The following is a 57,671-nucleotide window of genomic DNA, read 5'->3' on the forward strand; positions in this document are numbered from 1 at the left end:
CCGTCACCAGCCCCACCCGAAGCGGAATCCGGCCAACCCGCCCGGCGCGCCGCGGGGCAGGGGGCTGATCCACGCCATCCCCCCTTGCGCCCCGCGCCATCGCTGTGGATTGAAGATACCACGAAGTTACCGTAACTGCCCTGCGCATGACCGGAACGTCCCCCCTCGCGCCCCCCGACTGGCTCGACCGCCATCCTCTCGTCCCGCCGCTGATCCTCGCGCTGGCCCCGCTGCTCGGTCTGCTGCCCGCCTGGCTGTTCGGCGTCAGCCTGAACCCGATCTGGACAAGCTCCGGTGCGGCGACCGGCGTCCTCCCCGGCCTGATCCACGGCCAGTCGTTCGGCGATCCCAATATCGGCTGGACCACCCAGGCCCTCGGCCATCTCGCCGCGCAAGACTGGCTCCATTTGCGCCTGCCCTGGTGGAACCCCGATAACGGCATCGGCCTGCCGCTCGCCGGCGAAATCCAGCCCGCCGCCTTCTTCCTGCCCTTCGTCCTGCTCCTCGCCCTGCCCACAGGCGTCGTCTGGCTGCAAACCCTCATGCAGGCCATGCTCGGCCTCGCGACCTACGCCCTGTTCCGCCGGCTGTCCCTCGGCCGCCTCGCCGCCCTCGCCGGCGCGCTGCTCTTCGCCTTCAACTCCGTCTTCGCCTACCCGCCGCATATCGGCGAACTCTGCGCGATGCCCTTCCTGCCCATCACGTTGCACGGCATCGAGGATGCGCGAGACCCGGCGCACCCCCACCGCGCCGTCATCCTGGTCGCGCTCGGCATCGCCTTCTCGATCTTCGCCGGCTTCCCCGAAGCCGCGTATCTCAACGGGCTCTTCGCCCTCGCCTGGGCCGCCTTCCGCCTCGTCCGCGCCCCGCACCGGGCAGCCTTCGCCCTCCGCGTCGCCGCCGGTGGCCTCTGCGGCCTCGCCATCGCCGCGCCCCAGCTCGTCGCCTTCGCCGATGCACTGCTCGCCAGCGGCCAGCTCGGCGGCCATAATTTCGGCCAGCAATCGATCCCCGCGCGGGGCATCGCCGGCCTCCTCGTGCCCTATGTCTTCGGCCCCCTGAATGACTGGATCGGCAGCGACCCGCTGTTCGGCCTCGCCGACGCGACCGGCCGCTCCATCGGCCTGCTGCCCATCCTCGCCGCCCTGTCCGGGCTGATCGCGGCGCGCGATCGCGGCCTCGCCCTGTTCCTCGGCGTCTGGACGCTGGGCTGCCTCGCCCGCCTGTTCGGCATCCACCCCATCATCGCCGCCAGCAACCTCATCCCCGGCCTCGGCAAGGTCTATTTCTGGCGCTACGCCACCCCCATCTGGCTGCTGCCCATCGCCACCCTCGCCGCCTGCGGGATCGACGCCGCCCGCTCCGCCCCGCTGCCCCGGGCCCTGCCGCTGCTGGCCGCCCTCGTCCTGCTGCTCGCGGCCGGCGTGCTCGCCGCGCCGTCGCTGCTGCCCTGGCGCCTCGCCGCCGCTGCCGCCATCATCCAGCATGCCTGGTATCGCGCCGCCCTCGCCGCCGCCGCCGCCAGTCTCCTGCTGGCCGCCCTCGCGCTCTACGCCCTGCGCGGCGAGGCCCGGCGCCTCGCCTTCGTCGCGCTGCTCGCCACCAACGCCATCGCCCTGTTCCTCGTCCCCCGGCTCGGCAATCACCGCGCCGGCACGCTCGATACGGCGGCGCTCGCCTATCTCCGCACCCACCTCACCCCGGCCCGCGCCTACACGCTCAGCCCGATCCTCGCCAATTATTCCGCCTATTTCGGCTATCCCGACATCAACTACGAATATTTCCCGGCCGACCTCTCCTTCGCCCGCTACATCCATGACCATCTCGCCCCCGAATTCGGCGGGCGTCTGCCTCCCGCATTGTTCCAGCCGCTTTTCGCCCCGCTCACCCCCACCTACGCCCGCGATGAATTCCTGCGCCGCGAGCCGGCCTATGCCGCCCTTGCCATCCGCTACCTGATCGCCCCCCCGTCCTTCATCCCCGCGTCCACCGTCGCCTTCCCGCCGATCAGCGCCAATGCCTTGGGCATTCCCCTCGCGCCGGGCCATGCGATGACCTTCCGCGGCACCGCCTCCGCCGCCCTTGCCAGGCTCCCCGCCTTCACCCGGATCGGCATTCTCCACGGCACCTATGGCAACGCCGCCAACGGCACCGGAACCATCACGATCTGCCCCGGCGCGCCCGGCGCCGCCTGCGCCTCCGGCCACGCGCCGATGCAGGGCTCGCCGGATAACGGCCCCTTCACCGTGAAGCTCGACCACCCCGTCCATCTGCGGCAGGGCGAGGCCTACACCATCACCTTCGCCCATCGCGGCGGCACCAGCCCGGATGCCGTCTGGGCCTACATCACCCACAACCCCGCCGCCGTCGCGATCACCGGGCCCGACGGCAAGCCGGTCCCCCTCCACACCCCGCGCCTCGTGTTCAGTGCTCCCCGGTCGCCCTACCTGGTCCGCGCCTGGTCGGACCATCTGCTCAGCATCTGGCGCCTGACCAACGCCGCGCCGTTCTACACGACCGACCCGGCCTGTTCCCTGTCATCGCCCGGCACCGATCATGTCATCGCCACCTGTGCGGCGCCCGCGCGCCTGACCCGCCGCGAGCTTTACGCCGCCGGCTGGCGCGCCACCGACAACGCGGCGCCAATCCCGCTCACCCGCACGGGCGAGGTGTTCCAGTCCGTCCCCCTGCACCAGGGGATCAACCGTCTGCGCTTCACCTTCGCGCCGCGCTACAGCCGCCTCGCCTGGGTCGCCGCGTCTCTCGGCCTTCTCGCCCTGCTCGTCGCGGCGGCGCGCGGTCTCGGCCGGACTCGCTGACAAATCGTCAATTTTTATTGCCCGCAAAAAAATCCCGTCCAAACGGCAATGAAAATGAAATCAGACACCATGATATCCGCGCCGTCCCGGATGCCGACCCGCGAAAAACGCCGGTCTTCCGCCGTGGTTCCGTTAATCAAGTGTGCACAATTCTCAAATAGACACGAAGAGGATTGCAGACAGGGACCGTCCCGCGCCATGGTTTTTCGTTTAAGTCATTTTATAGACAAATATCGAAACATGAAATCTCTTGGCGAATCCTTCGGTCTCGCCAGTTTCACGCCGGACGGCACGATCCTCGATGCCAACGAGCGCTTCCTTCGCCTCACCGGCTACAACCTCGCCGAGCTTGCCGGCCGCCATCACCGCCTGCTCGTCGCCCCTGCCGAGCGCGACAGCGCGGCCTATGCCGCCTTCTGGCGCGGCCTTGCCGCCGGCGCCGCCAGTTCCGGCGTGTTCCGCCGCCTCGGCAAGGCCGGCAACGAGCTGTGGCTGCGCGCCGTCTATACCCCGGTGCGCGACCGAAGCGGCCGCGTGGTGCGGATCGCCGCCGCCGCGCTCGACATCACCGCCGAAACCACCGCCGCCGCCACCAATGAGGGCCTGATCAACGCGATCGGCCGCTCGCAGGCCGTCATCACCTTCACGCTCGACGGCACCATTCTCGATGCCAACGGCAACTTCCTGGCCACGATGGGCTATGCGCGCGACGAGGTCGTCGGCCGCCGGCATGCCATGTTCGCCACCCGGTCCTATGCCGCGAGCCCGGCCTACGCCGCCTTCTGGGAGCGGCTGCGCAAGGGCGAGTTCTTCTCCGCCGAGTTCGAGCGCATCGGCAAGGGCGGCCGGTCCGTCTGGCTCCAGGCCACCTACAATCCGGTCTACAATACCGAGGGCAAGGTGATCCAGGTCGTCAAGTTCGCGGTCGATCTCACCGCCCGCATGCGCGAGGTCGGGCTGGTCGGCGATGCGCTGGCGCGCCTGTCCAACGGCGATCTCTCCGTCGCGATCGGCCATGAACTGATCCCCTCGCTCGACCGGCTGCGCGTCGATTTCAACACGGCCGCGAGCCGCCTGTCGGAAAGCATCGCCGGCGTGCGCCGCAGCACCGACGAGATCAATCTCGGCGTCACCGAAATCGCCACCGCCGCCGGCGATCTCTCCGGCCGCACCGAGCGTCAGGCCACCTCCCTCGAACAGGTCAGCACCCTGCTCGGCAGCGTGACCACCGGCCTTGGCAAAACCGCCGCCAATGCCGCCCGCGCCGCCAAGGCGGTCGATGCCACCAGCGCTGCCGCGCGCAAATCCCACGCCGTCGTCGGCGAGGCGGTGGCGGCAATGAACCGGATCGAGGCGTCATCCCGCGAGATCGACCAGATCATCGGCCTGATCGACGAGGTGGCGTTCCAGACCAACCTGCTGGCGCTGAACGCCGGGGTCGAGGCCGCCCGTGCGGGCGAGGCCGGGCGCGGCTTCGCCGTCGTCGCCACCGAGGTCCGCGCCCTTGCCCACCGTTCGGCCGAGGCCGCGAAATCGATCAAGCAGCTCATCGCCCGCTCCTCCGAACAGGTGGATGCCGGCGTGCGTCTCGTTGGTGAAACCGGCACGGCGCTCGATACCATCCTGAGCCATGTCACCGACCTGCACGGCCTGGTCGGCGAAATGGCCACCGCCGCCGCCGAGCAGGCCGGCAGCCTCGCCGAGCTGAATGCCGCTGCCGGCGAGGTCAGCGTTGCCGTGCAGCAGAACGCCGCGATGGTCGAGCAAACCTCCGCCGCCACCCATTCCCTGCGCGAGGAAATCGGCCGCCTGGCCGACCGCGTCGCCGGCTTCCGAACCCTCGCCGCTCCCGCCGCCACCGCGCCCGCCCGCCCGCCCGCCGCATCGCCGCCACTGCCCGCGCTGGTCTGAGCGACGCAGGGCAGGGCAGGGCAGGGCGGCGCAACCCGCTCTTGCCCACCCCGGCGGCCGGACATGAAAACGGCGGCGCGATCGCCGCGCCGCCGTCCTCGACATCCCACTCCCGCCGCGCATCGCCGCGCGGCGGATCGCAGCGAAGGGTCAGACCCCCGCCGCCGCCGCGACTTCCGCCGCAAAGTCCGTGGCTTCCTTCTCGATCCCCTCGCCCAGGGTGAACCGAACGAAACGGGTCAGCGTCGCCCCCGCGCCCTGGACGATCTTCTGCACCTTGCTTTCGCCGTCGTGCACCCAGGTCTGCTCCAGCAGCACCACATCCTCGTAGAACTTCTTCACCCGGCCCTCGACCATCTTCTCGATGATCGCTTCCGGCTTGCCGGAGGCGCGTGCCTGCTCGGCCAGCACCGCCTTCTCGCGTTCCAGCGCCGCCGGATCGACCTCGGCGATGCTCAGCGCGTCCGGCCGCGTCGCCGCGACATGCATGCCGATCTGCCGGCCCAGCGTCGCCAGCGCCTCGCTGGCATTGCCCTCGAGCGCCACCAGAACGCCAATCTTGCCGAGCCCCGGCTTCAACGCGCCATGCACGTAGGAGGCCGCGACGCCGTCCTTCACCTCGACAACCGCAACCCGGCGGATCGACATGTTCTCGCCGACGGTCGCGACCAGGCTGACCAGCTCGTCGGCAACGCTGTGCGACGTGCCCGGATAGGTGGCCGCCTTCAGCGCCTCGGCATCCTCGCCCACGGTGAGTGCCAGCTTCGCCGCGGTCTCGACGAAATTCTGGAACGCTTCGTTGCGGGCCACGAAGTCGGTCTCGGCATTCACCTCGACCATCGCCGCCTTGTTGCCCTCATGCGCAACGCCGACCAGGCCTTCCGCCGCCGTCCGGCCAGACTTCTTGGCCGCCGCGGCAAGACCCTTCTTGCGCAGCCAGTCGATCGCGGCCTCCATGTCGCCGCCGCTCTCGGTCAGCGCCTTCTTGCAGTCCATCATGCCCGCGCCGGTCTTTTCACGCAGATCCTTGACCATCGCGCCGGTGATTTCGGCCATGGGAGTTCTCCTCAGAAAATGAACAGGGCCGGGCCCGCCGCGCGGCGGGCCCGGAATTCGTCCCGCCTGCGGCTCAGGCCTGCGCCTCGGCGTCCTCGTCCGCCACCGCCTCGGCCGGCAGCTCCTCCAGCGCGCCGATATCGGCGCCGGAAGCGGCCATCTCGGCGCTGATCCCGTCGAGCACCGCGTTGGCGACCAGGTCGCAATACAGCGTGATGGCGCGGATCGCGTCGTCATTGCCCGGGATCGGATAGGTGACGCCCTCGGGGTTCGAGTTCGAGTCGAGCACCGCGACGACCGGAATGCCGAGCTTGTTGGCTTCCTCGACCGCGAGCTTCTCCTTGTTGGTGTCGATGATGAACAGGATGTCCGGCAGGCCGCCCATTTCCTTGATGCCGCCCAGCGCGCGGTCGAGCTTCTCGCGCTCGCGCATCAGGTTCAGCATTTCCTTCTTGGTCAGGCCCTGGCCCTCGCCGGCGAGCGTCTCTTCCATCTGCCGCAGCTTGCGGATCGAGTTGGTGATGGTCTTCCAGTTGGTCAGCATGCCGCCGAGCCAGCGGTGGTTCACATAATACTGCCCGCAGCGCTTCGCCGCATCGGCCACATGCTCGGCCGCGGCCCGCTTGGTGCCGACGAACAACACCCGCCCGCCGCCGGCGGTCACGTTGCGGATCTCGCGCAGCGCGCGCTCGAGCATCGGCACCGTCTGCTGCAGGTCGATGATGTGAACCTGGTTGCGCACGCCGAACAGGAACGGCGACATGCGCGGGTTCCAGCGGCGGGTATTGTGGCCGAAATGCACGCCGGCTTCGAGGAGCTGACGCAGGGAAACGTCTGGCATCGCCATGATCTGGTATCCTTGTCTGGGGCGACCGCGCGGGCCGCCATCCGGTTGAACCTCCACGAAGCCGAGCCTTGCGGCACCGGAACCAGCGCGCTGGATAAGGCGCTTCGTGTGCGAATTATCGGCATCCTCGCTCGAAAGCGTGCCGACCCGCGCCGTATGGCCCAGATCTTCCTTCCGCGCAAGACATGCTAAACCACCCCGCATGACCCCGCTCGCCCTTTATATCCACTGGCCTTTCTGCAAGGCAAAATGCCCCTATTGCGACTTCAACTCCCATGTCCGCGAGCGCATCCCGGAGCCGCGGATCGTCGCCGCACTCCTCGCCGAGCTTGACTACGAGGCCGCCCGCCTCGGCCCGCGCCGCCTGACCTCGATCTTCTTCGGCGGCGGCACGCCGAGCCTGATGGCGCCCGAAAGCGTCGCCGCACTGATCGGGCGGGCCTGCCGCCTGTTCGCCCCCGCCCCCGATCTCGAAATCACGCTCGAGGCCAACCCCACCAGCATCGAGGCCGGGCGGTTCCGCGCCTATCGCGCGGCCGGGGTGAACCGCGTCTCGATCGGCGTGCAGAGCCTGAACGACGACGCGCTGCGCTTTCTCGGCCGCGAGCATGGCGCCGCCGAGGCGCTGGCCGCGGTCGAACTCGGCCGCGCCATCTTCCCGCGCCTGTCCTTCGACCTGATCTATGCCCGGCCCGGCCAGACGCTCGCCGCCTGGCGCGCCGAACTCGGCGCCGCCCTCGCCGTCGGGCTCGATCATCTCTCGCTCTACCAGCTCACCATCGAGCCCGGCACCCGCTTCGCCACCGCCCATGCCCGCGGCGATTTCGCGCTCCCCGAGGATGACGACGCCGCCGCGCTCTACGACGCCACCGCCGAGGAAGCGGCCCGCTTCGGCCTCGCCCCCTACGAGATCTCCAACTACGCGAAGCCCGGCGAGGAATCGCGCCACAACCTCGCCTACTGGCGCTACCGCGACTATGCCGGCATCGGTGCCGGCGCGCATGGGCGGATCAGCCTGGGCACGACACTGCTGGCAACCCGGCGGCACCGCGCGCCGGAGGAATGGGCCGCGCGGGTCGAGGCGGCAGGTCATGGCAGCACCGAGGAGATCGCGATCGGCGCCGATGACCGGGCCCGCGAGGCGCTGCTGATGGGGTTGCGTCTCGCCGAGGGAATCGACCGCGACGCCTACGCGGCGCGAACCGGCCGCGATCTCGTCAGCCTGCTCGACCCCGACATGACGGCGCGGGCGATCGAGGCCGGCTATCTCGACATCACGGCAGCGCGCGTCGCGGCGACCTATGAGGGCCGCAAGCGGCTCGATTCCCTGCTCGCAGCCCTGCTGAGCTGACCGCGCCGCCCCCACGGAGGACCCGAATTTCCGGAAACGCATCGATCGGCGGCGCGTGCCCCCCGCATGCGCCACGGCCGGCTTCGCCAGGCTCTGCGACGCCAATACCCCGATCACCACGGCCCGGTATCCGGGCGACGCTGGCCCATCGGCGTGCGGCATTTCGACATCGCGCACGCCGCGGTGCTATTGACGCCAAGGTCCATGCGCGAGGGGCGCGCCCGTTCCGGATCGGCGTCCGGCCGGGCGCCCCGCGGCGTCGGGTGTGGTTGGCAGCGCCCGCCACGCTCGTATGTGAGACAACGGGATAGGGTATCGCTCACGTGTCAAGAAAAATGTCTGATATCGCCCGCCTAGCCGGCGTCTCCGAGGCGACCGTTTCCCGGGCGTTGCGGGGCAGCACGCTCATCAGCCAGGCGACACGGGAGAGAATTCGGGAAATCGCCGAAGCTGTCGGCTATACGGTCGACCACACGGCCCGCAACCTGCGGCTGCAAAGAACCGGCACCATTACCGTCGCCGTTCCGCTGCATCATGAAGTCGATCAGGGAATATCCGATCCGTTTTTCCTCGAGATGCTGGGATTCCTGGCCGACGAACTGGCCGATCGCGGCTATGACCTCCTGCTGCGCAAGATCGGCGCCGGCGAACCGAACGGCCTCGCCAATCTGGTGATCGAGCGGCGGAGCGATGGCATCCTGCTCATCGGGCAGAGCACTCAGCACGCGCAGATCAAGGCGCTGGGCCAGCGTTACAAGCCGCTGGTGGTCTGGGGCGCCGATATGGGCGATGACGCCTACATCACCGTCGGGTCCGACAACCGCGCCGGGGGGCGCATGGCGGTCGAGCACCTGCTCGAACGCGGCCATCGGCGGATCGCCTTTTTCGGCGACCGGGAATTGCCAGAGATCGCCGCGCGTTTCGAAGGCTACCATGAGGCCCTGGCCGGGGCCGGTGTGAGCTGGGACCCTGCCCTCGAGTGCCGCGTGACGTTCAGGAAAGCTGGCAGCCACGCGGCGATCGGCGAATTTCTGGCCAAGGGGACGCCCTTCGATGCGGTCTTCGCCGCCTCGGACCAGCTGGCGGGCGCCGCGATCAACATTTTCGATCGTCATGGCCTGAATGTCCCGCGCGACGCCGCGGTCGTGGGGTTCGATGACCTGATGCTGGCCGCTTCCTACACCCCCGCCTTGACCACCGTGCATCAGGATCTGGCGGCCGGGGCCCGCCTGATGGTGAACAAGCTGTTCAAGCGGATGGCGGGAGAGGACGTGCGCTCCAGCGTCGTGCCGGTGCGTCTGATCATACGCGCGTCCTGCGGCGCCAGTATCGCGCCCCGCCCGCGGCGGCGGCGGGGAAAACTGGCGAAAACCTGATTGCACTCAGGCCCGACTTGAACAGCGACCTGAAAATAGTCCAATGAAAACAGCCATGTATTGTGGGCGCGTGGTTTCTTAGCACCACACCCTGCGGCTTTCGGGAGGATTTGGATCAGGAAGCGGATGCGTCTCGCACGTTGGCTGGCAGGGCGACGCCGGCGGCCTTGAAGATCGGCCCGATCGAGTTGGTTGCTGGGGTGCGCAGGACGATCTGCTGCCCGCGCTTGCTGATGGTGACCTCCTGGAGGCGGTCGAGATCACGCAGGAGATCGGCCCATTCGACGCGCTTGCCGGCCCGGCGGAGTTTTTCGTCGAGCGCCTGGTGCAGGATCAGCGCGAGGAACGAGCAGAAGACGTGGCCGCGGATGGCGGCGTCGGAGGAATGGTAGATTGGCCGGGTGCGCATTGTCGCCTTCGCGACACGGAACAGCCGTTCGACATTCTGCAGGTCCCGGTAGCGGATCACCGCCTGCAGCGGTGAAATCCGGGCGTTGGAGCGCAGCACGAAGACGCCGTCGAAGCGGGCTTCCTCGGCGAGCTTGCCGGCGTCGATCTCGAACAGCTTGTGCTTGCGGCCGGGCTTTGCGTCACTGACCGGGCGCAGGAAGCGGCGATAGGCGGAGTTGCCGATCAGCGCCTTATCGCCGCGCGTCAGCTGACGATCGAGGGCGGCGACCACCTTGCGCCTGGTCTCGGCCTCTTCGATGGCCACCGCCTCGTTGCGGCAGACGATATAGCGCTTGCCCGCGACCTTGACCTCCTTGATGAAGAGCTGGGTCTCGTCGCCACCGGCGCGCTCGAGGCAGAGCGGGGTGTAGGGGCGCTCATCGGCCAGCACCACCTCGCCGCGGACGATGCGGTCGGTGCGTTCCCTTGCGCCGAGCACGTATTCCAGCCCGCGCTCCTCCAGCGCGGCGATCGTCGCGGCACTGATCATGCCGCGATCGGCGACGACGCAGACCCGGCCGATGCCGAAGCGCGACCGCAGGCGGTCGATCACCGGCACCAGCACCGAGACATCGGCGGTGTTTCCTGGCCACATCTCGGTGCAGATTGGCCTTCCGTCCTGATCGATCACCACGCCGAGGATCATCTGCGCGAGCTGTGGGCGGTAATCCTTGGAGTGGCCCCGCGCGCCCAGCGTCTCGCCGCCGGCACCTTCGAAATACAGCGAGGTGGTGTCCATGAACACGACCGAGAGGTCGGTGAACAGATCATGCCGTCGGGCGAAGAGACGCTCTTCCACCAGATCCTTCACCGTCCGTGGCGCAAAGGGCGTGGCATCCCCCTGTTCCTCGTCCGGCAGCTCTTCGCCGAGCCAGGCCATGGCGCGGTAGAGGTGATGCAGGCCGAGCTCCTCGGTGCCGGGAATGTCGTAATCCTCGAGCCATTTGTCGCAGGCGCGATCCGAGCCCGAGACCATGATCCGGTGGAGCACGGTGGCGAACACCGCGCGCTCGACCGGGAACTCGAACTGCCGCCCGGCCAGCAGCTCCTCGAACACAGCAGCGATCCCGCTCTCCTGCCACAGTCGGCCGAACAACAGCGGCGCGCCGATCCGCTTGCAGCTCAGCCCGTCCGGATTGCCTGCCGCCAGCTGGGCCAGGACCGAGGCACGGTCGGCATAGCGCGCGATCGAGGCGGCGAGGCGGTCGAGACCTCCATCGGCCAGGACGACTTCCTTCCGGCCCAGGTTCTTGATGATGCGCTGCTTGCTGCGCCCGTCCTCACGGACGCTCTCGACCAGATAAAGGTAGCTGTAGCCGTTGATTCGCTTCTCGCGCACGAACATGCCGAATTGGCAGCCGAAAACCAATCATAAATCAAGTTAAAAGAAGCAATTTACGCAATTATTTAGCACCACGTTTTTGCAAAATCCCGACGTGCCTACGAAAATCTCGAGTGAAATCAAAGATCTCAACTTACGATACCGTATCGTTCCGGGTTTGACTGTTTAAGTCGGGTATGGCGGCCCGATCAACGCCAACAACCGCTTCGAGATCGCCGGCTTCTATCATTACGGGCAGGGCGGATCGCGGAATGCGGTGGATGGCATTTCCCATGGCGGCCAGATCCATGGCAATTTCACGCATGACATCAAGGGCGGCTATATCCGGGTCAATTTCGGCTATCTTGACGATCAGGGGCCAACCGCCCTGCCGGTGCCGGTGACCACCATCAACGGATCGATCCGTGCGATCCCGGGCATCGACCCTCGGACATTCAGCTTCTACTCGCCGAATCTGGGTCAGGACGTCACGCTGAACTCCAACAACGGCTATTCCGCGACCAATTTCAACTCCGGCTTCCAGGCAAAGGATGCGTCGATCGGATTTCAACTGTCGAAGACATTTGAGAATGGCATAAACGTCAAGGACAATTTCCGTTATGCGGCGATCCGCGGCGGGTTCATGGGCATCTATCCGGCGAATAACGGCTCGGTCGTTACCGGCGCCACATGGGTCACCGGCCCCAATGTCGGGCAAACCTACACCGGCACGGCCTACTCCACGGTGGCGTTTGACACCCGCCTCAACAATCTGGGCAACATCGCCAACGACCTCAAAGTGTCGAGGAGCCTCGATGCGGGATCGCTCGGCACCTTCACGCCCACGGCCGGACTTTACGTCGCGAACCAGAACCTCGATCTGGTGTGGAACTTCAATTCCTATCTGATGGGGATCGATCAGGGGAATGCCGCGCTCCTCAACTCGACGACATCGATCGGCGGCATCGGCAGCGGCTTTGGCGGATGTTGCGATCGGACCTATCACGTCTCGTACGTGACGACCTCGCCCTATCTCGATCTCGGCTGGTCGTTCGGCAAGCTGACCAGTGATGCGAGCGTCCGTGAAGACATCCAGAACGCAAGCGGCTATTTCAATGGAGCCGTGCTCAGCAACGGTTCGTATCGGTATCTGGCCGCCAACCAGTACAACGTGAATTATTCGGTTCGGCACACCTCCTACTCGGTCGGGTCGAACTACGAGTTCAACCACAACCTCGCAGTCTTCGGCCGGATCAGCGATGGCGTTTCCTTCAACGCGGACCGCATCATCAATCCCGGCCAGAATGACCTCAACGGTTCGGCCCCGATCCCGATCAATGAAGTCAAGCAATATGAAGGCGGTGTTAAGGGGCGCTACAGAAACCTCAACGCCTTCGTCACGCTGTTCGATGCCTACACGTCGGAGTCGAATTACGACGTGACCACACAGGTCGCATCCGCCAACAAATACCACTCATACGGCGCGGAGATCGAACTGGGCTATGTCTATCGCGGCTTCCAGGTCCGGGCTGGCGCGACCTACACCCATGCGCGCATCACCTCGACCAACGAGACGGGGGCGCTCGGCATGACGCCACAGCGCCAGGCCGACTGGATCTTCCAGATTTCGCCATCCTACACGTATCGGAAACTCACGGTCGGCGGCAATGTCATCGGAACAACCTCGTCCTACGGCAATGATCAGAACACCATCGTCATGCCGGGCTATGCGCTGCTCAACCTGTTCGCGACCTATCACGTGACCCCCAAGCTCACAGCGATGCTCACCGCGAGCAACGTGACCAACGCGATTGCCTATTCGGAGCTGGACAATATCAGCGGCGCGACGGCTGCGGCAGCCCGCGCGTTCAATGGGCGAACGGTCCAGGCTTCGGTTCGCTACAATTTCTAACCTGAACTGTTGTTTCAAACTGGCCAGGTTCGCGAGCGGCCTGGCCTCTCTTTGTGACTGTCCCTTGTCCAAAGCCGGAATGGGCCGGCCGGTGCCGCGCGCCGCGGTTTTTATAAAATCAGGCCCCTGCGGGCGATCTCCCGGGAGAGATTGACTATGGAGTTTGGCGACAACGTTCCAATGAACCGAAACAAGGCGATTGGCATTGGCATCGTCATCGTGCTGCATGTCTTCCTCGTCTATGCCCTTGTCTCGGGCCTGGCCACGAGCGCGGTCGATCTGCTCAGGAAGCCTCTGGAAATCAAGATTGTGAAAGCCTCTGCTCCGCCGCCGCCGCCGGTAGCGCCGCCGCCCCCGCCCCCGCCCGTATTGAGCGCGCCGCCGCCACCCTACATCCCGCCGCCGATTGTCCAGATTCAACAACCGCCGCGGCAAAAGCCGGTGTTTGCCGTAACGTCTTCCACCAGGCCGACGGCTCCCACCGCGCTCAAGCCCGTCCCCGCCAAGCCCGCGCCCGCCAAGCCACATCCTGTCAGCATCGGCGTGGTCTGCCCCAATATCGTGCGCGTTGCTCAGGCACTTTCCAACGCATTCCAGAGACTATCCGACTCGGAGGGGATCAACAGTGCAAGCGTGGTCGTCGAGTTCTCGGTTGAGGCCAGCGGCGCGGTCGCGAATCCCCACGTCGTGTCCTCGACTTTCCCGGGCGTCAACCGGCTCGCCCTGCAAGGCGTCAGCATGCTGTCCTGTCACGGCCAGGGGAAGACTGTTCTGGTGCGAGCCCCCTTTGAATTCAGGGCGAATTGATCCCCGGCGTGTCCGGACCTTATTTTAACAGTCAAGTTTAGGTGACGACGATGTCAAACAAACAGAATCTTTTCCGACTTGCGGCGATGTTTCTCCTCTGCTCCGGGCTGTCCGTGGCACACGCCCAAAGCTCCGCGCCCAGCCCGTCTCCCGCGCCTGCCGCTGCCGCGCCTGCGGCAGCCAATACGCCCGCACCTGCGTCCTCTGCCGCCGCCGCGCCGGCGGCAGCCAGCACGCCCGCGCCTGCGTCCTCTGCCGCCACTGCCAATGGCGCCCAGGCCGCGCCGCCCGTAGCACCGCCGCCCGCCCGCCAGCCCCGAATCATCAGCATAGCAAATCCTTATGGGCTCGGTGCATTGTGGGCCCATGGTGATTTTGTCGCGCGCGGCACCTTGCTCATCCTGGTCGTGATGTCGATGAGCAGCTGGTACGTGCTGATCACCAAGGGGATCGCCCAATCGCGACTGTTTCGCGACGCGAAGGCGGTCGATGCGGGCTTCTGGAATGCCGGCTCCGTCCGCGTCGCGACCGCGACAATGAGGAAAGGCACGGCCTTTCACTACGTCGCCCAGACCGGCATCGAGTCGCTCGAGAAACATCCGGGCCTGCTTGGTAAAATCGATCTGCACAGCTTCGCGACCTCGTCGATCGAGGATGGCGTGGCCGGTGTGCAAAGCCGCCTGCAAGACGGGCTGGCGCTGCTGGGCACGGTCGGCTCGACAGCGCCGTTCGTCGGGCTTTTCGGCACGGTCTGGGGCATCTATCACGCGCTCACCGCTATCGGCATCGCCGGCCAGGCGAGCATCGACAAGGTGGCCGGCCCCGTGGGCGAGGCGCTGATCATGACCGCCATCGGTCTCGCGGTCGCGGTTCCGGCCGTGCTTGGGTACAATTTCCTCGTGCGCCGCAACAAGAGGTCGATGGATCTCGTGCGCAAATTCGCCAAAAAGATGCTCTTCGTGCTGCTGAGCAGCGATGCCGCCGAGCAGGTGGCGTAACAGCCATGGCAATGCAGCTTGGCGGTGATGGAGACGACGACCTCGTCTCCACCATCAACACCACCCCCCTCGTTGACGTGATGCTGGTGCTGCTGATCATCTTTCTCATCACCATTCCGGTGGTCACGCACACCATTCCCGTTCAGCTCCCGCATGAAAAAAATCAGCCGCTGCAAACCAGGCCGGAAAACATCAACATTTCGGTCGATCGCAAGGGCGGGATTTACTGGAACCAGCAACTGATCCCCGATGTGGCGACGCTGCGTCGGGACATGATCAAAATCGCGCGCGAAAATCCACAGCCGGCCATCGTGATCCGTGGCGATAGAAATGCGCAATACAAATCGGTCGGGCAGGTCTTGTTTATCTGCCAGCAGGTGGGAATCACGAAGGTGAATTTCGTGACCGACCCCACTGGCTCTAGGTTCTGTACCTATTGCCATGACTACGGAGCGTCTGATTCAAGTCTGTTTGGAGGACTTGGAACATGGCGGAACTTTTCTGGCTGAACGACACGCAATGGGCTGCGATCGAACCATTGCTGCCGAAGCTTGGCGGCAAGCCTCGGGTTGATGACCGCCGGGTGCTGAGCGGCATCCTGCATCGCTTTCGCGAGGGCTTGCGATGGCGAGCGCTTCCTGAGGCCTATGGGCCACGAACCACGGTGTTCAACCGGTTCAACCGCTGGAGCCAGCGTGGCCTCTGGCAGGAGATCTTTGCGGCCCTGGTCGCCTGCGCGTATCCGCCGCGCATCGCCATGGTGGACAGCACCTCGGTTCGGGCACATCGCGCGGCCGCGGGCGGTAAAGGGGGGCGCAAAGCCAGGCTATCGGCCGGTCGAGGGTGGACGGACGACCAAGATCCACGCCGTCGCGGATGAGCAGGGGCGCATCGCCGCACTCCTCCTGACGCCGGGACAGGCCTCCGACATCAGCGGCGCCAGGGCGCTTCTGCCCACAATACCGCCACCAGACCCGACTTAAACAGTCAAACCCGGAACGATACGGTATCGTAAGTTGAGATCTTTGATTTCACTCGAGATTTTCGTAGGCACGTCGGGATTTTGCAAAAACGTGGTGCTAAATAATTGCGTAAATTGCTTCTTTTAACTTGATTTATGATTGGTTTTCGGCTGCCAATTCGGCATGTTCGTGCGCGAGAAGCGAATCAACGGCTACAGCTACCTTTATCTGGTCGAGAGCGTCCGTGAGGACGGGCGCAGCAAGCAGCGCATCATCAAGAACCTGGGCCGGAAGGAAGTCGTCCTGGCCGATGGAGGTCTCGACCGCCTCGCCGCCTCGATCGCGCGCTATGCCGACCGTGCCTCGGTCCTGGCCCAGCTGGCGGCAGGCAATCCGGACGGGCTGAGCTGCAAGCGGATCGGCGCGCCGCTGTTGTTCGGCCGACTGTGGCAGGAGAGCGGGATCGCTGCTGTGTTCGAGGAGCTGCTGGCCGGGCGGCAGTTCGAGTTCCCGGTCGAGCGCGCGGTGTTCGCCACCGTGCTCCACCGGATCATGGTCTCGGGCTCGGATCGCGCCTGCGACAAATGGCTCGAGGATTACGACATTCCCGGCACCGAGGAGCTCGGCCTGCATCACCTCTACCGCGCCATGGCCTGGCTCGGCGAAGAGCTGCCGGACGAGGAACAGGGGGATGCCACGCCCTTTGCGCCACGGACGGTGAAGGATCTGGTGGAAGAGCGTCTCTTCGCCCGACGGCATGATCTGTTCACCGACCTCTCGGTCGTGTTCATGGACACCACCTCGCTGTATTTCGAAGGTGCCGGCGGCGAGACGCTGGGCGCGCGGGGCCACTCCAAGGATTACCGCCCACAGCTCGCGCAGATGATCCTCGGCGTGGTGATCGATCAGGACGGAAGGCCAATCTGCACCGAGATGTGGCCAGGAAACACCGCCGATGTCTCGGTGCTGGTGCCGGTGATCGACCGCCTGCGGTCGCGCTTCGGCATCGGCCGGGTCTGCGTCGTCGCCGATCGCGGCATGATCAGTGCCGCGACGATCGCCGCGCTGGAGGAGCGCGGGCTGGAATACGTGCTCGGCGCAAGGGAACGCACCGACCGCATCGTCCGCGAGGTGGTGCTGGCCGATGAGCGCCCCTACACCCCGCTCTGCCTCGAGCGCGCCGGTGGCGACGAGACCCAGCTCTTCATCAAGGAGGTCAAGGTCGCGGGCAAGCGCTATATCGTCTGCCGCAACGAGGCGGTGGCCATCGAAGAGGCCGAGACCAGGCGCAAGGTGGTCGCCGCCCTCGATCGTCAGCTGACGCGCGGCGATAAGGCGCTGATCGGCAACTCCGCCTATCGCCGCTTCCTGCGCCCGGTCAGTGACGCAAAGCCCGGCCGCAAGCACAAGCTGTTCGAGATCGACGCCGGCAAGCTCGCCGAGGAAGCCCGCTTCGACGGCGTCTTCGTGCTGCGCTCCAACGCCCGGATTTCACCGCTGCAGGCGGTGATCCGCTACCGGGACCTGCAGAATGTCGAACGGCTGTTCCGTGTCGCGAAGGCGACAATGCGCACCCGGCCAATCTACCATTCCTCCGACGCCGCCATCCGCGGCCACGTCTTCTGCTCGTTCCTCGCGCTGATCCTGCACCAGGCGCTCGACGAAAAACTCCGCCGGGCCGGCAAGCGCGTCGAATGGGCCGATCTCCTGCGTGATCTCGACCGCCTCCAGGAGGTCACCATCAGCAAGCGCGGGCAGCAGATCGTCCTGCGCACCCCAGCAACCAACTCGATCGGGCCGATCTTCAAGGCCGCCGGCGTCGCCCTGCCAGCCAACGTGCGAGACGCATCCGCTTCCTGATCCAAATCCTCCCGAAAGCCGCAGGGTGTGGTGCTAAGAAACCACGCGCCCACAATACATGGCTGTTTTCATTGGACTATTTTCAGGTCGCTGTTCAAGTCGGGCCAGAAGAGCTGATCGCCGACAAAGCCTACGACGCCGATGACCTGCGCGCCTTCCTCACCCGCCAAGGCACCAGGCCCGTGATCTCGCCCATGCCCAACCGCCGCGCCATTCCGCCCTTCGACCCCGTCGCCTACAGAAAGCGCAATCTCATCGAACGCGCCTTCTGCAGGCTCAAGGACTGGCGCGCCATCGCCACACGCTACGACAAAACCGCACGAAATTTCCTCGCAGGTATCTGCCTCGTCCTCGCCGTCACATCTTGGATCAGTTGAGTCCAGAACCTAACGCGGGGAGCTAGCCATGGCGATGAATCTCGGCTCGGGCGACGAGCCCGAAGAAATGGTGGACATCAACACCACGCCGTTGATCGATGTGATGCTGGTGTTGCTGATCATGCTGATCATCACGATTCCCATCCAGTTGCATTCCGTCAATCTGAACCTGCCCAACGGGGCCCCGCCGCCGCCCACCTCTCCGCCGCCGGTCGTTCAGGTGGACATCGATTTCGACGGAACGATCTACTGGAACGGTGTGTTAGTGCCGAACCTCACGGCGCTGGACGCAAAATTCAAGCAGATCGCCGCCGCTTCCGACCAGCCGGAGGTTCACGTCAACCCGAACAAGCTCGCGAGCTACGGTGATGTCATCGCCGTCATGGCGATCGCCGAGCGTGACGACGTGACCAAGATCGGTATCGTTGGAAACGAACAGTTTGCGCAATAGGAGAGGTGAATGAAGGCGCTTCGCAGGACTCTCGCGCTGGGCATCGCCATGCTGATGGCCGCGCCAGCATATGCGGCGCTTCGCCCGCAAATTGCCATCCCGCTGCGGGCCGCCGAGCAGGCCCTGAGCGCGCACCGCTACGCCGCGGCGCTCGGTGATGTGGCAAAAGCCGAGGCAGTGTCAGGGAAGACGGCAGAGGAAAGCTTCACGATCCTGCAGATACGCGCCGCGATCGATGCGGCCCGCGGCGACCATGCCGCCGCCGCCGCCGACTATGCGGGGCTCCTGGCCAGCGGCCAATTGTCAGGCCCAAGGCTCACGGTCGTCGCCGAGGCGGAGGCGAGTTCCTACTACGCGGCCGGCGACTACGCCCATGCCGCAGGTGTCATCAAGACGCATCTGTCCAGGGACCCGCGCTATCACCAATTATTGCTGCAATCCTATTTCAAGTTGAACGAGTGCGCGCCGCTCAGCCAGGCGGTCGGGCCGCATGGCTCACTCACCGATTTGCAGATGGTCGCCTATTGCTATGCCACGACCAGGGACAATGACGGGTATGTCCGCGCCCTGTCCCTGATGGTGCAGGCCTATCCCACGCAGGCGAACTGGACGCAGTTGCTCGGCGTCTTGCGGACCAGGCCGGTTTATGCCGACCGCCTGGCGCTCGATTTCTTCAGGCTGCAGCAGGCCGCAGGGGTTCCGGCAACCGAACCCGCCTATATGCTTGCAACCCAGGAGGCGTTGCAGGCGGGGCTGAACAACGAGGCGCTGGCCATCATCACCCACGGTTTCGCCAGTGGGGTGATGGGCGCCGGCGCCGATCTGGACCGTCAGAAGCGCCTCATGGCCCTGGTCAAGAAGCGTGTCGCCGACCAGGGCGCGGGGCAGGCCGCGGCAGTCGCGCAAGCCCGGAAGTCTCACGATGAACAGGCGTTGTTCTACATCGGATGGAACAGTGTCGAGGGCGGCGACAAAGCGGGCCTGCGTCTCATGGCAGAGGCGATCCGCTCAGGTCGGCTGTCTCAACCCGCCCAGGCCGAGCTTGAGATGGGGATCGCGTTCAAGGAAGCCGGTGAGCCAGCCAAAGCCCAGGCGATGTGGCGCGCGATCGACAGCCACGACGATGCCGGAACGCTGGCGAAACTATGGCTTGACGTTCAATAGTGTCCCGAATCTGAAATCCGGTGGATTTCAGGTTCGGGACACCAGAGCACTTTCCGATCCATTTTATCCGATCAGATGACTCCATCTGATCGGATGATGCTCTAGATAGGCCATCGCGGCGCCATACAGCCCCGGCTGCGGGTGGATGAGAAGCTTCACAGGCATATCCGCCATGATTGGTTCAAACCGCCCTTTCGCGGCAAAGCGCGCGGCGAACCCCGATTTCGGCAGATAATCGGCAAGGCGCGCGCCGACCCCGCCGGCGATGACGACCGCCGCCGCCCCGTGCGCCAGTGCGAGATCACCCGCGACAGCCCCGAGGCATCGGCAGAACCGCGCCAGCGCCTCGGAGGCCAGTCTGTCGGTGCCGCTCAGTGCCGTGGTCCAGAGACGCCGATCATCGGCAAACCGCACCGGACACCGTTCCATCTCGGCGAGGGATTGATAGATGTTCGACAGTCCCGGCCCCGACACAACGCGCTCGACGGAGACGCGGGGATATCGGCTGCGGAGCCTTGTCAGCAGAAAATCCTCGAACAGGTCGAGCGGCGCAAAATCGATATGCCCTCCCTCGCTGCCGATGATGAAGCTGTGGCCGTCTTTGCGAAGAATACACGACACGCCAAGCCCCGTCCCCGGACCGATAACGCTGATCACCCCGCTTTCCGGAAGGGGCCTCGGCGGGCCTGAGAGATGCGAAAATCCCTCTTGCGGCAGGTGTGCAACAGCATGGCCGATGGCTGAAAAATCGTTGAGAAGAATAACAGTCTCAAGGCCAAGCTCGTCGCGCAGATGCGCGCGGCGGATCAGCCAGGAGCTGTTAGTCAATTTCATGACATCCGCCGACACCGGCGAGGCGACGGCGATGCTCGCGTCCTTCGGCAGCGGCGTATCCTGACGGTTGGCAAATTCCTTCCAGCAGAGATCAAGCGATGCGAAATCGCTCGTCCGCAGCGTGACCGGCGATGAAACCGATGCAACCCCCCGTGCGCACAGTTGCGCGCGCGCGAAGCGCGCATGTGTGCCGCCGATATCGGCAACAACGATCTCGTGCGTTTCTTCCATGGCGTTTCTCATTTCCCCCAACAGAACAAACCCTAGTGCAATCGATTGCAAGCGTCGAGTGTTTATGTCATAGACTAACAGGAAGGAAGGGGCGCAGCGGGTGGAACGAGAGTGGTGACCGAAATCGCACAACACGAGAAGCCAAAGCCAATTCTGTCATTTTGGCGAATTTTATTGATGAATCTCGGCTTTTTCGGTCTGCAGTTCAGTTTTGGATTGCAGCAGGGAAATATGGGACCGATTTACAGTTATCTCGGCGCCAGCCAGGCGGTCCTGCCGCTGCTCAATCTCGCGGGGCCGGTAACGGGCTTGCTCGTGCAGCCTGTCATCGGCGCGCTCTCCGATCGGACGCGCACCAGATGGGGGCGCCGTGTGCCGTATTTCATTGCGGGTGCTCTGGCGTGCAGCCTGTGCCTGTTCGCGATGCCCTATAGCGGATCGATCGGCGTGGCCGCGGCGCTGCTCTGGATTTTGGTCGCTGCCAACAATGTCACGATGGAGCCGTATCGCGCCTACGTTTCCGACCGCCTGTCGGCGGGCCAGCGCGAATTGGGCTTTCTCACTCAAAGTTCCTTCACGGGTCTCGCGCAAACCCTGGCCTATGCGGCGCCGGCCGTCCTGGTGGCGCTTGGCGTCGGCCGAAACGCGGTGGCCGCGAATGGGATACCGGTTGTTACCCATGTCGTGTTCGTGATCGGGGCGGTGGTCTCGATTTCCACCATTCTCTGGTCGGTCCTCGCCGTCCCCGAATTGCCGGCTCCACCGGTCGAGCCGAAGCAGTCGACTCTCGGCGAAATCTTCAGCGCCATCCGGGAAATGCCCGCCCCGATGCGGCGCATGGGAATGATGAGTCTGTTCCAATGGTACGCGATGAGCTGCTACTGGGGCTACGTCATCTATTCGATATCCGAAACCGTATATCATACGAATATCGTTGCATCCGACGGATTTCGCAGTGCGGTTCTGACCAATGGCGACATTGGCGCATTCTACAATCTGATCGCGGCCGCTGCTGCCTATGCGATGGTGCCCGTCAGCCGCCGATTCGGCCCTGACAAGGTTCATGCGCTGTGTCTGGTCGCTGCGGGTCTGACGATGCTCGCCATCCCGCTGATCCATGATCGTGACTGGCTGTTCGTCGCCGTCATCGGCGTTGGCCTGGGCTGGGGAAGCATCATGGGAAACCCCTATGTCATGCTGACAGATTCGATCCCCTCCGCCCGAACGGGCGTCTACATGGGCATCTTCAACATGTTCATCGTCATTCCGATGATCCTGTTCAGTATCACCATGCCCCTGATCTACTCTGAAGTTTTCACTGATTCGAAAGCAAATTCCCTGTATTTATCGGTGAACTTCGAGATCTGATTTTGCCGCTTACTGGACACGCATGGGGTCGATCCCGATCAGGGCGAAGGCGGTGGTTTGCAGCGACGTGGGGTTTGCCAGAGCGGTGAAGGTGGCGTTCGGCGCCTTGGGTAGGGAGGCGGTGTTGAGGGTCTGTGTGGCGAGATGCGCCATCAGGTCGGTGAAGCTCGAAATCGGCAGGTTCTGGTCGTTGCGGCGTCGCCCGCGCTTGCGATCGGCGGCCGGGGATATCGATGCGGGGGCAACCGGCGATGAGCGTTCAGTTTCCGCGCCTGGCCGGTCGTGATCCTGGAACAGCAGGGGCTTGAGGGCGTCGCGCAGATGCCATTCGACGTAATAGGCCATCATGCAGAGGAAGACGTGGGCACGCACCCGCGGCGAGAGCCAGTGATGCACCGGGCGGATCGCGAGATCGACCGATTTGAGGGACCGGAACGCCCGTTCCACCCGTGAGAGATCCTTGTAGGCTGACACGGCTTCGGTCTCGCTCATGACGTCCGCGCTCACACTGGTGCGGATGACATAGATGCCGTCGAGGGCCGCCTCGCGCGCGATGCTGGCGGCGTTGCGCTGGAAATCGAAGCGGCTGGCGGTGATGGTGAGATCGAAATGCTTGGCCATCTTGCGCTGGTTGATCACCGCCCCCACCGCCAGCCCGATCGCGGCCTCGCCATGAAGAGGAGCGCGTTTGCGCCGTGTCGCATCCCGGATCCGCGCCAGTTCCGTCTCGGTGGCCACGAGCAGCGCCTCGCGCTTGCGCCGTCGTTCGGTCGCCAGGGCGGCGTTGCGACAGGCGATCAGCCGCTCGCCCGGATAATCGGGCGACGTGATCGCGGCGATATCGCGCTCGTCGAACAGCGACATCTGCAGCGGTCCCTCGGCAAGATCCTGGATCTGCCCCGCGCGCAGGCAGCTGATCCAGTCCAGCCCCGCCGGCTTGATCGTCTCGCGGATCCGCGCCGTGGTGATCATTCCGCGATCACCCACCAGGACGACGCGCTCGAGATGGAACCGGCGCTTGAGTTTCTCCACCTGGGCGGCGATCGTCGCCGGATCGGCGGTGTTGCCTTCGAACACTTCCACTGCGATCGGCCGCCCCTCGCGATCGCACAGCAGACCATAGACGATCTGCGGCCGATCGGGCCGGTGATCCCGGCTGTATCCGTGGTGTGCCAGTTCGCAATGCCGGCCTTCGAGGTAGGATGAACTGACGTCGTAGAGCACCAGCGTGCCGTCGCGCAGATGGCGCCTTGCAAACTCCCGTTCGATCCGCCCCTGCTGCGTGCCCAGCCAGTCCAGCGCCGCATAGATCTCGCGCTCTTCAATGACACCGAGATCAAGCATCTGCCCGAGGCTCGATGTTGCGGTCTCCGGGTTCAGGCCGCGCAGGGTCGAGAGCTTCGATCCCGGCGCGATCACCCGGCCGGCGATCAGCGCCAGGGCGAGACTGCGCTCGCGCGACGCCCTCCGGCCCAGCAGGCGGGGTATCCCGAGCTTGCGCATCATCCCGAGTGCCGCCGCCACATGACCATGCGGCAGCGAACGCCGGATCTCCAGCGCCTGATCGGCACCACCAACCACCGCGCCACCCGCGAGCAGCGCTCGTAGGCCATCGATCAACGCGGGCGGCATCTGGCTCAGATTGGCGATGGTACGCTTGTGAACCTTCCGCCCCTCGCGGAAACTCTCCCGCAACAGCACGGCCGGCGCCGATCGGCCATTCGGAACCACATCGATGAACATAACCCGAGCGAATCACAGATCGAGTCGCACCGCAAGCCCCATTTATGGACACAAAACGCTCGCAAGAAATCAGCGCTACGCGAGGCTATCCGCCACGTTCAGGTCATTCCCAAGTAAAAACTTCAGTCTACAGCACGCTCTTCCACAATCACGCGTCCGACGCGTTGTTGCTCGGCGGCGTGCTGATGTTCCTTGCAGCAGGAGCCACGATGTTGGTTCGTCCGGGTGTCCTGCCCTGAGCCGTTGGAATGGAGACAACATGTCTTTTACTGAAATAGTCGAAACGGCGCGCGGGCCGAGCCTATGGCGTCCTGAGCATGTCGCGGCCGTCGCCCTGCGGGAGGACATGGTGCCGCCCTGCATCGGGGCGCAGGATGTTGTGCCGGTTTTGCCCGGCCTGGATGTGTGGGACATGTGGCCGCTGGCCCGGCGCGATGGTGTGGCGGTCAAGCTTGAGGGAGCGACGTTATGGTTCGCGTTGGCCGCCCCCCGCTTTCCCGATCCCATCGAGCGCCATGGTCATGCCCGAATACGTCTGCTGATCCTGCGTGACGGAACATGGCACGATGGCGGCCCGGTATTCGAGGACGGCTTCGCGCCGGGCAGCCGCGACTGGTCCGGATCGGCAATCCTCGATGAGGAGAGCGGCTGTGTCACCTTGTTCTTCACCGCCGCCGGCCGATCTGGCGAGGCGCGCCTGACTGTCGAGCAGAGGCTCTTCTGCACCAGCGGAACGCTCGACTTGTCGGGCGCGTATCCTCGCATCCGCCAATGGTCGGCGCCCCGTGAATTCGTCGTCAGCGATGACAGGATTTACACCCTTGTCGATCAGGCGGAGGGCGCGCCCGGCGAGCTGAAGGCGTTTCGCGACCCGGGATATTTCCGCGACCCGGCGGATGGCGGCGAATACGTGCTGTTCGCCGCATCGTACAAGCCGTCATCGCACAAGAACAATGGCATGATCGGCATCGCCCGATCGGAAGATCGCTCGATGAAACGCTGGACCCTGCTGAATCCATTGATCACGGCGGATGGGGTGTGCAACGAGCTCGAGCGTCCTCATGCCGTCGCATATGGCGGGCGATACTATGTCTTCTGGTCGACGCAGGCGAGCGTGTTCGAGCAGGGCGGGCCGGTGGGGCCAACCGGATTGTATGGCATGGTCGCGCCATCCCTGTTCGGCCCCTACCGGCCGATCAACGGCTCCGGCCTGGTCCTTGCCAACCCGCCATCCGAGCCGAGCCAGGCCTATAGCTGGTGGGTCATGGGTGATCTCTCCGTGACAAGCTTCATCGACTATTGGGGGCTTCGCGGTCGGCTGCTGGCGGATCACCCGGAATTGATCAGATCGCAGTTCGGCGGCGCGCCTGCGCCGTTTCTGCAACTGTGCCTGAACGATGATCGGGCATGGCTGGCGACGTAAGCCGCGATCCGGCGGTTCGCCTGGCGGCGTTGAACGTGCGCATGCCCGCTTTCCGCCGCGTCCTGCGTCTCGTCCCCCTGCGTCTCGCCGCGACGACGCCCGGTCTGTCCGCCCGCTCCGGTGGCGGGTCCTCGCCTGCCGCGAATCGGCGGTGTCTGCCCCGCCCTCAGTGCGAACCGCGATCGCCTCGGGGGAGGGGGGGGATGAGGAATACAAGATCGGCGCGATGTGTAGAGGCGCCGAAACGGCGCCTTCGGCGCGCTGGAACGTCATTTGATCGGATCAATATGCCCGATGCCCGCCTGGCGACCACCCGTGACAGATGACGTCAATGCCAAAGGCCACTTGTCACAAAATCACCGTAGCAATTTCGGCCAAACCTTCAGATTGATGGTCGGAGTGAGAGGATTCGAACCTCCGGCCCCTGCGTCCCGAACACAGTGCTCTACCAGGCTGAGCTACACTCCGCTCACGCGCCGTATAGCCAAGGGTGAGGGGATAGGCAAGGCGAGGCTGGCGTGTTTCTGCCGCGCATCTCGCCGCACCGCCGAAACACGAACGCCGCGTTGACGAGATTTAACGGTGGTGTGGCGTCCTGATTATTCGCGATCTGGCCGATTGGGTGCTATGGAGCCGCCATGTCCCGACCTCTGAAAGCCGGTGAGCGGCTATCGAAATCCGAATCCCGGCGCCGTGGCCGCCAGGCGCCCCCGAAAGCGGCCGCGCGCGGCGCGCCGAAGAAGCAGCGTCCCGGGCTGGCCGGATTTGCCGGTGGGCTGATCGTCCGCTGGCTCTACCGGCTGGCGCTGCTCGGCGTGGTCGGCGGCGCGGTCGTCGGCGGCGGATTGTTCCTGTATTTCAGCAATGGCCTGCCCGGCGTCGACCGGCTGCGCCACTACGAGCCGCCGCTCGAAACCCGGATCTATGCCGGCAATTTCCGCCTGATCGGCGCGCTCGGCACCCAGCACCGGATTTATGTGCCGTATGACCGCATCCCCCGCTGGTCGCGGATGCGTTCATCGCCGCGGAGGACAAGAATTTCTGGACCGAGCCGGGAATCGACCCGCTCGCCATCGTCCGCGCCGGCGTGGTCGACGTGACGCGCCTCGGCAGCCATGAGCGCCCGCTCGGCGCCTCGACCATCACCATGCAGGTGGTCAAGAACATGCTGCTTGACAACCGGATCGACTTCACCCGCAAGATCAAGGAGGCGATCCTCGCCGTCCGCGTCAACCGGGCGATGAGCAAGAAGCAGATCCTCACGCTCTATTTGAACGAGATCTTCCTCGGCCAGGATAGCTGGGGCGTCGCCGCCGCCGCGCAGGCCTATTTCGACAAGCCGGTGTCGCAGCTCAGCGTCGCGGAAGCGGCGATGCTCGGTGGCCTGCCGAAGGCGCCGACCAACTACAACCCCTTCCTGCATCCGCAGCGTGCCCGCGACCGGCGGAACTGGGTGATCGGGCAGATGCGGGCGGACGGTTTCATCACCGCGTCCCAGGCGCGCGAGGCGCTGGCCGCGCCCCTGATCCCGAAAGCCGCGTCAGGCCCGGCGGCGATTCCGGGCGCGGGATATTTCGTCGATGCGGTCGATGCCCAGCTCGTCCGCATGTTCGGCCGCAAGATGGCGATGGAAGGCGGGCTGATCGTCCGCACCAGCCTCAACCCCGCATTGCAGGCGGCGGCGACCCGCGCGATGCGCGACCGGCTGGTCTCCTACGATCACCAGTTCGGCGTCTATCGCGGCCCCGTCGCGCAGATCGACCCCGATGCGGTCGCATCCGACTGGGCGCAGGCCCTGTCGCGGCAGCCGACGCCGAAGGGGCTGATCGGCCGCTGGCGGCTCGGCGTCGTCATCAGCGAAACCCGCCTGCGCGCGAAGATCAGCTGGCTCGGCAGCGGTGGGGTGGAAACCCCGCATACCGGCACGCTCAGCCTCGCCGCGATCCAGTGGGGCCGGCCGATGATCCACGGCCATCCCGGGCCGCTGCTGCGCGACATGGCGCAGATGCTCCGGCCCGGCGATGTGATCATGATCGCGCCGAAACCCGACAAGGGCGGCACCGTCTCGCTCGAACAGATCCCCAAGGTCGAAGGGGCGATGCTCAGCCTCGATCCGCAGACCGGCCGCGTGCTCGCCATGGTCGGCGGCTGGAGCAACCGCCTCAGCCCCTATAACCGGGCGATCCAGGCGCACCGCCAGCCCGGCTCCAGCGTCAAGCCGTTCGATTACCTGACCGCGATGCAGGCGGGCGTGCAGCCCGATTCGACCATTCTCGACGCCCCCTTCGTCCAGCGCCTCGCCGATGGGCAGGTCTACCGGCCGGGCAATTACGAGAACGATTTCCTGGGCCCCGTGCCGGTCTTCTACGCACTCCAGGAATCGCTCAACCTCGCGACGCTGCATCTGGTGCGCCGGGTCGGGCTCGCCAATGTCATCGCCAATTTCGAGAAATTCCGCGTGGTCAAGCACGCACCGCTGATCTATCCGGCGGCGATCGGCGCGCTCGACACCACGCTCTGGCGCATGGTCCGCGGCTATGCCGCGCTCGACGAATACGGCCGCCAGGTACAGCCCTCGCTGATCGACAGCGTGACCGCGCCGGACGGGCACATCCTCTATCAGGCGCCGGACCAGTCCTGTGCGAACTGCATGGACGGCTCGGCCGGCCAGCCGCCCGTCCTCAACCGCCCCGGCCTCCGCCTCGCCGATCCGGACAGCGTCTACCAGGTCATCATGATGATGCGGAACGTGACCGAGCACGGCACCGGCGTGCCCGCGGTGAAGGGGCTGAACCGGCCGATCGCCGGCAAGACCGGCACGACCAACAATTTCAACGACGCCTGGTTCATCGGCTTCGTGCCGCAAATGGTGACGGGCTGCTGGATCGGCTTCGACAAGCCGCAGGATCTCGGTCACAACCAGACCGGCGGCAATGTCTGCGGCCCGGCCTGGAACCAGTACATGAAGGTCGCGCTCAAGGGCCAGCCGGTCATCCCGTTCACCCCGCCGCAGGGCGTGTCGCTGCAGAATGTGACCTTCCGCAACGAGACCGTGAGCGAGGCCTTCAAGCAGGGCCAGGTGCCGGGCGCGCAGTCCAATCCCGGGCTCGTCGCCGACGATCCGCTGGATCTCGGCGGCGCCATCACGCCGGCGTCCTCAGCGTCCGGCGCGCGCGATTTCAGCCCGACGCCGGGCGGCGCCACCCCGGCGGCGCCGGGAAACGTCGACAAATCGCTGGGCGCGCTGTATTGACCGAGGCCTGAAATCATCCCGACAGAACCGGAAGAGAAGAGACCATGTCTGCCGAAACCCAATCGCTCGCCGAGCAGATCACGCAAAGCGTGGCCCTGCTGAGGAGGCATCTTTGACTGGGATGCAGCCCTTCGCAAACTCGAGGAACTGAACGCCCGCGCCGAAGACCCGACGCTGTGGGACAAGGCCGACGCCGCCCAGGCGATGCTGCGCGAGCGCAACCGCCTCGCGACCCAGACCGAGGCGGTATACACGATCGAGCGCGACACCGAGGATGCGCTCACCCTCGCCGAACTGGCCGAGGCGGAAGGCGATCAATCGGTGCTGGCCGAGGCCGAGGCGGCGCTGCGCCGCATCTCCGAAGAGGCCAAGCGCCGCGAGATCGAGAGCCTGCTCGCCGGCGAGGCCGACGGCAATGACTGCTATATCGAGGTGAATGCCGGCGCCGGCGGCACCGAGGCGCAGGACTGGGCCGAGATGCTGCTGCGCATGTACACGCGCTGGGCCGAGCAGCACGGCTACAAGGTCACGATGCTCGAGGAATCCGAGGGCGAGCAGGCGGGCATCAAGTCCGCCACCATCCAGGTCTCGGGCATGAACGCCTATGGCTGGCTGAAAACCGAGGCCGGTGTGCATCGCCTGGTGCGGATCTCGCCCTTCGATGCCAATGCGCGGCGGCAGACCAGCTTCGCCAGCGTCTGGGTCTATCCGGTCGTCGATGAGTCGATCGAGGTCGAGATCAACCCGGCCGACCTGAGGGTGGACACGTTCCGCGCCTCCGGCGCCGGCGGCCAGCACGTCAACAAGACCGAGAGCGCGATCCGCATCACCCACGTGCCCTCCGGCATCGTCGTCGCCTGCCAGAACGACCGCAGCCAGCATCGCAACCGCGCCACCGCGATGGAGATGCTGAAATCCCGCCTCTACGAGATGGAACTGCAAAAGCGTGAGGAGGTCGCCGCGGCGTCGGAAAGTGCGAAGCGCGATATCGGCTGGGGGCACCAGATCCGCTCCTACGTTCTCGCCCCCTACCAGCTCGTCAAGGATCTGCGGACCAATGTGGAAAGCGGAAATCCGGACGCGGTGCTGAACGGCGATCTCGACGCGTTCATGGCCGCATCGCTCGCCTCCCGCGTGGGCGCCACCCGCAGCGAGGCTTCGGCCCAGGCCGAGTAAGCCAGCCCGAAGCGGCGGGTGCCGCCGCCGCCTCGGGAGACGGCCTCAGAGCATCATCCGATCAGATGGACTCATCTGATCGGATAAAGATGCTCTGAATATCAACATCATAGAGCATCATCCGATCAGATGGACTCATCTGATCGGATAAAGATGCTCTGAATATCAACATCATAGAGCATCATCCGATCAGATGGAGTCATCTGATCGGATGATGCTCTGTTTATCAAATGCGGATGGCGGGACTTGAACCCGCACGTCCTGTCGGACAACAGATTTTAAGTCTGAATTTTAGCCTTTTTTGATAAAAACTTTTTCAAAAAAACACATATAAAACAGACGATTAAACGATAATACTTCGTCTTCCTATTTCAGAATATAACGTCCCATTGTCCCGGATTTGTCCCAAACAATTTGTTGCCGCGCGCTGACATAAAAAACTTGATCGTGCAATTTCATGTCCCTACCTAGGATGTGGGCATAATGAAGAAGTCCCGGTGAACGGGTCGGTGCAAACGTTTTGATCAGGCATGCGCGGCAGAATCCCACCGCTACCCTGATCTAACCGGCGAGATGCGCGCCGGGACAGGCATGGAGACTACGGCTGACGCAGGCCGACGCATGCCAATGAGCACCAAAATGTCGAAAGCTATTCCTTCTGAATTATCAGACCTCAGACTGCTATCACTGACTGATTTAGCGCCGATTCTCGGTGTCACGCCTGCCGCACTGCGTATTCGCATACATAGGGGCGGGATCGAGACTGGGTCTGTGCCTCCGCCGCTTAATATGGATGGCACCAAATACTTTTGGTCGATGATCACCGTTCGCGAATATCTCACAGCCAAAGCTGAAGGAGTAAAGGCGAGGCCGATATATCAAAGCCGTGGTCGTGGTCGTCCTAGACTGCCACGCGAAAATCGTCAGGCTGCTGCATAAAGAAAGTCCCGGCGCTACGAAAAGCAGCACCGGGACGGGAAAATCGCTAAATACGGAAAAGCCCTTGGCAGAACTTCTTCTTTATATTTAGCGATTTTCCCCACCCGTTTCAAGTTTTTCCATCGTGCCGGGCCTCAGAAAAACGAGGCTCCAAATGACAAAAATATACGATCTCAAAGCCGCTTTCAGCCATTTCCACGCCGGTATGCAAGCTGACGGCTATTCCGTCACGCTGCGTGACCCGACAAGCGCCAGCGGCTTTAATATCAGCAAACGTGCCGGTCTGCCTGACGTGATCACACCGGGCGATGTCATAGATATCCTTCTCCGCTTCGGTTTCTCAGCTTTGGCGCAGGGCTGGTCGCCTATCGCAAGGCCGAGATCGGCTAGCAGGACGATCTTCCAGCTAGATGACCTACAGCCAGGTGCGATCGAGTCCATGATCGAGCATGGCTGGCGGCCTTGCTACACGCAGCAGACAAGCCCTGGAAAATGCCAGGCGGCGCTGGCCGTCGATCATGTCGATGATGTGATCAGGCTCGAAGTTCGTCGTCGTCTAATCGCGATATTCCGGGCTGATCCGGGCGCTACCGGCGCTTACCGTCTGCCAGGTTTCCAGAACGCCAAGCCAAAATATCGGGCTGATGACGGGTCATATCCTCGTGTGACCCCCCTTTCTTGGAGCGGGGAGACATGCCTAAAAACCGCCTTACTGGTTGAGCAGGTCATGGCTGAAATAGCCGAAAAGGCTGCTGTATCGGTCAGACATGTCGATCTCGATCCAGACGACATCGCCACGCTGGATGACCTTGCGGCGGCATGGCAGCGCCTAGAACATCACGCTTACCGTGCTTATGGTCCTTTGTGGAAATCAGAGCACGACTGGCTCATGGCCGTCATGCTCAGGTATTTCGGTGCGGTCGAAGATGAAGTGCGCGAAGCACTCACATATCTTTCGCCCCGCCATTCTTTCAGATCAAAAAATGAGGGCGGCTTTGAGCGGGCCGCCGCGATTACGGCTGACCGGGCTTTCGGTGATGCCGGCGATGAAGCCCTAGAATCGCTGGTGAATTTCCGGTGGCTGTGGGAGCGCGACTTTCATGATGAAAAAGGTGCAGCATGAGCGCGCCGGTCATCATGTCGCGGTTTGGCACCAGGCCCCTGCCACCACCAAAAAATAGGGCCTTTCGATCCACTGGCAGGCTTCGTCGTTTACCAATCGAGACCATGCCGGTCGATAAAGCTTCATCAAGAATCGGCTGGCTTCTGCGAGAGTATGTGTCTTTATTTTCTGAAAGACAGGCTGAAATCCTCGTACCCATCCGGTCAGAGCCGCGGACGAGTCTATTTGGCTCTATCTCGGTGGATCAGGATGAGCTCGCGCAGATTTTCGATACCAAAGTCGGTGAAGGCTATGACGCCGCCGTCGCTGAGGTTGTAAACCCAGATCAGGCCGTCTTCGGGTTCCATCTCATTGGCGATGTCCGCGAGCCACTCCTCATCCTCGCCGAGGTCCCTGGCGACACGGTCAATCGTGAAGACGTGGTGGATTTTATTGGTCTGCACGATCAGGCGGCCAGGGCCCAGGATTGCGGTGTCCAGTTCCATGGCATCAATTTCTCGATGCTGGCGACTGGATGACTGGCGATGCGCGCGAGGATGTCGGCGAGCCATGCCTGTGGGTCGACGTTGTTCATCTTTGCCGTCGTGATCAGGCTGTACAACATGGCGGCCCTTTGACCACCGCGATCGGAGCCGGCGAATAGCCAGGATTTTCTGCCCAGAGCAAGGGTGCGTAGGGCACGTTCGGCCGCGTTATTGCTGAGACAAATCCGCCCGTCGGTCAGGAACCGGGTAAATGATGACCAACGGTTCAGCATATAGTCGATCGCCTTCGCCACATCGTTGTGGCGTGAGAGTTTGGCGCGCTCGGCGCGCATCCAGATCTCGAGTTCAGCGACGAGCGGGGCGCCGAGTTGCTGGCGCACCGCCAGGCGTTCAGCGGGTGACTGACCGTTGATCTCCCGCTCGATCTCGAACAGCGCGTCGATGCGCTGCACCGCGGCCAAGGCCATCGGCGCCACGAAGGCGGGGGTCTTACCCTGGGCCTTGCGCTTCGCGTTCCGCGCGATATCGGCCAGCTCGAAGAATTTTCGTCGGGCGTGCGACCAGCACGCCGCCTCGATGATCGGTCCAGGAGATCGGTTCAACTCGTAGAGCTTGTTGTAGCCGCCATAGGCATCGGCCTGGAATATGCCGCGGTATCCGGCGAGATGGGTTTGCGGATGAACGCCGGCGCGGTCACGTGAATAGTAGAACACCGCGCTGGGGGAACCCGATCCGCCGAACGGCCGATCATCACGCACATAAACCCACACGCGCGCCGTATCGGTCTGCCCTCGTGCCATCACCGGCACGGTGGTGTCGTCGCCATGCAGGCGCGCACCCGCGAACACCATCGTCTCGATGTGCTTGAACACCGGCTCCAGCGCCACGCAGGTAGCACCAATCAGATCGGCCAGGGTCGAGACGCTGAGGTGGATGCCTTCCAGTGCGAACCGTTCAGATTGACGGTTCAGCGGCTGATGCTGGCCGAATTTATCGTAGGCGATCATCGCGAGCAGGCCGGGACCGGCAAAAGCGCGTGGAATGGTGTGGAAGGGTGCTGGTTCCTGGCTGATCTTCTCACAATCGCGGCAGGTGAATTTCTCCCGCACATGCTGGATCACCTTGTATTGGCGGGGGATGGATTCCAGTGTCTCGGTCACCGTCTCCCCGAGCTTGGCGAGCCGCGATCCACCGCAGCAGGCGCACTGGGTCGGACCTGGCAGCACAACCCGCTCGCGTGGCAGGTGTTCGGGGAAGGGTTGGCGTGATGGGCGGTTGCGAGTGAAGCCGGCGACAGTCGTGGTTTTGGCCTTCGCGGCCACCTGCTCGGCGCGGAGTTCGTCCTCGGTCGCGGTGGTCTCGAGATCTTCGAGTTCCAGTTCCATCTGATCAAGCAGCCGCGCCGTGCGTTCCGCCTTGGGGCCGTAGAGCGCACGCTTGAGCTTCTCGATCTGCAGCTTCAGATGCGCGATATACGCTGCGGTATCGGACCGCCGAGCACGGTCGCCCAGAATGATCGCCTTCAGCGCAGCGATATCATTCGGCAGGGTCGAAGGATCGAGATCCATGCCCCGTATAGAATCACGAATTTCCAGGGTTTCGCTACAGAAATCCGCTCTGGACCAGGATTTTCCCCAGAATCTTCGCGCCTACCCGGCCGCTTGCGGCCGCCAGGTTTGTTGTGGATTTCGCCAGTCGATCCCCTCCAGAAGATAACCGATCTGACCAGCGGTGAGGGACACAACGCCGTCCGCAGTCTGCGGCCAGATAAACCGCCCTCGATCAAGGCGTTTCGAATACAGCGACATCCCCACGCCGTCGTGCCAGATCGCCTTGACCAGCGACCCGCCGCGTCCGCGAAAGAAAAAAACATCCCCGCAGAACGGCTCCCGTCCCAGACCTTCTTGCACTTGCAACGCGAGCCCCTTCATCCCGCGGCGCATATCCGTATGCCCCGACGCCAGCCAGACCCGCACACCGGCCGAGACCGGGATCACCGCCGCACCGCCGTCAGCACCCGACGCAAGGCGGCAACCCCAACTCCATCATCAACCCGAACACACGTCCCGTCCGGCAGCACGATCTCGATCCGGCTCGCATCGCATCGCGTGGCTCGCCTCTGCGACATCGGATCAACGCTCGCGTCGTTCACCGAAGCTGACTTGCCTGCCGCCCGCGGCATCGACAGTGCCGCACTCGCCATTACCCGCACCGGAATGAATTCCGGTACCATCGGCACCGGCACCAACTCACCACGCCGAACCTGACCGCGCCACTTCCACAATTGCCCTCTCGAAATCGCGTGCCGCCGCGCAACCAGCGCAAACACCGCACCCGGCGCCTCAGCCTCCGCCACAATCCGAAGCTTGTCCTCATCCCGCCAGCGGCGCCGGCGCTCTACCCCCGTGATAATCTCCATCCGCCCGCCGCCCCTTACCATGAATCAGCTCGTAGCAGCGCTCTTATGCACGCCTCCTTGCCGTACCGGCAGGCGGTTCACACCGGATGGATACAAATCCTCGCACAACGGTCTGACGAAAATCGTCAGGGTCGCCGCATTGTCAGGATGGACCTGCCGCCGATGGCAGCACAGATCACCACCGGAACCGGGAAAACCGCAGCCATCCGCAGGATGATCCCGATGGCGGTCGAATCTGGCTTAGGTGTCGCTGTCGTATGTCGCGATCATGAGCAAATCTCGGCGTATGCCGAGGCTGTGCCGGGCTTGCTGCACTACCATGGTAGGTCGCCAGAAAATCCAGAAAAAGGCCAGCGCGATCAACAGCCTTGGACCTGTTGGAAGCACGGGCTGGTCGCCGGCATTTCTGAGATGCACCACCTGCCGCAGCCTACGGTGTGCCGGTCGCATTGCGAGCATGGCATGAAAAGGGCGCTGGATCGGCTAGGCCGAGGCATTTTTGATCATGAAAAAAATGAAAAGCGGGAAAAAATCAAAGGCTGGTTCAGGTCTCATAAAATTGCTGAGCATGAGATAAAAGACGTCAAACCATGTCTATGGCTTGATCACCAAGAAACGGCATTACATGCGCAAGTCATTGGTCTACCATCCCAGAGTTTCAGTGAGACGATGGCGATGTGGAATCGCGGTTTTGATAATGTCGAAAGGCTCGTCATTATCGACGAATCTGTGCCGCTTGGTGAACAGATATCGGTATCACTGAAAAACATTGCTGCATGGCGCGATGCTTCCGCTGAAAGAGTGCTACAGCTTCATGCAATCCAATCGCCGGATTTGACGGACAAGGAAGCTGACAGGATCGCCACCGAAATTGCCGGCATGACGATCGCGGTCGAGATGTGCCAAGCCCTTGCGGAATATCTTGGCGGGGCTGCCGGACAGGGGGGCACACGGCCTGTGCCAGACTGGCTGCGCGACCAGATGAAAGAGATAAGAAACAAGACGGCGGGATCATGGCAGGGCGGGACCGCGCCATGGGAAAAGCCGTTATGGGACGGTCTGACGCCGAAAGCTGTCCCATACCGCGCTGCCAGTGCCATTTTGCATACTCTATCGAATGGCGGCGGTTATGTCGCCGAGGGCGAGTTGCATGTCGTCGCACTGACGCAAGTCGGTGAATGGATCGCTGACGGGAATCCCGCGATTATCCTTGATGCGACGTTGCCGCTGGAAACCCGGTCGATCATCGAGGCTGTCGGCGGACATATCGAGGAGATACACGTCAAACAAAGGATAACCGTAAAAAGATATCCTAATACTCTTTTTGGGCGTGGCCGCTCCGAGGCCAAAAGCAGTAAACAGCAAGACCACGAAAACAGGTCGAAAAGTCGTATTACAGAAATAGCAAGTAATATCGTTCCAGATTTTCTAAAAGAAAATCGTGCACCTCGGGCGATCATAACGCACAAGCCATGGCGTGAGGATATTGAGCAAAATCAAAAATTGTCTGATAAACTGACGGAATGTCATGCAGAGATCGGACATTTTGGACTGGATGATCGAGCGCATGATGAATGGTCCGGACGGCATTTAGCGATTGTGGGCGGGCCGATTCTGTCGCCGTCTGGCTGGCGCACCGAATATTCGACCGCTCGGCTGACGGCGATCCGTGCCGGCGCTGATCCTGAAAAATGGCCGCACTGGCCGACCGGGGATGACGCAAGCGAAAAAAATGTCTGGATCGATGAGGGCGCTGGTTTTGATGTTCTATGCCGTGCGCCTCTGCCAGCAGATCAGAATATCCGTGCCTGGGTGCTTGCTCGCTATCGTGAGACAGTCGTCCAGGCGATAGGCCGCACAAGAGCCGTCCGGCATGACGGCGAACCGCTTAATGTCGAAATCTGGGGAGGTTTGCCGGTCGATCTGACCGATTATGGGATCGATGATGTTACCTATTGCGATAATCCCAGGTCGTGGACAGTCGACGGTCATAATGAAAAAGCGAAGGAAGCCGCTGATAAGAGATTCAAAAGGGTGCTCGATATCATTCTGCACAGCGGCAGGAAGCCAACAAAACGGTTGATTCAATCGGAAATGCGCCGGCTAAATATGCCGGTGATGACAGACCGGGCTATTATCGAACGGCTGCGCGTATATTGGGAAGATATCCATGGCGTGGCCGACCTCGATGATCATCGGCCTGCGGCCCCGGAGCCACAGCCCGACCCCGAACCGGAAGTGGTTCCCCCAGGCTATATAGATTCCTATAGGGAGGGGGAACCAATCTCATCTGAGTCTGATCAGACAAAGCAACAGGCGGGGGGGGACACCTCCTGTGATCAGCCAGATCAGACGGCGGGGGATGATAAGCCGGCGCGGGGCGATGAGATAAAAGATGAGGATATAAACGCGCTATTTGCCCAAGACCATTAAAAATATCCGCTGAAAAATAAAAATCGTGAAAATATAAAAGGATTATAAAAATATAAAAAATATCTCGAATAAAAATTAGATAAAAATTAAGAGTTAAATTTTATCTTATATTTTTTATTTTATCTTATTATAGCGATGTTATATTTTTTTCGATTATTATAGGGATGGTCCGAAGTCAATTTCTCGACCGACTCCCCGCGATTTTTTCACCTTTATTTTTGGTCGAGCTATTACCGGCTTCGACGCCTGCACCGGCTCCTGTGTCTGCACGGGAAGCCCATGAGCATCCGCCCCAAGAGCCTCTTTTTGCTGACTTGTCGCCGGCGCTGGCTGGCGTGCATGATCGATAAACTGTGCCGCCATGGGACTTGGCCGACCCATATCTTTCGTGTGCTGCCCCCCCGCCTGTTGCTTTGAGATGGTAGCCTCTTTCACAGGCGGCTGAATCTCTGTCGGTTTGATGCCTATGACGTCCAGCGCGTTCCTCGGTTCGTCCTGGCGAGCAAGGCTTCGGCCTAGCTGTTCTAGAATCTGATCGTCGCTGCGTTTATCTTCTCTTTCATGTTCGATCAGCCCATCACGACGTCCGACGCTCAATTCGTCATCAGCGAAATCTTTAATCGCCTCTTTCGCCACAAAAATCTGTAGATCATCTCTATGACGTGTGGCGGCGACGTATGCTGCTCGCGCTGTTTCTGCTGTTGGCATCCACAATGTCCTGCTCCAGGTCGAACCTTGCGATGACATATCGGTCAAACAAAAAGCATGCTGGATAGCCGGAGGTGTATTTTTCGGCCCAGCTTTTGCGAGATCAGCCAGCGATGTCCGGTAGACCTTGCCCTCATCCGTGGTCAGGCTGATATTTTTACCATTTACCGACACTTTTTCGAAAATCGTGCCATTCTCGACCCGGTTGCCGCCGATTTCCAAAGCTGAACCACAAATCAGCCTGTCACCAGTAGCAAGAGCCAGTTTCACGGGTTTTGCCCCTTTGCCCCTTGGTATAGCAGTAATAAAAACATCCGGTCCTGTCACAATTCCAATATCTCTCGCTGTTTCTCGAAGCATTTCGTTGATCCAAGAGACGTCAAAATTTGTCGCTGCCAGCGCTACTGCATCACCACCACAGTCTTTATATGCCATCGTCAATTCGGCAACGGCGTTTATTTTTGTATCGTCAATTTTTATTTTGCCATGAGTTTTATATGCTGTAAGCATTTTATCCATGTCGCCGTTCTGAGCGTCCATGGAAGCTTGCCTCATCCAGTCAACTCTCTGCCGTCTGATCGTGCGAATCTCCGATGCCGGATTCGCTTTCGCCACCAGATCGAGCGGATCACCAGCGCGCACGGCTGACATTTGGCGGGTGTCGCCTACCAATATAATTTTGGCCCCGCTATCACGGGTTAAATTAAAAAGTTCGGCGGCTTGATCGCGATGCATTTTCCCAGCTTCGTCGATAAGTATAACTGTATTTTTATCGACTGATATTTTACCTGATTTTAATCCAGATATTATTTTATCAACGCTATATTTTTCTTGGCTCTCAAGTTCTTTTGATAAAACGCCTGCCGCTCGCCACTCGGGCGACGCAAGAATTAGGCGTTTATTATCAGCTTCACATGCTCTTTTTATACCAGCACTGGCGGTAGTTTTCCCTACCCCCGCGCCGCCTTGAGTAGCGACGATACCACCACCGCTGATCATATCAGCCAGCGCGCCGCGCTGTTCATCAGAAAGCCGGTCATCAGCCATAGCCGCCGCAATGGCTCTGGCACTAAAGAAATCTTTCTCGACCCCGCGTTCTTTGGTGATTCCGACGATGGCCTTTTCGGCTTCCAAGATCGCCTTGCTGGTCATCAAACGCTTGCCATCGCGCTCTACTTGAATGAGATCGCCCCTCTCGATCAGCATGTTGATCATGCGGCCTTCATTCCCGCTGCATGTGATACCAGTGCCGTGCCGGATGACCATCTCCCCTAGCTGGTCGCGCCTCCACCATGACCGGCTCTCCGACAGTTCTTTTAATGCCGCCGTCATGGCTTTCACCTGACCGGCGATTTCCTCATCCGCCGTCCTTTTGACGGCAGGTTTATCGAGATCAGCCCATGACGGATCGTATTTTTTGTCAGGCATCGAGCCTTCCGTCATTGCGATCATCAAGGCCCTGTCGGCACCCCACTTTTCGCTCAGCCAGCGCTCTTCAAGCTGATCAAGTGTCTGCACGTCAGACTTCTTTTGGCGTGTCTGCAAAGCTATCGCCTGAGCCTGTCTGGCGTCATCTTTGGTCTGGATTCCCCGGTCTGCTGCCGCTGCGACGATTTGCTGACGGCGCTTGCTCCATAGGTCAATCAAATCATCTGGCTGTCCGACGATCTTAAAACCATGCTCTGGTGACGGCTCAACCCGCACTCCAAGGCGTTCAAGGCTGTGCGCGAGGTCGCGCGTATACACCGCATCCATCAACTTTCGAACGTCCAAAAACCGTTCATTATTTACCGCTCCGACCGTGCCATCAGCGCGCATCGCCACGTTCATCATGACGACATGGGCGTGTAGCTGGGGGTCGCCCTCTCTCGTGGTATGGTGCATAAAAATAGCTGCGACGGGGGCTGCAACTGCCTCGCGCTTTTTGCCCGCTTTTCCCCTGCGCGCTTCGATCATCCCTTTGTCATGGATGATCTCCAAAGCGCTCCGCACACTGTCCTCGACCAGCGCTTCAAGCTTCGCTCTGCCGGCATCGTCAGACACAGCCCATAGGGCGGATAAAGCTTTCGGCGTGCTGAAGCTGTAATCTGTCGCCACCCTAGCATCGCTAGCGCGCTGACCTGGTAGAGTCCGCCCGGTTTCGGTATCGCGATATCCAGCCAGCCTTTCCAACGCGAGGGGATCGACAATGGCTCCATCGGCAGCCTGCCAATTTCCGGGCGACCACCATTTACCAGGTGGCTCGCTGGCAGCGTCGGCATAATAGCCCATCTGGCGATCTGGCTGGCGTGACGAATCCAGATAGTAGGTGACGCTAGAGATGTGTGAATAGCTAATCATAGCGGGATGACATTCTTTGGGGTGGCACCAGTCATTATATAGTCATCCCGCGCATGTAGGTCAGCCAAAATCACCACAGGTGCGTCATGCGTGAGAAAAAAATATAAAGTTATAGGTAGCACAACAGGATAGATAGCCGACCGCCACAGAGGGCTATCAGAGAAAATGGGGTTTTCCGCATTTGATGATTATCTTGATCGTATGGCTGAGCGCTCACTATATAATATAAAGACCTTAAAAGGAGTCTTTTGTCATGAGTGAGATGCTGGATTATGATATCAAAGCTGCGATGGCTCTGCTTGATGAAAAGCTGAAAGCAGCGCAGCCAAAACGCCGGGGGCGCAAACAACTTCTCGCGCCATACGCTGATCAGCTTCGGCGGTATGTCGCTGCCGGCTGGTCGCGCAAGGAAATCGTCGCTGAGATGAAAGCGCTGGGTATCTCGATCAGCGCGGGGACGCTCAGGCAGGTGCTGGGCAGTAAGCCGTCACATAGGGCGAGTAAGGCAGCCTAAATAATCATCTAACTATCGACGTTATCTGGACCTTGCCGAACCGGTATACCTCCGGCATGTTCGTTGCATGCCGATACCGGATTATCAATCGCTGATGCTGCCCGTTTTGACTATCTCAAATGGGGGTGAGGTCGCCATTCGTGGCGTCATAGATCAACTTGCGGACCATCTGGGTTTGACGGAGGCAGAGCGAACCGAACTCCTCCCATCAGGCCGGCAGACTTTGTTTGCAAATCGCGTTCATTGGGCCAAGACATATCTAGCAAAGGCTGGCCTCGTGGAGGCAACCCGGCGAGGGCACTTTCGTATCACCGCACGCGGTCGAGAGGCACTTGATGCCCATCCGGCGACGATCGACAACACTTTCCTCGATCAATTCGACGAATTCCGCCAGTTTCGTGAGCGGCCAACAATGGGATTGGTTGAGTCGATCCCAGTCGCAATGTCCGCGCCGGAAGTAGTAGGCACTCCCGACGACATCATGCGGGCCGCACATAAACAAATCGATGCCGCTTTGGCACAAGACCTACTTGACCGGATACGCAAATCCCATCCCGAATTTTTCGAGCGGGTTATAGTTGATCTGTTACTTGCCATGGGCTTCGGTGGTTCGGTTGAGGATGCTGGACGCGCCATAGGCCGAAGCGGCGATGACGGTATTGACGGCGTGATCGACCAGGATGCTCTTGGGCTTGACCGCGTTTATATACAGGCAAAGCGGTACGCGGCGGGAAATAACGTCGGCTCAGGTTCGATCAGGGATTTTTTCGGCAGTCTCGACAGACATCGCGCCACTAAGGGTATTTTTGTCACGACATCAGGCTTCTCATCATCCGCTCGTGAAACAGTCGAATTTTTGAGCAAGCGCATCGTTCTGATCGACGGCGATCAACTAGCGATGTTGATGATCAGACATAATGTCGGATGCCGGATCGAGGATACTTTGCACATCAAGCGTATTGACGAGGATTTCTTCGAGTGAGACGGCCATATCGGAGACTACAGTGGCTTCAGATTTAAGCTTCCGATCATTTTTAAGGTGCCTGCGCCGCTATGTGATCGATTGGCTCCGTTTTCTCGGCCCGAATTTTAAGTGGGAATGGACGACTATCATTCCTCCGGCCATTACATTGGGCGTAATTTTCCGGCTTAACGGTATGGAGCCAGCATATCGAATTGGTGGTGGAGTTTTGCAGATAATCGGTGTGGCATCTGTATTTTGGGGTGTCCGCCAGACCCGCAGCAGTTTCGGTCAAATTGGCGGGTGGCGGTCGTTTCTCAGTAGAGTCAAAAATTACCCGAGATGGCGCCGAGACATTATCGTTATGGCTGGGGGCGCAGCATTCGGAGGTGCGACGGCGTCTGGTCGAGCTGTGCTGGGGAAAGGCTTCCCAGTAGGTGCGTCTGTCGATCATCGACTAGACCTACTTCTGGACTGGATCAACCAGTCGATCATAGATGTCGATAAGGTCAGAAGCGAAATTGAGATTGCAAAAGATGGCCTTAAAAAGAAGATAGAAAATGAAAAATCGGAACGGGACAAAGCCGACCATAATCTTTTGAAAACCATGGAAGGAGTTTCTACGGGTGGCCTTAGTCTGACTGTGGCTGCCACAGTTTGGATTATGGTCGGGCTTGTCATGTCCACTTTTTCTGTCGAATTGGCGGGACACTACATTTCCATTCGATTTTAATTATGCGGGTGGCGCGGCGGTTCACAGATAGGGAGAGTGAATGGCCGCCAGTCGCTTTTGGTGGGACCGTATTTCGTGAGCCGCAGTTTGCAAATATGAAAGTCTGTTCTTGTCATGGGTTGGAATACTGGTAAATTTTTTATATCTAATTTGGATTTTGAATTTTCGAAAACCCAAATAATCAGACCAGAAACAGAGGCGGTTCATGCTAATCGTTGATTTGTTCTCCAAGCGTCAAGCCGACGCGGCTAGGTCGGGCCAGGCTGATGTGTATCAGTACACCATCATCCCCCCAAAGCTCCGGGTTCAAACTGAGCAGATCGCACTTCAAGCCATAGGCTTTGTTGGTAAGTCCGGCGACAACCTGATAAATTTTGACAAAGACAACGAATTTTGGTTGCAAATCGAAACCATATACCGGCGTGAGATGGGTGTGGACCGCCTCGCCCACGAACGCTTCGCAGGCGAGCGTATTTTGCTTTTTATGCGAAATTGCACCACTGAAGAATGGCTCGACCTTCTTGAATTGATCGCCAAATCTATCCGGATTGCTGGAGGCGGCGAATTTAGGTCTTTTCGACAACTATGGAGTGTTTCAGTTTCCGCTGAAGATGCCATCAACGAGATAAACTACCGGCTTCGACAGGCTGGGGTAGGATATCAGGTCGAAGGTGGTAATCTTATTCGCGTGGATAGCCAGTTCGTCCATGCCGAGGTGGTTAAACCTGCCCTGGCTTTGCTTTCTAGCAGAGGTTTTGATGGGCCGATGCAGGAGTTCTTATCTGCCCACCAATATTATCGGGCGGGAGAATACCGCCAAGCTGTTTCTATGGCCGCCAATGCTTTGGAAAGCACGTTTAAAGCTATTTTTGATCAAAAAGGATGGGATTACAGCAAGGGGGCTCGAATCTCTGATCTTGTCAAGCCCGACTTAAACAGTCAAACCCGGAACGATACGGTATCGTAAGTTGAGATCTTTGATTTCACTCGAGATTTTCGTAGGCACGTCGGGATTTTGCAAAAACGTGGTGCTAAATAATTGCGTAAATTGCTTCTTTTAACTTGATTTATGATTGGTTTTCGGCTGCCAATTCGGCATGTTCGTGCGCGAGAAGCGAATCAACGGCTACAGCTACCTTTATCTGGTCGAGAGCGTCCGTGAGGACGGGCGCAGCAAGCAGCGCATCATCAAGAACCTGGGCCGGAAGGAAGTCGTCCTGGCCGATGGAGGTCTCGACCGCCTCGCCGCCTCGATCGCGCGCTATGCCGACCGTGCCTCGGTCCTGGCCCAGCTGGCGGCAGGCAATCCGGACGGGCTGAGCTGCAAGCGGATCGGCGCGCCGCTGTTGTTCGGCCGACTGTGGCAGGAGAGCGGGATCGCTGCTGTGTTCGAGGAGCTGCTGGCCGGGCGGCAGTTCGAGTTCCCGGTCGAGCGCGCGGTGTTCGCCACCGTGCTCCACCGGATCATGGTCTCGGGCTCGGATCGCGCCTGCGACAAATGGCTCGAGGATTACGACATTCCCGGCACCGAGGAGCTCGGCCTGCATCACCTCTACCGCGCCATGGCCTGGCTCGGCGAAGAGCTGCCGGACGAGGAACAGGGGGATGCCACGCCCTTTGCGCCACGGACGGTGAAGGATCTGGTGGAAGAGCGTCTCTTCGCCCGACGGCATGATCTGTTCACCGACCTCTCGGTCGTGTTCATGGACACCACCTCGCTGTATTTCGAAGGTGCCGGCGGCGAGACGCTGGGCGCGCGGGGCCACTCCAAGGATTACCGCCCACAGCTCGCGCAGATGATCCTCGGCGTGGTGATCGATCAGGACGGAAGGCCAATCTGCACCGAGATGTGGCCAGGAAACACCGCCGATGTCTCGGTGCTGGTGCCGGTGATCGACCGCCTGCGGTCGCGCTTCGGCATCGGCCGGGTCTGCGTCGTCGCCGATCGCGGCATGATCAGTGCCGCGACGATCGCCGCGCTGGAGGAGCGCGGGCTGGAATACGTGCTCGGCGCAAGGGAACGCACCGACCGCATCGTCCGCGGCGAGGTGGTGCTGGCCGATGAGCGCCCCTACACCCCGCTCTGCCTCGAGCGCGCCGGTGGCGACGAGACCCAGCTCTTCATCAAGGAGGTCAAGGTCGCGGGCAAGCGCTATATCGTCTGCCGCAACGAGGCGGTGGCCATCGAAGAGGCCGAGACCAGGCGCAAGGTGGTCGCCGCCCTCGATCGTCAGCTGACGCGCGGCGATAAGGCGCTGATCGGCAACTCCGCCTATCGCCGCTTCCTGCGCCCGGTCAGTGACGCAAAGCCCGGCCGCAAGCACAAGCTGTTCGAGATCGACGCCGGCAAGCTCGCCGAGGAAGCCCGCTTCGACGGCGTCTTCGTGCTGCGCTCCAACGCCCGGATTTCACCGCTGCAGGCGGTGATCCGCTACCGGGACCTGCAGAATGTCGAACGGCTGTTCCGTGTCGCGAAGGCGACAATGCGCACCCGGCCAATCTACCATTCCTCCGACGCCGCCATCCGCGGCCACGTCTTCTGCTCGTTCCTCGCGCTGATCCTGCACCAGGCGCTCGACGAAAAACTCCGCCGGGCCGGCAAGCGCGTCGAATGGGCCGATCTCCTGCGTGATCTCGACCGCCTCCAGGAGGTCACCATCAGCAAGCGCGGGCAGCAGATCGTCCTGCGCACCCCAGCAACCAACTCGATCGGGCCGATCTTCAAGGCCGCCGGCGTCGCCCTGCCAGCCAACGTGCGAGACGCATCCGCTTCCTGATCCAAATCCTCCCGAAAGCCGCAGGGTGTGGTGCTAAGAAACCACGCGCCCACAATACATGGCTGTTTTCATTGGACTATTTTCAGGTCGCTGTTCAAGTCGGGTCAAGGTAGCCAAGGGAAATAGGCTTTGGCCTGATTATCTTGACAATAGCTTCGACCAGCTAGTTGCGACATTACAAAGTGGCTTGCCGAAGATCAGGGATAATGACGCTTCTCATGGTCAGGGTGCAAAGCCAAAAGCCGTACCAGATTACATCGCAGCCTACGCCCTTCATCTAGCAGCCTGCAAAATCGTGTTTATCACTGAGGCCGCCAAGAACAAGTAATGCTTATTATTAGTATTACGTTTTGCCGTCGGTGTCGGCCTTCTACCCGATCGCCTCGACCAGATCATCAACCCGAAGATGTGCATAACGCCACAGCATCTGCGCAGTTTTATGACCGCTGATTTGAGCGATTTGGCGCTCAGTCAGCCTAGTCCGCTCAAATAGACGTGAGATGGCCTCATGGCGGAGGTCATGAAAAGTCAGGCCGTCGATGCCCGCATTTTTTGTCACACGCCTCATGATCTTCGTGATCTGCATCTCTGTCATCCCAAAGACAGAGCCGTCGATGTGCCGTGGAAGATTTTCTAAGACAGCCATCGCCGCTGTTGAAAGTGGCACCGATCTGTCCGTTCCATTTTTTGTATCGACCAGCCGCATCGTCCGATTTGACATGTTTACATGTTTCCATGTCAGTCCCGCGATCTCCCCGCGCCTGGCACATGTAGCCAAAGCGAACCGGATGACCTGACTGAACGCCGGGCCTGCCGCTTCCAGCAGCCGTTCTTCTTCGCCAGGCCCCAGCCGCCTTTCTCGTCCGCCTGAAACGCGGGGCTTGCTCCGTCCGAGTGCTCTTACAGGATTTGGTAAGCCTTCCATTGCCCAGGATTCCTGGGCCGTGCGAAAAACTCGGCTTATCTGAGCAAGATCAAGCCGGACGGTATTTGCTGATACGCCTTCGGCCCGCCTTTCCCGAATGAAATCCGCGAGGTCAGCCGACCTGAGCCGCGCCAGCGATATCTTGGCGATAGGATACCGCAGGAGCAGCGAGATTCGATTGCCGTCAGCGATCTGGCTGCTCGGAGCCAGATCAGGCAGCACCTCATCACGCCAGCGTGATAGACCTTCCCCGAGTGTTACCCTCTCGGCTTCGCTGGTGTCCCGCCAAGCGCCGGTGTCCATTTCGCGCTCCACCTTACGCGCCCATGCCTCGGCGTCTGCCTGGCGCATGAAAGTACGGCTCTGTGGCGGGTAGCCCTGTCGCCTGATCTTAGCCTGCCATCTGCCGTCCCGATTTGTGATCGTCGCCATTATCAGTGTCCCGGAAATCGCTCAGTGTCCCGAGATTGTCCCATAAAATAAGTCCCAAAGTCAAAAGATTTTGGGACAACGGCATAAAGCATTGTTTTTATTATCTTATTTTGGTGCGGATGGGGGGACTTGAACCCCCACGTCCTGTCGGACAACAGATTTTAAGTCTGCTACGTCTACCGTTCCGCCACATCCGCACGGTGGATTCTTCTCCTGCCACGGCCGCGCTGAGTCGGGCAAGCGCCGGATGGGCAAGTGCAGGTTGCGCAAGCGCAGTGCGGGCAAGCGCCGGGCGGGCAGCTCAGAATCCGAACTGCACCTGCCGGCTGTTGCCGCGGGCGAGGTTGCGATACCGCGCCATCGCCATCAGCGGAAAGAACCGCGGATAGCCATGATAGCGCAGGTAGAACACGCGCGGAAACCCGACCGCGTTATAAGGCTGTTCGGTCCAGGAGCCGTCCTCCTCCTGCACCGATTGCAGCCAGGCGATGCCGCGGGCCACGGCCTCGTGCGTCGCGTAGCCGGCGGCCATCAGGCCGAGCAGCGCCCAGGCGGTCTGCGAGGGCAGGCTCTCGTGATATTCGCCAGGCTTCGCGTGGGCATAGGACTCGCAATCCTCGCCCCAGCCGCCATCGGCGCGCTGGCGGGCGAGCAGCCATTCGACGGCGCGAACCATCATCGGGTCGTCCCTCGGCACGCCGGCGGCGTTCAGCGCGCAGAGCGATGACCACGTGCCATAGATGTAATTGGTGCCCCAGCGGCCGAACCAGGAACCGTCCTTCTCCTGCTCGCGGCGCAGATAGCCGACGCCGCGATCGATCGCCGGGCGGTCCTCTTCATGGCCGAGCTGGGCGAGGAAGGAGACGCACCGCGCGGTGACATCCGCCGTCGGCGGGTCGAGCAGGGCGCCATGATCGGCGAAGGGAATGTGGTTCAGGTAGTGGAACTCGTTGTCCGAATCGAAGGCGCCCCAGCCGCCGGAGCGGCTCTGCATGCCGAGAATCCACTGCCGGGCGCGTTCCACCGCCTCGCGATGGGCGGGATCGCCGTTGCGGTCGAGGATCATGCCGACCACGGCGGTGTCGTCCACGTCGGGGTAATGGGCATTGTTGTACTGGAAGGCCCAGCCGCCGGGCGGGGCGTCCGGCTTGCGATAGGCCCAGTCCCCCTTCACGTCGAGAACCTGGCGGGGGATCAGCCAGTCGCAGGCGGCGGCGAGGTCCGCATCGCCGGCGCTGCCGGCCTCGGCCAGCGCGTGGGCGGCGAGCGATGTGTCCCAGACCGGCGACAGGCAAGGCTGCACGTAGCTTGCCCCCTCGAATCGATAGGACGCGTCGGTGACCAGCTTGCGGACCGAGGCCCAGGCCGTCGCGTAATCCGGATGCTCGGGGCTGTAGCCGAGCGTGTGATACATCATCACCGTGTTGGCCATGGCCGGGTAGATGGCGCCGAGCCCGTCCTCGCCGTTCAGGCGCGGGGTGATGAAGTCGATCGCCGCCTGGATCGCGCGTTTGCGGGAGCGGGCGGGGAAATGCCGCTCCAGCGGGCGCAGCGCCGAATCGATCGCCTTGAACAGATAGCCCCAGTTCGAGCGATAGGGGCCGCGAATATAGTCGGTCACCTCGTCCGGCGGGGTGACGAACAGCTCGTCGATCCGCACATTGCGCGGGTTGCGGGCGACCGGGCGCTCGGTGAGCAGCACCAGCAGCGGTGCGATGACGGTGCGCGACCAGTAGCTGATCTTCCAGATCGTGATCGGAAACCAGTCCGGCAGCAGCATGATCTCGACCGGCATGACCGGGCAGGCCCGCCAGGGCACGGCGCCGAACAAAGCGAGCTGGATGCGGGTGAAGACATTGGTGCGCGCCGCCCCGCCACGGGCGAGGATCGCCTCGCGGGCGCGGCGCATATGCGGCGCCTCGGGGTCGTCGCCGATCGCCTTCAGCGCGAAATAGGCCTTCACGCTGGCCGAGAGATCCATCGCCCCGTCATGAAACAGCGGCCAGCCGCCGGGGTTCTGCGGCGAATCTCCCTGGATGCCGCGCAGGAACACACCGATCCGCGCCTCAAGCGCGGGGTCGATCCGGTCGAGGAAATGTTCGAGCAGGACATATTCCGCGGGGATCGTCGCGTCCGCCTCAAGCTCATAGACATAGTGGCCGTCAGCCCGCTGCTCGGCCGACAGCCGCGCATGCGCGCGGCCGATGGCCTGATCGAGGGCGGCGAAATCGATGGACATCGTATCGAACATCGCCTCCCTATAGGCGATTTCGCCGCTCCACGCCTAGAGCACCATCCGGTTGGCCGGCCGGATGCGCCCCTACCCCTCGGCGGCGATCAGGCCGCGGGTGCGGCGGGCGAGCCAGGACTGGCTCGGCGGCGCCAGCAACTGGTCGACCGCCGTGGCCCGGGCCACCGTGCCGTCACGCAGATAGGCTTCGTGGCGCGCCTCGATCGCATCCGGGTCGTAGAGGTAATTCACCATCACGCCGAAGGATTCCGAAATGCCGCGGCTGCTGGTGTTGCCGAGCCAGTTGATCCGTTCGAGCCGCGCGCCGTTGCCGAGATGGAACCGCGCCACCGGATCGGCGCGGCCGGCGGCCGGAATGCCGCTTTCGCGCCAGGCGCCAGTGAGATAGAGCGCCGCGAGCCGCAGCAGCGGTCCGCGCAGCGCCGCCGCAAGGCCGGAATCGGTCCACCAGGGCCGATCCTCCAGCACCGATTTCAGCAGATTGGCGTCGCCCTCGCCGGTGGCATCGCCGATCGGAGCGGCGCCGATCGCGCGGCCGATCGCCTCGCGTTCCTCGCTGGCGAGCAGCGGGGCAGGGGGCGAATCCAGCACGGCGCGAATCGCCCGGCGCAGGCCCGGAACCGGCGACAGGGTGGAGAATTTCCGCAGGTTGGGCAGTTCCGCCTGCAACTCGGCGACGACCTGCTTGATCAGGAAATTGCCGAATGAAATGCCGCGCAACCCTTCCTGGCAATTCGAGATCGAATAGAAGATCGCGGTATTCGCCCGCGATGCGGCGTCCTGCTGGGCGTGCTCGGCCGCATCGTCGTCGGCTGCGGGGGCGAGCAGCGGCCCGATCGCTTCCGCCAGCCCCTTGACCAGCGCGACCTCGACGAAGATCAGCGGCTCGTCGGGCAAAGCCGGGTGGAAGAAGGCGAAGCAGCGCCGATCCGGCGCGAGGCGGCGGCGCAGATCGTCCCAGCCCTGGATCTCATGCACCGCCTCATAGGCGATGAGCTTTTCCAGCACGAAGGCCGGCGTGCGCCAGTCGATCCGGCGGAGTTCGAGGAAGCCGCGGTTGAACCACGAGGCGAACAGATGCCGCAAATCCGAATCGAGCGGCGCGAGGCTCGGCTGCTTCGGCAGCGCGGCCAGCACTTCCCGCCGCATGTCCACCAGCGCGCCGGTGCCGCCGGGCGCCATGTTCATCCGCCGCAGCAATTCCTGCCGCGGCGGCTCGGCGGCGGTGGCCAGCGCGGCGGCGGTGGCGGCGTCCGGCGTGTCGAGATAGGCGCGGGCGGCGCGGTGCAGGCGTTCGGGATCGGGCTCGAAGCCGGTGGCGAGAAAATCGCAGAAGACCAGCCGGTCATGCGGGGCGAGCCGGCGCAGCGCGCCGAGCAGTGCTGCGGCGAGTGCCGCGCCCGAGGCCTCGCCCCGGCCGCCGAGCAGCGCATCCGCCAGCAATTCGGCGCGCTCGCGCGAGGGAAGATCGTCGTTGGGAAGATTGACGAACACCCGCCCGTGTTCGGCGATCGACGACCAGAGCCGTTCGAGCCAGGAGCGGTTGGGGCGGTCGTGCGGAACCGGGGCGGTGGCGGGCATCGCGGCACTCCTGCGCGGGTCGGTGTCTTCCGTTCCTGAAACCGTGCGCCGGTCTCAGGAACGTGAATACAGGATACCCGATCGCCGCCAGGCGGGAAACCGGGGCGCGCGGGAAATCAGGCGTTTTGGGCGGCGAGCGCGTCGACCCGCGCCTGCGCGGTGATCAGCCGGTCGGAGGCGGCGCGCCAGCCGGCCTCGTCCGCCTCGTCGGCCTCGCGCCAGGCCGCCTCGGCCGCCGCGAGTTCGTCAGCGGCCTTCAGCGGGTCGAGTTCGGCCAGCTTCACGATCGCGTCGGCGAGAACGGTGCAGCGTTCCTCGGTGATCTGGGCGAAGCCGCCGGAGACGAAGAACCGGTCGACCAGCTTCTCGTCCTCGTAGAGATCGATCAGGCCGCCGCGCAGCGAGGTGATCATCTGCGAATGGCCCGGCAGGACACCGAGGTCGCCCTCGGTGCCGGGGATCACCACCATGCTGACCGGGCGGGCGAGCAGGAGCCGCTCCGGGCTGATGATTTCGAGCGCGACGGTCATGGGATCAGGCCGTCGCGTTCAGGGACTCGGCCTTCTTCACCGCGTCCTCGATGGTGCCGACCATGTAGAAGGCCGCTTCCGGCAGGTGGTCGTATTCGCCGGCGCAGATCGCCTTGAAGCTGCGCACCGTGTCCTCCACCGCGACGAAAATGCCCGGCGAGCCGGTGAACACTTCGGCGACATGGAACGGCTGCGAGAGGAAGCGCTCGATCTTGCGGGCGCGGGCGACGGTGAGCTTGTCGTCTTCCGAAAGCTCGTCCATGCCCAGGATCGCGATGATGTCCTGCAACGACTTGTAGCTCTGCAGGATGCGCTGCACCTCGCGGGCGACGTTGTAGTGCTCCTCGCCGACGATGCGCGGGTCGAGCGCGCGGGAGGTGCTGTCCAGCGGGTCGACCGCCGGATAGATGCCCTTTTCCGCGATGGCGCGGTTCAGCGTCGTCGTCGCGTCAAGATGCGAGAACGAGGTCGCCGGCGCCGGGTCGGTGAGGTCGTCGGCGGGAACGTAGATGGCCTGGACCGAGGTGATCGAGCCCTTCTTGGTCGAGGTGATGCGCTCCTGCAGCGCGCCCATGTCGGTCGCGAGCGTCGGCTGGTAGCCCACCGCGGAGGGAATGCGGCCGAGCAGCGCCGAAACCTCGGCGCCCGCCTGGGTGAAGCGGAAGATGTTGTCGACGAAGAACAGCACGTCCTGGCCTTCCTCGTCGCGGAAATATTCCGCCATGGTCAGGCCGGAGAGGCCGACGCGCATGCGCGCCCCCGGCGGCTCGTTCATCTGGCCATAGACCAGCGCCACCTTGGAGCCCTCGGTGGTGTTGTCGCCCAGCTTGATCACGCCGGCATCGATCATCTCGTGATAAAGGTCGTTGCCCTCGCGGGTGCGCTCGCCAACCCCGGCGAACACCGAAACGCCGCCGTGGCCCTTGGCGATGTTGTTGATCAGCTCCTGGATGAGCACGGTCTTGCCCACGCCGGCGCCGCCGAACAGGCCGATCTTGCCGCCCTTCAGGTACGGCGCGAGCAGGTCGACGACCTTGATGCCGGTGACGAGGATCTCGGCCGAGGTCGCCTGCTCGTCGAAGCTCGGCGCCTGGCGGTGGATCGGCGCGGTGCGGGTGGTCGGAATCGGCCCGCGCTCGTCGATCGGCTCGCCGATCACGTTGAGGATGCGGCCGAGGGTTTCGGGGCCGACCGGCACGGCGATCGCCTCGCCGGTGTCGCGCACCTCATCGCCGCGCGCGAGGCCGTCGGTGCTGTCCATCGCGATGCAGCGAACGGTGCGCTCGCCGATTTCCTGCGCCACTTCGAGCACCAGCCGGCGGTCGCCCACCTTGGTTTCCAGCGCGTTGAGGATGTAGGGCAGCTCGCCCTCGAACTGCACGTCGACCACGGGGCCCATGATCTGCGTGATGCGGCCGGTAACGTTCTTTGCCATATGCGTAATTCCCTAGACCTCAGAGCGCTTCCGCGCCGGAAATGATCTCGATCAGTTCCTTGGTGATATTCGCCTGACGGGTGCGGTTGTAGTTCAGCGTGAGACGGTTGATCATCTCGCCCGCATTGCGCGTCGCATTGTCCATCGCGGTCATGCGCGCGCCCTGTTCGCCGGCGGCGGATTCGAGCAGCGCGCTGTAGATCTGCACCGCGAGATTGCGCGGCAGCAGACGGTCGAGCAGCGTGCCGTCATCCGGCTCGATCTCGTAATAGCCGGCGTGCTGGCCCGCCCCGGCATTGTCGTTCGCGGCCTGGCCGGCGCTCGCCGGGATCAGCGGCGTTTCGCTCGGCACCTGCGACATCACCGAGACGAAGCGGTTGAACATCAGCGTGCAGATATCGAACGCGCCGCCCTCGAACGCGGCGACGATCTGCTGCGCGATCGCCTCGGCGTCGGCGAACTCGATCGTCTTCTTGCCGACGAAATTCGCCTCGCCGATGATCTTCTCGCGCATGTCGCGGCGGAAGAAATCGCGCCCCTTGCGGCCCACCGTGAACAGACGGACCCGCTTGCCCTCCGCCTCGAGCTTGCGCACCCGCGCCCGGGCGGCGCGGTTGATCGAGGAGTTGAACGGGCCGGCAAGGCCGCGATCGGCGGTGACGACAACGATGAGATGCGTGCGGTCCGCCCCGTTGCCGACGAGCAGCGCCGGCGCGTTGGGGTTGTCCGCCGCGCCCTCGGCGAGGGCGCCCATCATCGCGGCCATCCTCGTGGCGTAGGGCCGCGCCGCCTCGGCCTGCGCCTGGGCGCGGCGCAGCTTGGCGGCGGCGACCATCTTCATCGCCTTGGTGATCTTCTGCGTCGACTTGACGCTGGAGATCCGGTTCCTGAGGGCTTTCAGGCTGGCCATCTGTGCCGAGCGCCCCTTACGCGAAGCTGGACGCGAAGGACTTGACGAACTCGATGAGCTTCGCCTCGGTCTCCTTCTTGATCTCGCGATCGTTGCGGATCGAGTCGAGAATCTCCGGCGAGCGCGCCTTCATCTCCGAGATCAGCTGCGCCTCGAAATCGCCGATGCGGTTCACCGGCACCTCGTCGAGATAGCCGCGGGTGCCAACGAAGATCGACACGACCTGCTCCTCGACCGGCAGCGGCTTGAACTGGGGCTGCTTCAGCAGCTCGGTCAGGCGCGCGCCGCGGGCGAGCAGCTTCTGGGTCGAGGCGTCGAGATCCGAGGCGAACTGCGCGAAGGCCGCCATCTCGCGATACTGCGCGAGGTCGAGCTTGATCTTGCCGGCGACCTGCTTCATCGCCTTGATCTGCGCGGCGGAGCCGACGCGCGAGACCGAGTTGCCGACATTCACCGCCGGGCGGATACCCTTGAAGAACAGTTCGGTCTCAAGGAAGATCTGCCCGTCGGTGATCGAGATCACGTTGGTCGGAATATAGGCCGAAATGTCGCCCGCCTGGGTCTCGATGACCGGCAGCGCGGTCAGCGAGCCGGCGCCGAACTCGTCGGACATCTTCGCCGCGCGCTCCAGCAGGCGCGAATGCAGGTAGAACACGTCGCCCGGATAGGCTTCGCGTCCCGGCGGGCGGCGCAGCAGCAGCGACATCTGGCGATACGCCACCGCCTGCTTCGACAGATCGTCGAACACGATCAGCGCGTGCATCCCGTTGTCGCGGAAATACTCGCCCATCGCGCACCCCGTATAGGGGGCGAGGAACTGCATCGGCGCCGGCTCGGAGGCGGTCGCGGCGATGACGATGGAGTATTCCATCGCGCCGTTTTCCTCCAGCGTCCGCACCAGCTGCGCCACGGTGGAGCGCTTCTGCCCGACCGCGACATAGATGCAGTAGAGCTTCTTGCTCTCGTCATCCTGCGCGTTCAGCGGCTTCTGGTTGATGAAGGTGTCGACGATGATCGCGGTCTTGCCGGTCTGGCGGTCGCCGATGACCAGCTCGCGCTGGCCGCGGCCGATCGGGATCAGCGCGTCGATCGACTTGATGCCGGTCTGCATCGGCTCATGGACCGACTTGCGCGGAATGATGCCCGGCGCCTTGGTCTCGACCAGGCGGCGCTCGGTCGCCTCGATCGGGCCCTTGCCGTCGATCGGGTTGCCAAGCGCGTCGACCACGCGGCCGAGCAGCCCCTTGCCAACCGGCACGTCGACGATGCGGCGGGTCCGGGTGACGGTGTCGCCCTCGCGGATCGCCTTGTCGTCGCCGAACACGACGACGCCGACATTGTCGTTCTCGAGGTTCAGCGCCATGCCCTGAACGCCGGCGTTCGGGAACTCGACCATCTCGCCGGCCATCACATTGGCCAGGCCGAACACGCGCGCGATGCCGTCACCGACGGACAGGACCTGGCCGGTCTCGGCCACATCCGTCTCGGTGTCGAAGCTCGCGATCTGCTTCTTGAGGATCTCGGAGATTTCGGCGGGGCGGATCTCCATATCAGGCGGCTCCCTTCATCACATGGCGCAGGCGTTGCAGGCGCGATTTCAAACTGGTGTCGTAAAGCTTCGATCCGATCCGCACGGTCAACCCGCCCAGCAGCGAGGGGTCGACCGTTTCACGGATGGTGACGCGCCCGTAGCCGGCCTCGGCGAGGCGGGCGGTGAGCTGGGCGCGCTGGGTGTCGGTGAGCGGATGCGCCGAGGCGATGTCGGCCGCGACCACGCCGCGCTTCCCGGCGACATAGGCCGCGAAACCCGCGAGCAGCGCCGGCAGCTCGGCAAGGCGGCGATTGGCGATGGCGGTGCCGATGAAATTGCGGACGAGGTCGGATACGCCCTGGCTGGCGAGCACCGCCTCCATCGCCCGCCCGGCCTCGCGCATGTCGATCGCGCGGCTGCCGATCAGGCGGCGCAGCGACGGGTCTTCGGCGAAGAGCTGGCCGAGCGCCGCCATTTCGGAGACGACGGCGTCGAGAACCTTGCGTTCATCGGCCAGCTCGTACAGCGCCCGCGCATAGCGGACGGACAGGCCGGACGCACGATCCTGCTGGGGGGAAATGGCTTGCGGCGATGCGGAAACGGCGGACGACACCAGTATGACCCTGCCTTCGATCTCAGTTCTTGCGTTTCAACCCCGGATTGATTCGCCACGCCCCGTCAGCCGGAATGCGGACACACCTTTCCGTGCGCTTTTTCAAGCGATGCGCGCCAGTAGCATACGACCCCATGCCGCGCAACGCATGCGCTCACAGGAATGAGATCGGATCGACGTCGATATCGACCCGTGCGGCGCGGGGCAGCCCCCCGGCGCGGGCGCGGGCCAGCCAGTCGCGCAGCACCGTCTGCACCGCAACCCCGCGCGCGGCGCGCAGCAGCAGGCGGCGGCGGTGCCGGCCGCGCAGCATGGCGAAGGGCGCGGGCGCGGGACCGAGCACCTGCACGCCCGCCTGCGGCTGGGTGCGGGCGAGGGCGGCCGCGGCCGCATCCGCGATGCCGGCCTCGTCGGCGCTGACGATCAGCGCGGCGAGCCTGCCGAAGGGCGGCCAGTTTCCCGGCGCGCGCAGCTCCGCCTCGGCGCGGCGGAACCCGGCGAGATCGTTGCCGACCAGCGCGCGCATCACCGGATGCTCCGGCGCGTAGGTCTGCAGCAGCACCCGCCCGGGCAGCCGCCCGCGCCCGGCGCGGCCGGCGACCTGGTGCAGCAGCTGCGCGCTGCGCTCGCCGGCGCGCAGATCGCCGCCGCCAAGGCCGAGATCGGCATCGACCACGCCGACCAGCACGAGGTCGGGAAAGTGCCAGCCCTTGGCGATCATCTGCGTGCCGATCACGAGATCGATCTCGTGGGCGACGATCGCGCGCAGCGCCGCCTCGGCCTGTTCGGCGGTGGTGATCGCGTCGCTCGCCATCAGAATGGTGCGGGCGGCGGGGAACAGCTCGGCGACTTCCTCGGCGATGCGCTCCACGCCGGGGCCGATCGGAACGAAACTCTGCTCCGCCGCGCATTCGGGGCATTTGGCGGGCACCTGCGCCGCGTGGCCGCAATGATGGCAGAGCAGATGGCCCGGCCGGCGGTGTTCCACGAGCCAGGCGGTGCAGTTCGGGCAGGTGAGCCGGTGCCCGCAGCCACGGCAGAGGGTGAGCGGCGCATAGCCGCGGCGGTTGAGGAACAGCATCGCCTGGCCGCCGCCGTCCAGCGTGGCCTCCAGCGCTTCGGCCAGCACCGGAGAGAGAAATCGCCCGCGCGCCGGCGGGGCGGCGCGCAGGTCGATCGCCTCGATCGCCGGCAGCCGCGCGCCGCCATGCCGGGCGGCGAGGGTGATGTGGCGGTAGCGCCCGGTTTCGGCGTTCACCGCCGATTCGAGGCTCGGCGTGGCGGAGGCGAGGATGACGGCGCAGCCGGCGATCCGCCCGCGCACCACCGCCATGTCGCGCGCGTGATAGGTCACGCCGTCCTCCTGCTTGTAGGCGGCCTCGTGCTCCTCATCGACCACGATCAGCCCGGGATCGGCGAAGGGAGGAACAGCGCCGAGCGGGCGCCGAGCACCAGCCTCGCCGCGCCGCTCGCGACCGCGTGGTAACTGGCGCGGCGGGTCGCCGGCGTCAGGCCGGAATGCCACAGCGTCGGCGCCGCGCCGAACCGGGCGGCGAAGCGCGCGGCGAACTGGGCGGAAAGCGCGATTTCCGGCACCAGCACCAGCGCCTGCCGCCCCTCCCGCAGGCAGGCCGCGATGGCCTCGCAGAACACTTCGGTCTTCCCCGCGCCGGTCACCCCTTCGAGCAGCGTGACCTCGAACCGCCGCGCCGCGACCGAGGCGCGCAGGGCGGATGCGGCGTCCTCCTGCGCCGCCGACAGCGCGGGCGGCGCGTGGTCGGGATCGGGCGCCGCAACGGGCCGCTCCCGCGCCGCGGGGCGCAGCATCCCGGCATCGGCAAGGCCGCGCACCACGGCGGCGCCGACGCCGGCGGCGGCGGCGAGTTCGGCGGTGCTCGGGCGGTCGAGTGTCGCCAGCGCATCCAGCACGCGCTGCCGTGCCGCGGTGATCCGCCCGGCCGGTGCGGCGCCCGCCGCCCAGCCGGCGCGGGGGGCGGGCGGGTCGAGCAGCCCGGTTTTCAGGGCGAGGGCGAGCACCTCGCCGCGCGGCGCCATCGTGTACTGCGCGACCCAGTCGATGAAGCGGCGCAGCGTTCCCGGCAGGGCAGGGGTGGCGACAAGCGCCTGAACCGGCCTCAGCCGGCCCGGCGCGATGTCCGGCTCCGGCGCGTCGTCCCACACCACGCCATGCACGATGCGCCGGCCGAGCGGCACGGTCACCACGGCACCCGGCGCCGGCGCGCCCGCGCGCACCTCATAGGTGAAGGCGGCGTCGAACGCGTAGGGCAGCAGGATCGAGACCAGCGCCATCAGGCGCGGGCCGGGTCAGACGTTGAAGCGG

At 63.2% G+C, this 57,671-nt stretch carries 44 protein-coding genes, 2 tRNA genes and 2 pseudogenes (1 of these 48 running past the window's edge); 26 read left to right on the top strand and 22 right to left on the bottom strand.

The annotated features are described in order from the left end of the window. Positions 1-146 precede the first annotated feature (146 nt). A complete protein-coding gene (locus tag ACIDOCELLA78_RS000000104820) occupies positions 147-2,819 on the top strand; it encodes a hypothetical protein (RefSeq protein WP_201728627.1) in 2,673 nt (890 codons plus the stop codon). 240 nt (positions 2,820-3,059) lie between these two features. Beyond that, positions 3,060-4,730, top strand: coding sequence for a methyl-accepting chemotaxis protein (locus tag ACIDOCELLA78_RS000000104825; RefSeq protein ID WP_201728628.1), 1,671 nt, complete (start codon positions 3,060-3,062; stop codon positions 4,728-4,730). Positions 4,731-4,880: 150 nt separating this feature from the next. On the opposite strand, the gene tsf is transcribed toward ACIDOCELLA78_RS000000104825, so the two are convergent. Continuing rightward, positions 4,881-5,786: a translation elongation factor Ts gene (gene tsf, locus ACIDOCELLA78_RS000000104830; protein ID WP_201728629.1), complete on the bottom strand. Its 906-nt coding sequence runs from the start codon at positions 5,784-5,786 to the stop codon at positions 4,881-4,883. Between the two features lie 73 nt (positions 5,787-5,859). Then, on the bottom strand, positions 5,860-6,633 hold the full coding sequence (rpsB, locus tag ACIDOCELLA78_RS000000104835; protein ID WP_201728630.1) for a 30S ribosomal protein S2: 774 nt from the start codon (positions 6,631-6,633) through the stop codon (positions 5,860-5,862). A gap of 202 nt (positions 6,634-6,835) precedes the next feature. Here rpsB and hemW point away from each other — a divergent pair, with 202 nt between their 5' ends. Together hemW and ACIDOCELLA78_RS000000104845 are read left to right on the top strand one after the other, a co-directional pair. Further along, positions 6,836-7,984 (top strand): radical SAM family heme chaperone HemW, encoded by a 1,149-nt coding sequence (gene hemW / locus ACIDOCELLA78_RS000000104840; protein ID WP_201728631.1) that lies wholly within the window; start codon positions 6,836-6,838, stop codon positions 7,982-7,984. Positions 7,985-8,319: 335 nt separating this feature from the next. Then, positions 8,320-9,360, top strand: a complete 1,041-nt coding sequence (locus ACIDOCELLA78_RS000000104845; RefSeq protein WP_201728632.1) for a LacI family DNA-binding transcriptional regulator — start codon at positions 8,320-8,322, stop codon at positions 9,358-9,360. Positions 9,361-9,475: 115 nt separating this feature from the next. Here the strand turns inward: ACIDOCELLA78_RS000000104845 and ACIDOCELLA78_RS000000104850 are convergent, their stop codons facing one another. Then, positions 9,476-11,155, bottom strand: coding sequence for an IS1634 family transposase (locus ACIDOCELLA78_RS000000104850; RefSeq protein WP_201728633.1), 1,680 nt, complete (start codon positions 11,153-11,155; stop codon positions 9,476-9,478). A gap of 253 nt (positions 11,156-11,408) precedes the next feature. Here ACIDOCELLA78_RS000000104850 and ACIDOCELLA78_RS000000104855 point away from each other — a divergent pair, with 253 nt between their 5' ends. From ACIDOCELLA78_RS000000104855 to ACIDOCELLA78_RS000000104895, 9 genes and pseudogenes are all read left to right on the top strand, one after another. After that, positions 11,409-13,043 (top strand): TonB-dependent receptor domain-containing protein, encoded by a 1,635-nt coding sequence (locus ACIDOCELLA78_RS000000104855; protein ID WP_201728634.1) that lies wholly within the window; start codon positions 11,409-11,411, stop codon positions 13,041-13,043. A 180-nt stretch (positions 13,044-13,223) separates the two neighbouring features. After that, on the top strand, positions 13,224-13,850 hold the full coding sequence (locus ACIDOCELLA78_RS000000104860) for a hypothetical protein (RefSeq protein WP_214006281.1): 627 nt from the start codon (positions 13,224-13,226) through the stop codon (positions 13,848-13,850). Positions 13,851-13,900: 50 nt separating this feature from the next. Then, positions 13,901-14,848, top strand: a complete 948-nt coding sequence (locus tag ACIDOCELLA78_RS000000104865; protein ID WP_283770831.1) for a MotA/TolQ/ExbB proton channel family protein — start codon at positions 13,901-13,903, stop codon at positions 14,846-14,848. 5 nt (positions 14,849-14,853) lie between these two features. Beyond that, a pseudogene (locus ACIDOCELLA78_RS000000104870) lies at positions 14,854-15,258 on the top strand (ExbD/TolR family protein); the annotation flags it as partial. A gap of 77 nt (positions 15,259-15,335) precedes the next feature. Next, entirely contained in the window at positions 15,336-15,728 is a 393-nt protein-coding gene (locus ACIDOCELLA78_RS000000104875; RefSeq protein WP_201728637.1) for an IS5 family transposase, read from the top strand. A 265-nt stretch (positions 15,729-15,993) separates the two neighbouring features. Next, positions 15,994-17,670: an IS1634 family transposase gene (locus ACIDOCELLA78_RS000000104880; protein WP_201727475.1), complete on the top strand. Its 1,677-nt coding sequence runs from the start codon at positions 15,994-15,996 to the stop codon at positions 17,668-17,670. Between the two features lie 71 nt (positions 17,671-17,741). Beyond that, positions 17,742-18,047, top strand: a complete 306-nt coding sequence (locus ACIDOCELLA78_RS000000104885) for a transposase (RefSeq protein WP_201728638.1) — start codon at positions 17,742-17,744, stop codon at positions 18,045-18,047. 28 nt (positions 18,048-18,075) lie between these two features. Continuing rightward, positions 18,076-18,498 carry a biopolymer transporter ExbD gene (locus ACIDOCELLA78_RS000000104890; protein ID WP_201728639.1) on the top strand — a complete coding sequence of 141 codons (423 nt, stop codon included), beginning with the start codon at positions 18,076-18,078 and terminating at the stop codon, positions 18,496-18,498. 9 nt (positions 18,499-18,507) lie between these two features. Continuing rightward, a complete protein-coding gene (locus ACIDOCELLA78_RS000000104895) occupies positions 18,508-19,662 on the top strand; it encodes a hypothetical protein (RefSeq protein WP_201728640.1) in 1,155 nt (384 codons plus the stop codon). A 63-nt stretch (positions 19,663-19,725) separates the two neighbouring features. Here ACIDOCELLA78_RS000000104895 and glk read toward each other — a convergent pair whose 3' ends face one another. Then, on the bottom strand, positions 19,726-20,727 hold the full coding sequence (gene glk / locus ACIDOCELLA78_RS000000104900) for a glucokinase (RefSeq protein ID WP_201728641.1): 1,002 nt from the start codon (positions 20,725-20,727) through the stop codon (positions 19,726-19,728). A 114-nt stretch (positions 20,728-20,841) separates the two neighbouring features. Between glk and ACIDOCELLA78_RS000000104905 the strand changes: the two genes are divergently transcribed. Continuing rightward, complete coding sequence (locus tag ACIDOCELLA78_RS000000104905; protein ID WP_201728642.1) at positions 20,842-22,095, top strand: MFS transporter; 1,254 nt, start codon at positions 20,842-20,844, stop codon at positions 22,093-22,095. A gap of 9 nt (positions 22,096-22,104) precedes the next feature. On the opposite strand, the gene ACIDOCELLA78_RS000000104910 is transcribed toward ACIDOCELLA78_RS000000104905, so the two are convergent. After that, positions 22,105-23,838 (bottom strand): IS1634 family transposase, encoded by a 1,734-nt coding sequence (locus ACIDOCELLA78_RS000000104910; RefSeq protein WP_201727483.1) that lies wholly within the window; start codon positions 23,836-23,838, stop codon positions 22,105-22,107. Positions 23,839-24,097: 259 nt separating this feature from the next. Between ACIDOCELLA78_RS000000104910 and ACIDOCELLA78_RS000000104915 the strand changes: the two genes are divergently transcribed. Beyond that, positions 24,098-25,261 (top strand): glycoside hydrolase family 68 protein, encoded by a 1,164-nt coding sequence (locus ACIDOCELLA78_RS000000104915; RefSeq protein WP_201728643.1) that lies wholly within the window; start codon positions 24,098-24,100, stop codon positions 25,259-25,261. Positions 25,262-25,652: 391 nt separating this feature from the next. On the opposite strand, the gene ACIDOCELLA78_RS000000104920 is transcribed toward ACIDOCELLA78_RS000000104915, so the two are convergent. Continuing rightward, positions 25,653-25,729: transfer RNA gene (locus tag ACIDOCELLA78_RS000000104920), tRNA-Pro, on the bottom strand. Positions 25,730-25,899: 170 nt separating this feature from the next. Between ACIDOCELLA78_RS000000104920 and ACIDOCELLA78_RS000000104925 the strand changes: the two genes are divergently transcribed. From ACIDOCELLA78_RS000000104925 to ACIDOCELLA78_RS000000104940, 4 genes are all read left to right on the top strand, one after another. Beyond that, positions 25,900-26,361, top strand: a complete 462-nt coding sequence (locus tag ACIDOCELLA78_RS000000104925; RefSeq protein ID WP_249675759.1) for a hypothetical protein — start codon at positions 25,900-25,902, stop codon at positions 26,359-26,361. Continuing rightward, positions 26,280-28,514, top strand: a complete 2,235-nt coding sequence (locus ACIDOCELLA78_RS000000104930; RefSeq protein WP_249675793.1) for a penicillin-binding protein 1A — start codon at positions 26,280-26,282, stop codon at positions 28,512-28,514. The genes ACIDOCELLA78_RS000000104925 and ACIDOCELLA78_RS000000104930 overlap by 82 nt, the downstream gene beginning before the upstream one ends. 44 nt (positions 28,515-28,558) lie before the next feature. Next, a protein-coding gene (gene prfB / locus ACIDOCELLA78_RS000000104935; RefSeq protein WP_201728644.1) for a peptide chain release factor 2 occupies positions 28,559-29,690 on the top strand; the annotation gives its coding sequence in 2 pieces (ribosomal slippage) (positions 28,559-28,627 and positions 28,629-29,690; 1,131 coding nt in all). A 1,093-nt stretch (positions 29,691-30,783) separates the two neighbouring features. Beyond that, positions 30,784-31,752 (top strand): DNA-primase RepB domain-containing protein, encoded by a 969-nt coding sequence (locus ACIDOCELLA78_RS000000104940; protein WP_201728645.1) that lies wholly within the window; start codon positions 30,784-30,786, stop codon positions 31,750-31,752. Between the two features lie 221 nt (positions 31,753-31,973). On the opposite strand, the gene ACIDOCELLA78_RS000000104945 is transcribed toward ACIDOCELLA78_RS000000104940, so the two are convergent. The 4 genes from ACIDOCELLA78_RS000000104945 to tnpA all read right to left on the bottom strand — a co-directional run bounded on the left by ACIDOCELLA78_RS000000104945 (position 31,974) and on the right by tnpA (position 34,656). After that, positions 31,974-32,237 (bottom strand): hypothetical protein, encoded by a 264-nt coding sequence (locus ACIDOCELLA78_RS000000104945; protein ID WP_249674923.1) that lies wholly within the window; start codon positions 32,235-32,237, stop codon positions 31,974-31,976. Beyond that, entirely contained in the window at positions 32,198-33,805 is a 1,608-nt protein-coding gene (gene tnpC / locus ACIDOCELLA78_RS000000104950; RefSeq protein ID WP_201727518.1) for an IS66 family transposase, read from the bottom strand. Before tnpC ends, ACIDOCELLA78_RS000000104945 begins: the two co-directional genes overlap by 40 nt. 81 nt (positions 33,806-33,886) lie before the next feature. Then, positions 33,887-34,234 carry an IS66 family insertion sequence element accessory protein TnpB gene (gene tnpB / locus ACIDOCELLA78_RS000000104955; protein WP_201727519.1) on the bottom strand — a complete coding sequence of 116 codons (348 nt, stop codon included), beginning with the start codon at positions 34,232-34,234 and terminating at the stop codon, positions 33,887-33,889. Beyond that, positions 34,231-34,656, bottom strand: coding sequence for an IS66-like element accessory protein TnpA (gene tnpA, locus ACIDOCELLA78_RS000000104960; RefSeq protein WP_201727520.1), 426 nt, complete (start codon positions 34,654-34,656; stop codon positions 34,231-34,233). Before tnpA ends, tnpB begins: the two co-directional genes overlap by 4 nt. Before the next feature lie 147 nt (positions 34,657-34,803). Here tnpA and ACIDOCELLA78_RS000000104965 point away from each other — a divergent pair, with 147 nt between their 5' ends. After that, on the top strand, positions 34,804-37,089 hold the full coding sequence (locus ACIDOCELLA78_RS000000104965; protein WP_201728646.1) for a hypothetical protein: 2,286 nt from the start codon (positions 34,804-34,806) through the stop codon (positions 37,087-37,089). 156 nt (positions 37,090-37,245) lie between these two features. Here the strand turns inward: ACIDOCELLA78_RS000000104965 and mobF are convergent, their stop codons facing one another. After that, positions 37,246-40,137: a MobF family relaxase gene (gene mobF, locus ACIDOCELLA78_RS000000104970; RefSeq protein ID WP_201728647.1), complete on the bottom strand. Its 2,892-nt coding sequence runs from the start codon at positions 40,135-40,137 to the stop codon at positions 37,246-37,248. A gap of 253 nt (positions 40,138-40,390) precedes the next feature. On the opposite strand from mobF, the gene ACIDOCELLA78_RS000000104975 reads away from it, so the two are divergent. From ACIDOCELLA78_RS000000104975 to ACIDOCELLA78_RS000000105000, 6 genes are all read left to right on the top strand, one after another. Continuing rightward, positions 40,391-40,651 carry a hypothetical protein gene (locus tag ACIDOCELLA78_RS000000104975; protein ID WP_201728648.1) on the top strand — a complete coding sequence of 87 codons (261 nt, stop codon included), beginning with the start codon at positions 40,391-40,393 and terminating at the stop codon, positions 40,649-40,651. A 67-nt stretch (positions 40,652-40,718) separates the two neighbouring features. Continuing rightward, entirely contained in the window at positions 40,719-41,633 is a 915-nt protein-coding gene (locus tag ACIDOCELLA78_RS000000104980) for a restriction endonuclease (protein WP_201728649.1), read from the top strand. Between the two features lie 22 nt (positions 41,634-41,655). Then, entirely contained in the window at positions 41,656-42,345 is a 690-nt protein-coding gene (locus tag ACIDOCELLA78_RS000000104985) for a hypothetical protein (RefSeq protein ID WP_201728650.1), read from the top strand. Positions 42,346-42,550: 205 nt separating this feature from the next. Further along, positions 42,551-43,312: an STM4504/CBY_0614 family protein gene (locus tag ACIDOCELLA78_RS000000104990; protein ID WP_201728651.1), complete on the top strand. Its 762-nt coding sequence runs from the start codon at positions 42,551-42,553 to the stop codon at positions 43,310-43,312. 130 nt (positions 43,313-43,442) lie between these two features. Then, positions 43,443-45,122 (top strand): IS1634 family transposase, encoded by a 1,680-nt coding sequence (locus ACIDOCELLA78_RS000000104995; protein WP_201728633.1) that lies wholly within the window; start codon positions 43,443-43,445, stop codon positions 45,120-45,122. Positions 45,123-45,180: 58 nt separating this feature from the next. Continuing rightward, positions 45,181-45,450 carry a DUF7014 domain-containing protein gene (locus ACIDOCELLA78_RS000000105000; RefSeq protein ID WP_374223253.1) on the top strand — a complete coding sequence of 90 codons (270 nt, stop codon included), beginning with the start codon at positions 45,181-45,183 and terminating at the stop codon, positions 45,448-45,450. Between the two features lie 42 nt (positions 45,451-45,492). On the opposite strand, the gene ACIDOCELLA78_RS000000105005 is transcribed toward ACIDOCELLA78_RS000000105000, so the two are convergent. The 11 genes and pseudogenes from ACIDOCELLA78_RS000000105005 to ychF form a co-directional block, all read right to left on the bottom strand. Then, positions 45,493-46,479, bottom strand: coding sequence for a site-specific integrase (locus ACIDOCELLA78_RS000000105005; protein ID WP_214006282.1), 987 nt, complete (start codon positions 46,477-46,479; stop codon positions 45,493-45,495). Positions 46,480-46,590: 111 nt separating this feature from the next. After that, positions 46,591-46,676, bottom strand: a tRNA-Leu gene (locus ACIDOCELLA78_RS000000105010). 104 nt (positions 46,677-46,780) lie between these two features. Next, the gene (gene shc, locus ACIDOCELLA78_RS000000105015) at positions 46,781-48,730 is read right to left on the bottom strand and encodes a squalene--hopene cyclase (protein ID WP_201728653.1); all 1,950 of its coding nucleotides are present in this window, start codon (positions 48,728-48,730) and stop codon (positions 46,781-46,783) included. A gap of 69 nt (positions 48,731-48,799) precedes the next feature. Continuing rightward, on the bottom strand, positions 48,800-50,311 hold the full coding sequence (locus ACIDOCELLA78_RS000000105020) for a malonyl-CoA decarboxylase (protein ID WP_201728654.1): 1,512 nt from the start codon (positions 50,309-50,311) through the stop codon (positions 48,800-48,802). A 116-nt stretch (positions 50,312-50,427) separates the two neighbouring features. Continuing rightward, entirely contained in the window at positions 50,428-50,841 is a 414-nt protein-coding gene (gene atpC / locus ACIDOCELLA78_RS000000105025; protein ID WP_201728655.1) for an ATP synthase F1 subunit epsilon, read from the bottom strand. Positions 50,842-50,845: 4 nt separating this feature from the next. Next, a complete protein-coding gene (atpD, locus tag ACIDOCELLA78_RS000000105030; RefSeq protein WP_201728656.1) occupies positions 50,846-52,276 on the bottom strand; it encodes a F0F1 ATP synthase subunit beta in 1,431 nt (476 codons plus the stop codon). Positions 52,277-52,295: 19 nt separating this feature from the next. Then, on the bottom strand, positions 52,296-53,186 hold the full coding sequence (locus ACIDOCELLA78_RS000000105035) for a F0F1 ATP synthase subunit gamma (protein WP_201728657.1): 891 nt from the start codon (positions 53,184-53,186) through the stop codon (positions 52,296-52,298). Between the two features lie 16 nt (positions 53,187-53,202). Then, a complete protein-coding gene (gene atpA, locus ACIDOCELLA78_RS000000105040) occupies positions 53,203-54,735 on the bottom strand; it encodes a F0F1 ATP synthase subunit alpha (protein WP_201728658.1) in 1,533 nt (510 codons plus the stop codon). A 1-nt stretch (position 54,736) separates the two neighbouring features. Then, the gene (locus ACIDOCELLA78_RS000000105045) at positions 54,737-55,330 is read right to left on the bottom strand and encodes a F0F1 ATP synthase subunit delta (RefSeq protein WP_201728659.1); all 594 of its coding nucleotides are present in this window, start codon (positions 55,328-55,330) and stop codon (positions 54,737-54,739) included. A gap of 154 nt (positions 55,331-55,484) precedes the next feature. Beyond that, positions 55,485-57,640: pseudogene (locus tag ACIDOCELLA78_RS000000105050) on the bottom strand (primosomal protein N'). Between the two features lie 15 nt (positions 57,641-57,655). Then, positions 57,656-57,671, bottom strand: the end of a protein-coding gene (gene ychF, locus ACIDOCELLA78_RS000000105055; protein WP_201728660.1) for a redox-regulated ATPase YchF. 1,079 nt of this gene lie beyond the right edge of the window; only the last 16 of its 1,095 coding nucleotides appear in the window; its start codon lies off the right edge, out of view; its stop codon occupies positions 57,656-57,658.

The sequence above is a fragment of the Acidocella sp. C78 genome (assembly GCF_907164655.1).

Coding starts and splice junctions, on each gene's coding strand:
- ACIDOCELLA78_RS000000104975 (WP_201728648.1), top strand. CDS start 40,391: ATGAGTGAGATGCTGGATTATGATATCAAAGCTGCGATGGCTCTGCTT.
- tnpA (WP_201727520.1), bottom strand. CDS start 34,656: ATGGAGATTATCACGGGGGTAGAGCGCCGGCGCCGCTGGCGGGATGAG.
- ACIDOCELLA78_RS000000104850 (WP_201728633.1), bottom strand. CDS start 11,155: ATGTTCGTGCGCGAGAAGCGAATCAACGGCTACAGCTACCTTTATCTG.
- atpC (WP_201728655.1), bottom strand. CDS start 50,841: ATGACCGTCGCGCTCGAAATCATCAGCCCGGAGCGGCTCCTGCTCGCC.
- ACIDOCELLA78_RS000000104945 (WP_249674923.1), bottom strand. CDS start 32,237: ATGGAACTGGACACCGCAATCCTGGGCCCTGGCCGCCTGATCGTGCAG.
- ACIDOCELLA78_RS000000104915 (WP_201728643.1), top strand. CDS start 24,098: ATGTCTTTTACTGAAATAGTCGAAACGGCGCGCGGGCCGAGCCTATGG.
- ACIDOCELLA78_RS000000104845 (WP_201728632.1), top strand. CDS start 8,320: ATGTCTGATATCGCCCGCCTAGCCGGCGTCTCCGAGGCGACCGTTTCC.
- ACIDOCELLA78_RS000000105020 (WP_201728654.1), bottom strand. CDS start 50,311: ATGCCCGCCACCGCCCCGGTTCCGCACGACCGCCCCAACCGCTCCTGG.
- tnpC (WP_201727518.1), bottom strand. CDS start 33,805: ATGGATCTCGATCCTTCGACCCTGCCGAATGATATCGCTGCGCTGAAG.
- rpsB (WP_201728630.1), bottom strand. CDS start 6,633: ATGGCGATGCCAGACGTTTCCCTGCGTCAGCTCCTCGAAGCCGGCGTG.
- tsf (WP_201728629.1), bottom strand. CDS start 5,786: ATGGCCGAAATCACCGGCGCGATGGTCAAGGATCTGCGTGAAAAGACC.
- ACIDOCELLA78_RS000000104995 (WP_201728633.1), top strand. CDS start 43,443: ATGTTCGTGCGCGAGAAGCGAATCAACGGCTACAGCTACCTTTATCTG.
- ACIDOCELLA78_RS000000104860 (WP_214006281.1), top strand. CDS start 13,224: ATGAACCGAAACAAGGCGATTGGCATTGGCATCGTCATCGTGCTGCAT.
- ACIDOCELLA78_RS000000105005 (WP_214006282.1), bottom strand. CDS start 46,479: ATGGCGACGATCACAAATCGGGACGGCAGATGGCAGGCTAAGATCAGG.
- hemW (WP_201728631.1), top strand. CDS start 6,836: ATGACCCCGCTCGCCCTTTATATCCACTGGCCTTTCTGCAAGGCAAAA.
- ACIDOCELLA78_RS000000104965 (WP_201728646.1), top strand. CDS start 34,804: ATGGACCTGCCGCCGATGGCAGCACAGATCACCACCGGAACCGGGAAA.
- atpA (WP_201728658.1), bottom strand. CDS start 54,735: ATGGAGATCCGCCCCGCCGAAATCTCCGAGATCCTCAAGAAGCAGATC.
- ACIDOCELLA78_RS000000104925 (WP_249675759.1), top strand. CDS start 25,900: ATGTCCCGACCTCTGAAAGCCGGTGAGCGGCTATCGAAATCCGAATCC.
- ACIDOCELLA78_RS000000104875 (WP_201728637.1), top strand. CDS start 15,336: ATGGCGGAACTTTTCTGGCTGAACGACACGCAATGGGCTGCGATCGAA.
- ACIDOCELLA78_RS000000104820 (WP_201728627.1), top strand. CDS start 147: ATGACCGGAACGTCCCCCCTCGCGCCCCCCGACTGGCTCGACCGCCAT.
- ACIDOCELLA78_RS000000104940 (WP_201728645.1), top strand. CDS start 30,784: ATGACAAAAATATACGATCTCAAAGCCGCTTTCAGCCATTTCCACGCC.
- ACIDOCELLA78_RS000000104980 (WP_201728649.1), top strand. CDS start 40,719: ATGCCGATACCGGATTATCAATCGCTGATGCTGCCCGTTTTGACTATC.
- ACIDOCELLA78_RS000000104910 (WP_201727483.1), bottom strand. CDS start 23,838: ATGTTCATCGATGTGGTTCCGAATGGCCGATCGGCGCCGGCCGTGCTG.
- ACIDOCELLA78_RS000000104990 (WP_201728651.1), top strand. CDS start 42,551: ATGCTAATCGTTGATTTGTTCTCCAAGCGTCAAGCCGACGCGGCTAGG.
- ACIDOCELLA78_RS000000104895 (WP_201728640.1), top strand. CDS start 18,508: ATGAAGGCGCTTCGCAGGACTCTCGCGCTGGGCATCGCCATGCTGATG.
- mobF (WP_201728647.1), bottom strand. CDS start 40,137: ATGATTAGCTATTCACACATCTCTAGCGTCACCTACTATCTGGATTCG.
- shc (WP_201728653.1), bottom strand. CDS start 48,730: ATGTTCGATACGATGTCCATCGATTTCGCCGCCCTCGATCAGGCCATC.
- atpD (WP_201728656.1), bottom strand. CDS start 52,276: ATGGCAAAGAACGTTACCGGCCGCATCACGCAGATCATGGGCCCCGTG.
- ACIDOCELLA78_RS000000105000 (WP_374223253.1), top strand. CDS start 45,181: ATGGCTGTTTTCATTGGACTATTTTCAGGTCGCTGTTCAAGTCGGGTC.
- ACIDOCELLA78_RS000000104890 (WP_201728639.1), top strand. CDS start 18,076: ATGGCGATGAATCTCGGCTCGGGCGACGAGCCCGAAGAAATGGTGGAC.
- ACIDOCELLA78_RS000000104865 (WP_283770831.1), top strand. CDS start 13,901: ATGTCAAACAAACAGAATCTTTTCCGACTTGCGGCGATGTTTCTCCTC.
- ACIDOCELLA78_RS000000104825 (WP_201728628.1), top strand. CDS start 3,060: ATGAAATCTCTTGGCGAATCCTTCGGTCTCGCCAGTTTCACGCCGGAC.
- ACIDOCELLA78_RS000000104880 (WP_201727475.1), top strand. CDS start 15,994: ATGTTCGTGCGCGAGAAGCGAATCAACGGCTACAGCTACCTTTATCTG.
- glk (WP_201728641.1), bottom strand. CDS start 20,727: ATGGAAGAAACGCACGAGATCGTTGTTGCCGATATCGGCGGCACACAT.
- ACIDOCELLA78_RS000000105035 (WP_201728657.1), bottom strand. CDS start 53,186: ATGGCCAGCCTGAAAGCCCTCAGGAACCGGATCTCCAGCGTCAAGTCG.